This window comes from Devosia sp., assembly GCF_048261455.1.
Classification (GTDB): domain Bacteria; phylum Pseudomonadota; class Alphaproteobacteria; order Rhizobiales; family Devosiaceae; genus Devosia_A.
Window position 1 is genome coordinate 1 of the sequence record NZ_JBLXGA010000009.1, and the last position, 55,834, is coordinate 55,834.

The 55,834-nt window shown below is 63.4% G+C and carries 56 protein-coding genes and 2 tRNA genes (1 of these 58 cut by a window edge); 21 read left to right on the top strand and 37 right to left on the bottom strand.

From position 1 onward, the window contains the following. The 4 genes from ACN0TK_RS10915 to ACN0TK_RS10930 form a co-directional block, all read right to left on the bottom strand. On the bottom strand, positions 1 to 1,060 hold a 1,060-nt coding region (locus ACN0TK_RS10915), incomplete at its 3' end, for an NAD(P)H-hydrate epimerase (RefSeq protein WP_417309524.1). Between the two features lie 54 nt (positions 1,061 to 1,114). After that, entirely contained in the window at positions 1,115 to 1,522 is a 408-nt protein-coding gene (locus ACN0TK_RS10920) for a GFA family protein (protein ID WP_417309525.1), read from the bottom strand. A 161-nt stretch (positions 1,523 to 1,683) separates the two neighbouring features. Next, positions 1,684 to 3,063: a trigger factor gene (gene tig, locus ACN0TK_RS10925; protein ID WP_417309526.1), complete on the bottom strand. Its 1,380-nt coding sequence runs from the start codon at positions 3,061 to 3,063 to the stop codon at positions 1,684 to 1,686. A 53-nt stretch (positions 3,064 to 3,116) separates the two neighbouring features. Then, positions 3,117 to 3,201: transfer RNA gene (locus ACN0TK_RS10930), tRNA-Leu, on the bottom strand. A 383-nt stretch (positions 3,202 to 3,584) separates the two neighbouring features. Between ACN0TK_RS10930 and ACN0TK_RS10935 the strand changes: the two genes are divergently transcribed. After that, complete coding sequence (locus ACN0TK_RS10935; protein WP_417309527.1) at positions 3,585 to 3,923, top strand: P-II family nitrogen regulator; 339 nt, start codon at positions 3,585 to 3,587, stop codon at positions 3,921 to 3,923. Positions 3,924 to 3,980: 57 nt separating this feature from the next. Further along, a complete protein-coding gene (glnA, locus tag ACN0TK_RS10940) occupies positions 3,981 to 5,390 on the top strand; it encodes a type I glutamate--ammonia ligase (RefSeq protein WP_417309528.1) in 1,410 nt (469 codons plus the stop codon). A 103-nt stretch (positions 5,391 to 5,493) separates the two neighbouring features. Here the strand turns inward: glnA and ACN0TK_RS10945 are convergent, their stop codons facing one another. From ACN0TK_RS10945 to ACN0TK_RS10960, 4 genes are all read right to left on the bottom strand, one after another. Next, a complete protein-coding gene (locus ACN0TK_RS10945; protein WP_417309529.1) occupies positions 5,494 to 8,046 on the bottom strand; it encodes an HWE histidine kinase domain-containing protein in 2,553 nt (850 codons plus the stop codon). Between the two features lie 2 nt (positions 8,047 to 8,048). Then, complete coding sequence (locus ACN0TK_RS10950; protein ID WP_417309530.1) at positions 8,049 to 8,588, bottom strand: biliverdin-producing heme oxygenase; 540 nt, start codon at positions 8,586 to 8,588, stop codon at positions 8,049 to 8,051. A 247-nt stretch (positions 8,589 to 8,835) separates the two neighbouring features. Next, a complete protein-coding gene (locus ACN0TK_RS10955; RefSeq protein WP_417309531.1) occupies positions 8,836 to 10,362 on the bottom strand; it encodes an ABC-F family ATP-binding cassette domain-containing protein in 1,527 nt (508 codons plus the stop codon). A gap of 730 nt (positions 10,363 to 11,092) precedes the next feature. Then, the gene (locus tag ACN0TK_RS10960) at positions 11,093 to 11,590 is read right to left on the bottom strand and encodes a hypothetical protein (RefSeq protein WP_417309532.1); all 498 of its coding nucleotides are present in this window, start codon (positions 11,588 to 11,590) and stop codon (positions 11,093 to 11,095) included. Between the two features lie 252 nt (positions 11,591 to 11,842). Here ACN0TK_RS10960 and parE point away from each other — a divergent pair, with 252 nt between their 5' ends. The 3 genes from parE (at position 11,843) to ACN0TK_RS10975 (ending at position 16,845) form a co-directional block, all read left to right on the top strand. After that, a complete protein-coding gene (gene parE, locus ACN0TK_RS10965; RefSeq protein ID WP_417309533.1) occupies positions 11,843 to 13,876 on the top strand; it encodes a DNA topoisomerase IV subunit B in 2,034 nt (677 codons plus the stop codon). A 300-nt stretch (positions 13,877 to 14,176) separates the two neighbouring features. Further along, entirely contained in the window at positions 14,177 to 15,679 is a 1,503-nt protein-coding gene (locus ACN0TK_RS10970) for a DEAD/DEAH box helicase (protein ID WP_417309534.1), read from the top strand. A gap of 110 nt (positions 15,680 to 15,789) precedes the next feature. Then, positions 15,790 to 16,845: a GGDEF domain-containing protein gene (locus ACN0TK_RS10975; protein ID WP_417309535.1), complete on the top strand. Its 1,056-nt coding sequence runs from the start codon at positions 15,790 to 15,792 to the stop codon at positions 16,843 to 16,845. Between the two features lie 2 nt (positions 16,846 to 16,847). On the opposite strand, the gene aroA is transcribed toward ACN0TK_RS10975, so the two are convergent. The 4 genes from aroA to glmU all read right to left on the bottom strand — a co-directional run bounded on the left by aroA (position 16,848) and on the right by glmU (position 21,851). After that, the gene (aroA, locus tag ACN0TK_RS10980; RefSeq protein ID WP_417309536.1) at positions 16,848 to 18,122 is read right to left on the bottom strand and encodes a 3-phosphoshikimate 1-carboxyvinyltransferase; all 1,275 of its coding nucleotides are present in this window, start codon (positions 18,120 to 18,122) and stop codon (positions 16,848 to 16,850) included. 168 nt (positions 18,123 to 18,290) lie between these two features. After that, positions 18,291 to 18,665: a DUF2237 family protein gene (locus ACN0TK_RS10985; RefSeq protein WP_417309537.1), complete on the bottom strand. Its 375-nt coding sequence runs from the start codon at positions 18,663 to 18,665 to the stop codon at positions 18,291 to 18,293. Continuing rightward, positions 18,662 to 20,488: a glutamine--fructose-6-phosphate transaminase (isomerizing) gene (gene glmS, locus ACN0TK_RS10990; RefSeq protein WP_417309538.1), complete on the bottom strand. Its 1,827-nt coding sequence runs from the start codon at positions 20,486 to 20,488 to the stop codon at positions 18,662 to 18,664. Before glmS ends, ACN0TK_RS10985 begins: the two co-directional genes overlap by 4 nt. A gap of 10 nt (positions 20,489 to 20,498) precedes the next feature. Next, positions 20,499 to 21,851, bottom strand: coding sequence for a bifunctional UDP-N-acetylglucosamine diphosphorylase/glucosamine-1-phosphate N-acetyltransferase GlmU (glmU, locus tag ACN0TK_RS10995; RefSeq protein WP_417309539.1), 1,353 nt, complete (start codon positions 21,849 to 21,851; stop codon positions 20,499 to 20,501). A 129-nt stretch (positions 21,852 to 21,980) separates the two neighbouring features. On the opposite strand from glmU, the gene ACN0TK_RS11000 reads away from it, so the two are divergent. Both ACN0TK_RS11000 and ACN0TK_RS11005 read left to right on the top strand, forming a co-directional pair. Further along, entirely contained in the window at positions 21,981 to 22,820 is an 840-nt protein-coding gene (locus tag ACN0TK_RS11000; RefSeq protein ID WP_417309540.1) for a hypothetical protein, read from the top strand. Between the two features lie 505 nt (positions 22,821 to 23,325). Continuing rightward, the gene (locus tag ACN0TK_RS11005) at positions 23,326 to 23,565 is read left to right on the top strand and encodes a hypothetical protein (RefSeq protein ID WP_417309541.1); all 240 of its coding nucleotides are present in this window, start codon (positions 23,326 to 23,328) and stop codon (positions 23,563 to 23,565) included. On the opposite strand, the gene ACN0TK_RS11010 is transcribed toward ACN0TK_RS11005, so the two are convergent. The 3 genes from ACN0TK_RS11010 to ACN0TK_RS11020 all read right to left on the bottom strand — a co-directional run bounded on the left by ACN0TK_RS11010 (position 23,562) and on the right by ACN0TK_RS11020 (position 25,941). Further along, the gene (locus ACN0TK_RS11010; RefSeq protein ID WP_417309542.1) at positions 23,562 to 23,870 is read right to left on the bottom strand and encodes a hypothetical protein; all 309 of its coding nucleotides are present in this window, start codon (positions 23,868 to 23,870) and stop codon (positions 23,562 to 23,564) included. The genes ACN0TK_RS11005 and ACN0TK_RS11010 overlap by 4 nt on opposite strands. Before the next feature lie 146 nt (positions 23,871 to 24,016). Next, entirely contained in the window at positions 24,017 to 25,045 is a 1,029-nt protein-coding gene (locus ACN0TK_RS11015) for a hypothetical protein (RefSeq protein ID WP_417309543.1), read from the bottom strand. A gap of 407 nt (positions 25,046 to 25,452) precedes the next feature. Then, positions 25,453 to 25,941 carry a ferritin-like domain-containing protein gene (locus ACN0TK_RS11020; RefSeq protein ID WP_417309544.1) on the bottom strand — a complete coding sequence of 163 codons (489 nt, stop codon included), beginning with the start codon at positions 25,939 to 25,941 and terminating at the stop codon, positions 25,453 to 25,455. A gap of 228 nt (positions 25,942 to 26,169) precedes the next feature. Between ACN0TK_RS11020 and ACN0TK_RS11025 the strand changes: the two genes are divergently transcribed. Then, positions 26,170 to 26,619, top strand: coding sequence for a DUF305 domain-containing protein (locus ACN0TK_RS11025; protein WP_417309545.1), 450 nt, complete (start codon positions 26,170 to 26,172; stop codon positions 26,617 to 26,619). Between the two features lie 4 nt (positions 26,620 to 26,623). Here the strand turns inward: ACN0TK_RS11025 and ACN0TK_RS11030 are convergent. From ACN0TK_RS11030 to flgB, 15 genes are all read right to left on the bottom strand, one after another. Beyond that, positions 26,624 to 26,698: transfer RNA gene (locus tag ACN0TK_RS11030), tRNA-Lys, on the bottom strand. An 89-nt stretch (positions 26,699 to 26,787) separates the two neighbouring features. Beyond that, positions 26,788 to 27,540, bottom strand: a complete 753-nt coding sequence (gene map / locus ACN0TK_RS11035; RefSeq protein WP_417309546.1) for a type I methionyl aminopeptidase — start codon at positions 27,538 to 27,540, stop codon at positions 26,788 to 26,790. A gap of 7 nt (positions 27,541 to 27,547) precedes the next feature. Further along, the gene (gene pgi, locus ACN0TK_RS11040; RefSeq protein WP_417309547.1) at positions 27,548 to 29,182 is read right to left on the bottom strand and encodes a glucose-6-phosphate isomerase; all 1,635 of its coding nucleotides are present in this window, start codon (positions 29,180 to 29,182) and stop codon (positions 27,548 to 27,550) included. A gap of 10 nt (positions 29,183 to 29,192) precedes the next feature. Next, on the bottom strand, positions 29,193 to 30,350 hold the full coding sequence (gene tgt, locus ACN0TK_RS11045) for a tRNA guanosine(34) transglycosylase Tgt (protein WP_417309666.1): 1,158 nt from the start codon (positions 30,348 to 30,350) through the stop codon (positions 29,193 to 29,195). Between the two features lie 56 nt (positions 30,351 to 30,406). Next, positions 30,407 to 31,462 carry a tRNA preQ1(34) S-adenosylmethionine ribosyltransferase-isomerase QueA gene (queA, locus tag ACN0TK_RS11050; RefSeq protein ID WP_417309548.1) on the bottom strand — a complete coding sequence of 352 codons (1,056 nt, stop codon included), beginning with the start codon at positions 31,460 to 31,462 and terminating at the stop codon, positions 30,407 to 30,409. Further along, positions 31,462 to 31,860, bottom strand: a complete 399-nt coding sequence (locus ACN0TK_RS11055; RefSeq protein WP_417309549.1) for a hypothetical protein — start codon at positions 31,858 to 31,860, stop codon at positions 31,462 to 31,464. Before ACN0TK_RS11055 ends, queA begins: the two co-directional genes overlap by 1 nt. Then, positions 31,857 to 32,333 (bottom strand): peptidylprolyl isomerase, encoded by a 477-nt coding sequence (locus ACN0TK_RS11060; RefSeq protein WP_417309550.1) that lies wholly within the window; start codon positions 32,331 to 32,333, stop codon positions 31,857 to 31,859. Before ACN0TK_RS11060 ends, ACN0TK_RS11055 begins: the two co-directional genes overlap by 4 nt. Positions 32,334 to 32,360: 27 nt before the next feature. After that, positions 32,361 to 32,840: a peptidylprolyl isomerase gene (locus ACN0TK_RS11065; RefSeq protein ID WP_417309667.1), complete on the bottom strand. Its 480-nt coding sequence runs from the start codon at positions 32,838 to 32,840 to the stop codon at positions 32,361 to 32,363. A gap of 95 nt (positions 32,841 to 32,935) precedes the next feature. Then, complete coding sequence (gene coaD / locus ACN0TK_RS11070) at positions 32,936 to 33,427, bottom strand: pantetheine-phosphate adenylyltransferase (protein WP_417309551.1); 492 nt, start codon at positions 33,425 to 33,427, stop codon at positions 32,936 to 32,938. A 71-nt stretch (positions 33,428 to 33,498) separates the two neighbouring features. Continuing rightward, positions 33,499 to 34,584, bottom strand: a complete 1,086-nt coding sequence (gene flhB / locus ACN0TK_RS11075) for a flagellar biosynthesis protein FlhB (protein WP_417309552.1) — start codon at positions 34,582 to 34,584, stop codon at positions 33,499 to 33,501. 4 nt (positions 34,585 to 34,588) lie between these two features. Beyond that, positions 34,589 to 35,356 carry a flagellar biosynthetic protein FliR gene (fliR, locus tag ACN0TK_RS11080; RefSeq protein WP_417309553.1) on the bottom strand — a complete coding sequence of 256 codons (768 nt, stop codon included), beginning with the start codon at positions 35,354 to 35,356 and terminating at the stop codon, positions 34,589 to 34,591. Position 35,357: 1 nt separating this feature from the next. Continuing rightward, entirely contained in the window at positions 35,358 to 35,624 is a 267-nt protein-coding gene (gene fliQ, locus ACN0TK_RS11085; RefSeq protein ID WP_417309554.1) for a flagellar biosynthesis protein FliQ, read from the bottom strand. Positions 35,625 to 35,685: 61 nt separating this feature from the next. Beyond that, a complete protein-coding gene (fliE, locus tag ACN0TK_RS11090) occupies positions 35,686 to 36,015 on the bottom strand; it encodes a flagellar hook-basal body complex protein FliE (RefSeq protein WP_417309555.1) in 330 nt (109 codons plus the stop codon). An 11-nt stretch (positions 36,016 to 36,026) separates the two neighbouring features. Further along, on the bottom strand, positions 36,027 to 36,440 hold the full coding sequence (gene flgC / locus ACN0TK_RS11095; RefSeq protein ID WP_417309556.1) for a flagellar basal body rod protein FlgC: 414 nt from the start codon (positions 36,438 to 36,440) through the stop codon (positions 36,027 to 36,029). Between the two features lie 21 nt (positions 36,441 to 36,461). Further along, a complete protein-coding gene (flgB, locus tag ACN0TK_RS11100) occupies positions 36,462 to 36,860 on the bottom strand; it encodes a flagellar basal body rod protein FlgB (RefSeq protein ID WP_417309557.1) in 399 nt (132 codons plus the stop codon). A 172-nt stretch (positions 36,861 to 37,032) separates the two neighbouring features. Here flgB and ACN0TK_RS11105 point away from each other — a divergent pair, with 172 nt between their 5' ends. Both ACN0TK_RS11105 and fliP read left to right on the top strand, forming a co-directional pair. After that, complete coding sequence (locus tag ACN0TK_RS11105; RefSeq protein WP_417309558.1) at positions 37,033 to 37,659, top strand: hypothetical protein; 627 nt, start codon at positions 37,033 to 37,035, stop codon at positions 37,657 to 37,659. A 13-nt stretch (positions 37,660 to 37,672) separates the two neighbouring features. Then, positions 37,673 to 38,407, top strand: coding sequence for a flagellar type III secretion system pore protein FliP (gene fliP / locus ACN0TK_RS11110; RefSeq protein WP_417309668.1), 735 nt, complete (start codon positions 37,673 to 37,675; stop codon positions 38,405 to 38,407). Here fliP and ACN0TK_RS11115 read toward each other — a convergent pair whose 3' ends face one another. The 5 genes from ACN0TK_RS11115 to ACN0TK_RS11135 all read right to left on the bottom strand — a co-directional run bounded on the left by ACN0TK_RS11115 (position 38,408) and on the right by ACN0TK_RS11135 (position 44,830). Then, positions 38,408 to 41,608 carry a tetratricopeptide repeat protein gene (locus tag ACN0TK_RS11115; protein ID WP_417309559.1) on the bottom strand — a complete coding sequence of 1,067 codons (3,201 nt, stop codon included), beginning with the start codon at positions 41,606 to 41,608 and terminating at the stop codon, positions 38,408 to 38,410. A gap of 264 nt (positions 41,609 to 41,872) precedes the next feature. Further along, positions 41,873 to 42,724, bottom strand: coding sequence for a MotE family protein (locus ACN0TK_RS11120; protein WP_417309560.1), 852 nt, complete (start codon positions 42,722 to 42,724; stop codon positions 41,873 to 41,875). Further along, positions 42,721 to 43,152: a DUF6468 domain-containing protein gene (locus ACN0TK_RS11125; RefSeq protein ID WP_417309561.1), complete on the bottom strand. Its 432-nt coding sequence runs from the start codon at positions 43,150 to 43,152 to the stop codon at positions 42,721 to 42,723. Before ACN0TK_RS11125 ends, ACN0TK_RS11120 begins: the two co-directional genes overlap by 4 nt. Continuing rightward, complete coding sequence (fliM, locus tag ACN0TK_RS11130; RefSeq protein WP_417309562.1) at positions 43,152 to 44,342, bottom strand: flagellar motor switch protein FliM; 1,191 nt, start codon at positions 44,340 to 44,342, stop codon at positions 43,152 to 43,154. Before fliM ends, ACN0TK_RS11125 begins: the two co-directional genes overlap by 1 nt. Continuing rightward, positions 44,342 to 44,830 carry a flagellar basal body-associated FliL family protein gene (locus tag ACN0TK_RS11135; protein ID WP_417309563.1) on the bottom strand — a complete coding sequence of 163 codons (489 nt, stop codon included), beginning with the start codon at positions 44,828 to 44,830 and terminating at the stop codon, positions 44,342 to 44,344. The genes fliM and ACN0TK_RS11135 overlap by 1 nt, the downstream gene beginning before the upstream one ends. A 252-nt stretch (positions 44,831 to 45,082) precedes the next feature. On the opposite strand from ACN0TK_RS11135, the gene flgF reads away from it, so the two are divergent. The 6 genes from flgF to ACN0TK_RS11165 all read left to right on the top strand — a co-directional run bounded on the left by flgF (position 45,083) and on the right by ACN0TK_RS11165 (position 50,296). After that, on the top strand, positions 45,083 to 45,841 hold the full coding sequence (gene flgF, locus ACN0TK_RS11140) for a flagellar basal-body rod protein FlgF (RefSeq protein WP_417309564.1): 759 nt from the start codon (positions 45,083 to 45,085) through the stop codon (positions 45,839 to 45,841). 10 nt (positions 45,842 to 45,851) lie between these two features. Further along, on the top strand, positions 45,852 to 46,637 hold the full coding sequence (flgG, locus tag ACN0TK_RS11145) for a flagellar basal-body rod protein FlgG (protein ID WP_417309565.1): 786 nt from the start codon (positions 45,852 to 45,854) through the stop codon (positions 46,635 to 46,637). 14 nt (positions 46,638 to 46,651) lie between these two features. Beyond that, positions 46,652 to 47,596, top strand: coding sequence for a flagellar basal body P-ring formation chaperone FlgA (gene flgA / locus ACN0TK_RS11150; protein WP_417309566.1), 945 nt, complete (start codon positions 46,652 to 46,654; stop codon positions 47,594 to 47,596). A gap of 20 nt (positions 47,597 to 47,616) precedes the next feature. After that, on the top strand, positions 47,617 to 48,357 hold the full coding sequence (gene flgH / locus ACN0TK_RS11155) for a flagellar basal body L-ring protein FlgH (RefSeq protein WP_417309567.1): 741 nt from the start codon (positions 47,617 to 47,619) through the stop codon (positions 48,355 to 48,357). 186 nt (positions 48,358 to 48,543) lie between these two features. Beyond that, positions 48,544 to 48,699: a hypothetical protein gene (locus ACN0TK_RS11160; protein ID WP_417309568.1), complete on the top strand. Its 156-nt coding sequence runs from the start codon at positions 48,544 to 48,546 to the stop codon at positions 48,697 to 48,699. Between the two features lie 88 nt (positions 48,700 to 48,787). After that, positions 48,788 to 50,296, top strand: a complete 1,509-nt coding sequence (locus ACN0TK_RS11165) for a carboxypeptidase M32 (RefSeq protein ID WP_417309569.1) — start codon at positions 48,788 to 48,790, stop codon at positions 50,294 to 50,296. A gap of 81 nt (positions 50,297 to 50,377) precedes the next feature. Here the strand turns inward: ACN0TK_RS11165 and dksA are convergent, their stop codons facing one another. Then, positions 50,378 to 50,794, bottom strand: coding sequence for an RNA polymerase-binding protein DksA (gene dksA / locus ACN0TK_RS11170; RefSeq protein WP_417309570.1), 417 nt, complete (start codon positions 50,792 to 50,794; stop codon positions 50,378 to 50,380). Between the two features lie 116 nt (positions 50,795 to 50,910). Then, positions 50,911 to 51,330, bottom strand: a complete 420-nt coding sequence (locus ACN0TK_RS11175) for a flagellar assembly protein FliX (protein WP_417309571.1) — start codon at positions 51,328 to 51,330, stop codon at positions 50,911 to 50,913. A gap of 264 nt (positions 51,331 to 51,594) precedes the next feature. Between ACN0TK_RS11175 and ACN0TK_RS11180 the strand changes: the two genes are divergently transcribed. From ACN0TK_RS11180 to ACN0TK_RS11200, 5 genes are all read left to right on the top strand, one after another. Then, entirely contained in the window at positions 51,595 to 52,671 is a 1,077-nt protein-coding gene (locus ACN0TK_RS11180; protein ID WP_417309669.1) for a flagellar basal body P-ring protein FlgI, read from the top strand. Positions 52,672 to 52,673: 2 nt separating this feature from the next. Beyond that, a complete protein-coding gene (locus tag ACN0TK_RS11185) occupies positions 52,674 to 53,003 on the top strand; it encodes a rod-binding protein (RefSeq protein ID WP_417309572.1) in 330 nt (109 codons plus the stop codon). Next, positions 53,000 to 53,470: a hypothetical protein gene (locus ACN0TK_RS11190; RefSeq protein WP_417309573.1), complete on the top strand. Its 471-nt coding sequence runs from the start codon at positions 53,000 to 53,002 to the stop codon at positions 53,468 to 53,470. Before ACN0TK_RS11185 ends, ACN0TK_RS11190 begins: the two co-directional genes overlap by 4 nt. 98 nt (positions 53,471 to 53,568) lie before the next feature. Beyond that, positions 53,569 to 53,901: a hypothetical protein gene (locus tag ACN0TK_RS11195; RefSeq protein ID WP_417309574.1), complete on the top strand. Its 333-nt coding sequence runs from the start codon at positions 53,569 to 53,571 to the stop codon at positions 53,899 to 53,901. A gap of 285 nt (positions 53,902 to 54,186) precedes the next feature. After that, a protein-coding gene (locus ACN0TK_RS11200; RefSeq protein ID WP_417309575.1) for a flagellin crosses the window boundary here: on the top strand, positions 54,187 to 55,834 show its 5' portion. Its footprint extends 296 nt past the window's final position; the window shows 1,648 of its 1,944 coding nt (coding positions 1-1,648); the start codon lies at positions 54,187 to 54,189; its stop codon lies off the right edge, out of view.

The window sequence follows — 55,834 nt, forward strand, 5'->3', positions numbered from 1 at the left end:
CATCGTAGAGCACCTGGGGCGCATCGGCAAAACTGGTGATGGCATCGGCGTCCAGCACCAGCGCCGGGCCTGCCTCAAGTGCCGCCAGCACATTCATGCGCGTCGGCTCGCCAACCCCGGCGGCCGGGCCGATGGCGAAGGCATTGATGCGGTCGTCACGCAGCAGAAGCGACAGGCCAGCCGCGCCGTCGACGACCTTGAGCATCACGGCCGTCACATGCTGCGCGTGCACCATCAATGCGGCGTGCGGACCAATCAGCGTCACCAGCCCTGCCCCTGCCCGCAGCGCCGCCGTGGCGCTCATGCGGCTCGCCCCCGATTGAAGCGGCCCACCGGACATCACCACTGCATGGCCGCGCGTGAACTTGTGACCCTCAGGATCGGGTCGCGGCACGTGCCACAGCTGCGGCGCATTCTGAACGGTGCGTGGTGCGATCTGATCCAATACCGTTTCTGGAATGCCGATCTGGCGCAGCAGCACTTCGCCGCAATGCCCACGCCCCGGGTACAGCAGATGCCCGGGCTTGAGCCTGAAGAAGGTCACAGACGCCTCAGCTTTCACGGCAGTGCCGCGCACGGCGCCAGAGGCGCCATCGATGCCACTCGGTACATCCACGGCCAGCACGGGCGCCACCTGCGCATTCACAGCGTTGATCAGTTCGGCCAGGTCGCCTGTCACGTCGCGGTCGAGGCCTGCACCCAGCAGCGCGTCGACGATCACCGCAGCGCCCGACAGCACATCCGGCGTCGCATCCTCGACCGGCTGGGTCCACAGGTCGGAGTACATCGCCGCGTCGCCCTTGAGCTTGCTGCGGTCACCGAACAGCGCCAGCCGCACGTCGCGCCCCGCCTTGACCAGCAGGCGGCCAGCCGCAAAGCCGTCACCGCCATTGTTGCCCGGCCCGCATAGGATCAAGATCCGTCCCTCGGGATAGCGCTCCGCAACGGCGTCGGCGACGGCCTGCCCCGCTGCTTCCATCAGAACGTGAGACTTGATCCCGGTCTCGACCGCCAATCGGTCGGCGCGGGACATCTGCTGTGGTGTCAAAAGCTCTTGCATGACGGCCAGCCTACCCCGCAGCTGGCGGAACGGGAAGCACCCTCAAAGCTCTGGTTACGGCCCTTCGTCGAAGCATGGCACTTCGGCAAGGTCATGGTCCCAGTCGGCCCGCGACCCATCGAAGATATGCGCAATCGGCCTGGTCGCGACGGGCGTATCCAGACTTCCGGCCGGGATTTTCAGCCGGCCACTCGGCGCCGCCTGCGGCAGCATCGATCCGCAAGTGACGCAAAAGCTGCGCGCATGCCGGGCGCCCGGCACGGCGTAGCTGCGAATGTTCTCCTCGCCGGACAACCAGATCAGCTTGCCCTCCTCGATGAAGAGATTGGACGCATGGGCCGAGCCGCTGCCCTTGCGGCAGCGCTTGCAGTGGCACAGGAAGAACGCGTCGAAGGCACCCTCGATTTCGAAAGTCACCTGACCACACAGGCATGATCCGGCGTGGTGGGTTTCATCTGTCATGGTGTCTGTCCTCCCTGAAAGCGTGCTCCGACTGGCCCAAGGCCAGCCTGCCATTTCTCACGGGGAGACAATCCGGGCAAGCGCGGCGTCCGGTAACGCGTTCTGCGGCGCAAAACAAAAGGGCCGCCCCGAAGGACGGCCCTTTCGTCAAATCAGACCACTTAGTGGTGATGCTCTTCCGGCACTTCGGACTCGTCGTCCTGGATGATCTTGCTCAGCTCGGCGCGAGTCATCTTCTTGTCGGTCTTGTCGGCCAGCTCGACGACGTAGTCGACGACCTTGTTCTCGAACACCGGGGCGCGAAGGCCAGCCAGGGCCTGCGGGTTCTTGCGATAGTAATCGAAGACCTGCTGTTCCTGGCCCGGGAAACGGCGAACCTCGGCCATCAGCGCCTGCTGGTGCTCTTCCTCGGTCACTTCCACCTTGTTCACATTGCCGATCTCGGCAACGACGAGACCAAGGCGCACGCGGCGCTCGGCGATGGTGCGATACTGCTCGCGGGCGGCTTCCTCGGTGGTGCCTTCGTCCTCGAAGGACCGGCCGTGATGCTCCACTTCGTGCACGACGCGCTGCCAGATGGTGTTGAACTCGGCATCGACGAGATCGCCGGGCACATCGAACTTGTGGCCGTCGTCCAGCTGATCGAGCACCTGACGCTTGAGCGCCTGGCGGCTCATCGAGTCGAGCGCGTTGCGCATCTGGTCCTTGACCGCGGTGCGCAGGCCCTCGACGTTCTCGAGGCCGATCGACTTGGCGAACTCATCGTCCAGTTCGCCGTCCTTGGGTGCATCGACATGCAGGATCGAGACTTCGAAGTCGGCTTCCTTGCCGGCCAGATCGTCCTGCGCATAGTCTTCGGGGAAGGTGACCTTGATCGTCTTGGTCTCGCCCTTCTTCATGCCAACCAGCTGCTCTTCGAAGCCGGGGATGAACTCACCGGCGCCGACGGTCAGATGCGCATGGTCGGAGCTGCCACCGGCAAATGCCTCGCCATCGATCGTGCCCTTGAAGGTGAGGCCAAGCCGGTCGCCGTCCTCGACAACGGCGTCATCGCCCTTGTCCTCGAAGCCGCGCTGCTGGGCGAACACCCGGTTCACCTCGGCGTCGACCTCGCTCTCCTCGATATCGACAACGGGGCGGTCGACCTTGAGGGTCGAGAAATCCATCAGCGTGACCGGCGGCAGAACCTCGTAGCTGACCTCGAAGTTGAGGTCGGCGTCGCCATCCAGCACCTTGTTGATCGTGTCCTGATCATCCGGCAGATCGACCTTGGGCTGCACGGCGGCCTTTTCGGAGCGCTCGTCCAGGGTCGCGGTGACCGTGCTGTTGATCGCGTCCGACAGGACCTCGGACATGGCCGAACGGCCGTAAACCTTCTTCAGGTGCGACTTCGGCACCTTGCCGGGACGGAATCCCTTGATGTTGGCCGTGCCCTTCATCTCTTCGAGACGGGCATCGAGCCGAGCGCTCAGGTCCTGGGCCGGGATGACCACGGACAGTTTGCGCTTGAGGCCCTCGTTGAGGGTTTCTGTGACCTGCATTACGGTGTTTCCCGTTCTCAACAATCTCTAGCAATGGCCGGAACGGAGCATTGTGGTGCGGGTGAGAGGACTCGAACCTCCACGCCTTGCGGCGCTGGAACCTAAATCCAGTGCGTCTACCAGTTCCGCCACACCCGCGAGGGCCCCGCCGGCCGGGGTGGCCGTGCATATATGGCAAGTGCGCAGCCACGTCAAAGCCGATATGATCTGCTTTTGTAGCGGACTGGCACCCGTCGGCACTTCGCTCAGCACGCCAGTGTCGCGCGCTTGCATCCGCGGGCCGCAGTGCTTACGCCTTTGCAGGCAGTCCGCCGGCTCTCCTCAACGACCTTGTGGAACTGCCTACAGAATGTGCAGATTGGCGAGTTTGAGGGCATTCCCGCGAAAGACCTATCGATTTCCTCTACCAAGAGGTCAACGTAAGTCCATATTGTGGAAGCATTATTTGGTATCTGCCGGCGCGTGGCACAGCCCGTGCATATCGCTAGGCGATACCCGGCCAAGAGGTAAGTGAGGCATCTATGAAGAAGATCGAGGCCATCGTTAAGCCGTTCAAGCTCGACGAAGTCAAGGAAGCGCTGCAGGAGGTCGGGTTGCAGGGCATCACCGTGACCGAGGCCAAGGGGTTCGGACGCCAAAAAGGCCACACGGAACTCTATCGCGGCGCCGAATATGTCGTGGATTTCCTGCCCAAGGTTAAGGTCGAGGTCGTGTGCCCCGACGGACTTGCCGAAAAGGCAATCGAGGCGATCCGCACCGCCGCGCAAACCGGTCGCATCGGCGACGGCAAGATCTTCGTCTACACGGTGGAACAGGCCATCCGCATCCGGACCGGCGAATTCGGCGACGACGCGCTCTAGGCGCGTCGGCAGCTGACAACAACCAGAACATTTCCAGTCTAATACAGGGGATACCTAATGACGACTGCCAGCGACATCCTGAAGCGAATCAAGGATGAGGACATCAAATATCTGGACCTTCGGTTCTGCGACATCAGGGGCAAGATGCAGCACGTCACCTTGGACGTGTCCGTAGTCGACGAGGACCTTTTTGAAGAAGGTACGATGTTCGATGGCTCTTCGATCGCCGGCTGGAAAGCGATCAATGAGTCCGACATGGTGCTGATGCCCGATCCGGACTCGGCATTCATCGACCCGTTCTACGGTTCGGCAACCATGTCGATCAACTGCGACATTCTCGAGCCGCTCACCTACCAGCCCTATAACCGCGATCCGCGCACCACGGCCAAGAAGGCCGAGGCCTATGTGAAGGAGCTCGGTCTGGGTGACAGCGTGTTCTTCGGCCCTGAGCCGGAGTTCTTCCTGTTCGACGACGTGCGCTACTCCACCAGCACGTACAAGGTCGGATTCGAGGTCGACTCCTCCGAGCTGCCGTCCAACACCGACTCCGAATATGAGAGCGGCAATACCGGCCACCATATCGGGCTGAAGAAGGGCTATTTCCCCGTGCCGCCGCTCGACAGCGCTCAGGACATCCGGGGCGAGATGCTCGCCGCCATGGGTTCGATGGGTGTGCCGATCGAAAAGCATCACCACGAAGTGGCGTCGGCCCAGCACGAACTCGGCATCAAGTTCTCGCCGATCATCAAGGCTGCCGACAGCGTCCAGATCTACAAGTATGCCGTGCAGCAGGTCGCCCAGGCCTATGGCAAGACCGCGACCTTCATGCCGAAGCCGGTCTATGGCGACAACGGCTCGGGCATGCATTGCCATCAGTCGATCTGGAAGGACGGCAAGCCGCTGTTTGCCGGCGACCAGTATGCCGGTCTGTCGGAAGAGGCCCTGTTCTACATCGGCGGCATCATCAAGCACGCCAAGGCCATCAACGCCTTCTCGAACCCGTCGACCAACAGCTACAAGCGACTGGTGCCGGGCTTCGAAGCCCCCGTTCTGCTGGCCTACTCGGCGCGTAACCGCTCCGCCTCCTGCCGCATCCCCTTCGGCCAGTCGCCGAAGGCCAAGCGCGTCGAGGTCCGCTTCCCCGATCCGATGGCAAACCCCTATCTCGCCTTTGCCGCGATGCTGATGGCCGGTCTCGACGGCATCAAGAACAAGCTGCATCCGGGCGAAGCCATGGACAAGGACCTGTATGAGCTGCCCCCCGAGGAGCTCAAGGAAATCCCGACCGTCGCTGCCTCGCTGCGCGAAGCGCTCGAGCACCTCGACAAGGATCGCGAGTTCCTGACCTCCGGCGGCGTGTTCGACAACGACCAGATCGACGCCTACATCGCGCTGAAGATGGAAGACGTGATCAAGTTCGAGCACACCCCGCACCCGGTGGAGTACGAGATGTACTACTCGGCCTGATCGAAAGGTCATCCGCAAATACGAAGGGCCCCTCGCGGGGCCCTTTTTTGTTTCAGGTTCCGATCAGGCGAGAGGTTTCGCCGCCCTGGCCGTTTCTCTAGCGCTAGAGTTCGCGGTCGCCCCAGACCTGACGCAGTGCGCCGACCAATTCTCCGATAGCGTAGGGCTTTTTGACGACCGGGACGTCAGTCAGATGGCTCGGCAGCACATCGCCCTCACCATAGCCGGTGGCAAAGACGAAGGGCACCTTGCGCTCCCGCAAAGCCTCGGCGACGGGTATCGAGGTATCGACGCCCAGATTGATGTCGAGAATGGCGATCTGCAGCGCGTTGACGGACAGCGCCTCGAGCGCTTCTTCCACCGAACTGCAGGTCGTCACTGCAAGGAACCCCTGATCGTTCAGCATGGACTCTGCATCGAGCGCGATGAGCATCTGATCTTCAAGTAGCAGGATGCGAGTCTGCGGCGGCAATTCCGAGGTCGGAGTGCTCGCCTGGGGGGGCGTTGTCACGTGTTCTGCCTGTTCCTTTGATTTCGCCTGCAACCTCGCATGGCGTGCCGGAATCTGGAACCGCGCGACGAGGCCGCCCGGTTCATAACGCACTTCGCTCTTGCCGCCCAGATCGTAGGGCACGCTGCGATCGAGCAACGCGGTGCCGAAGCCGCTGCGGCTGGGTATGGTCACGGGCGGCCCCCCGCGCTCCGTCCAATCTATCACAACGTCGCCAGTTGCAAGGATATCCCAGCGGATCGTCAGGCTACCACCCGGGGTCGACATCGCACCGTACTTCGCCGCGTTGGTCGCCAGTTCATGCGACACCAGCGCCATGACGGAAAACGCCCGGGAATCGAGCCAGACCCTGGGGCCCTCCATGGTCAGCAGATTGTTTTCGTTGCGATAGGGCGACAGCTCGGCAGCCAACAAATCAAGCAGCGCCCCGCCGCCTTCGCCTCGGATCACCTGATCATGCGCGAGAGACAGCGACTGAATGCGACCACGCAGCGTGTCGACGAACTGCTCGATGGTATCCCCATCAGCCACCGGCTGGCCGACGAGAGACTTGATCACCGCAAGGATGTTCTTGACGCGGTGGTTCAGTTCCTCATTGAGCATGCGCTGGCGCACCTCCGCCTTGGCCTGCTCCTCGGCCATGGCTTCGTTATGTCGCAGCACGACCTCGATAAGTGAGGCCCGCGTCGCCTCGGCAATCTCGCGGTCACCTTCCGTCCAGGGCTGCGCCTGGCGGCGCACGGTTTCTTTCCAGATCGCAAAGCTCTTGCGCGGGGTCAGGCGGTCCCCGAGAGGTCCGGTCGTATAGGATTTGTCAGGATTACCTGCCCACTCGAGCGTCTGCACCATCTCCTTGCGAAAATAGAACAGATAATCGCGCGGCGTCTGCGACAAGGGGACAGCCATCAGACCGGAGACGCGCTCGTGATAGCGCTCGGCCTCTGGCATCTGACTGGTGAGCTTGTGTGTAGCCCAGATTCGTCCATCGGCAACGGTGCTGACAAAATTCGCCAGTTCGGCGATGTCGCCTGCGTCTGGGGTGCTGCCATGCCCCGTCCATTCGCCATCCACATAGATACCGAAACCGTCGTTGGGTAACAAAAGCCCGAGATCGGCCAGGTTGTCGTGAAGCAGTTCGCCGATCGTGAGCTGCGAGGCCATGGTCAGAACGCGGTCCAGATAGGCCCGAACGCGCTGTGAGGTATTCAGCTTCTGAGTCTGGCGCAGGGCGCTCAGATGCAGCGACAGGAACTGGCCGAACATCTCCGCGGCAACCCGCAGCCCCATGGGGAGTGTCTTGGGTGAATAGTGGTGGCAGGCGACAAGCCCCCACAGTTCGCCATCGACGATGATCGAAATCGACATCGACGCGCCGACACCCATATTGCGCAGATACTCAAGGTGGATCGGTGAGACGCTGCGCAGATGCGCGTGAGACAGATCGAGCGGCTCCCCACTGAGATCGAGCTGCGGCACCAAAGGTATGGCGCGATAGTCAGATGACGAAATGATACGGATGGTGTTCCGCAGATAGAGCGCCCGCGCCTGCTGCGGTATATCGGTCGCCGGAAAATACTGGCCGTAGAAGCTCTCGAGATCGTGTCGCTTGACCTCGGAGACGACCTTGCCGGCCCCATCCGCCTCAAACTGGTAGACCATGACCCGGTCATAGCCCAGCGCGCCGCGGATCAATCGGGCGGTGTGTTTGAGCAGCGGCTCCAACGAGTGAATTCTGCTGATCCGTCCGATCAGCGAACGCGCCAGTTGCAAGGGTCGATCGTTGCTGTCGGCCGGCTCGAACTCGACGATCACCGAGCCCTTGTGCAAATGCACTGCAATATCGAACAGGCGACCGCTCGGCAGCTTCTGCGAAAAGAGCAGCGCCGGGCGAGACGCCTCGCCGCCGCTGCCGGCAAGCGCATTGCGCAGATCGTGGACAAGGTCACGCCCCAACAGGGTCTGCGCCGATGCGCCGTTGATCTCTCCCTCGATGCCCAACAGTTCGTTGGCGTTTTCGGAGTGTCGCAAGGCCTGCTCGAAGCTCGCATCGAAGGCCAGTAGCGCTCCGTGCGGCTGGATGCTGCCGGGAATGTGGATGGGCTCGCGATCGCAATTGGTCAGATCGACCGTCTGCACGTCAGACATGGTCAGTCCCTTTGAAAGGCTTGGGCGGCGACGGCGAAGGTGTCGAGAGACGCAGACGTGGCCAGATCGATGTCAAAAGGCTGTACGGCCTCGAGTTGCGTAAGAAATCCGCGCCAGCTGTCGCCAGCACTCAGAACCGCCAGATGCCTGGCGCCGAAGTCGCCGCTCAGTCCCAGGGTCTCAGCGCGGCGCAACAGCACCCTGGCGCCAAGTGAAGAGCCTTCGAGCACGTAGAGGGCACCATAGATCCGGCTCTGCTCCAGCGGCGGATCAAACTGCTCCAGATCGGGGAACGGAAGACCGAAGTCGTCCAGGTCCGCCTGCAATTGCGCGCCGATGCGGCGCGGCCGCCACTCGCCAAGTCCGACCGGCCAGTCGACATTCTCTAGGCGGCGCTCCAGCGGGATCCTGAAGCGGTAGGTTGCGAGCAGATAGCGCTTGTAGCTGTCAAGGTCGTCAAACGCGCCGACTGCGGCATCGACGATTGCATGGGCTTCGGCTGTCCTGTTGCGCAGGATCCATCGCCGCTGCGTTTCATTCATACGTGTTCGATCCCGCTCCGCCATTGTTTCGCGACAAGGGTTCCTAGTACCCGTGTGACGGAGAGACAGCTATATAATTTGCAAAGTCAGCCATCAAAACGTGGCATCGTTCTTACGGTTAATCCGCTATCTGGACGCTGTTGTTCTCGATCGATGAACTCATCAACGGCTGAAAAGTTTCAGCACGATTTCATGTTTAAAGACCGATCCTCACAGGTGCGTGGTTGCCGACGAAAGAGCCACGCGTTCAAGCCTCGTCGCCCAGGACTGCCAACTCCTCAAAAAACGCTTCAGGGCCGTCAGTTTCAATGAGTTTTCGCCCATCGATTTGCAGATAACGATTGCCGACGTTTCTGACAAAGCTGCGATCGTGCGACACCAATACCCCCGTTGCGCCATGTCCTAGGATTTCCGCTTCCAGTGCCTCGCGTCCGGGGATGTCGACGTGGTTCGTGGGCTCATCCATCAGATAGAAGTTGGGTTCGGTAAGACGGAGGGCGAGCAACCCCAGCCGGGCGCGCTGCCCGAAGCTCAGCCTGCCGATCGGTTTGCCCTGCATCTCGATGGCAAAGCCGGCGCCTGCCAAGAGGGCCCGGACACGTGCATCCGGCAGGTGGAACGCTGCCGAGATGAAGTTGTCCGGCGTGTCGTTCACCGGCAATTGCGACATGTCCTGATCGGTATAGCCGAGCACCACTGACGGCGTGACCTTCACGCCGGCAAGCTGTGAGCCGGTGATCGCCCGATGCAGCAGCCGTATCAGCCGTGTCTTGCCAGTACCATTGCGTCCCAGAAGCACAATCCGATCGCCCTGGAAGATGTGAAGCTTCGAGATTCTGAACAGCTTCTCACCGGTTGGCGTTGCCACATCCACGTCGTCCAGCCCCATCAGCAGCTTGGCATGGGTGCCACGGTTGGCGAGGCGAATGTCTCCAGAGCGTTCCTTGTGGGTCTCCAGCACCGCCTGCTCGATCCGGTCTGCGCGCGCCTTGAGCTGCTTGGTCTTGACGACGAGCAGATCACTGCCTGAGTTGATGCCGAAATTGTTGAGCTTGGCCGCCTGTTTGCGCAGCTTGCCGACCTCTTTCAGATCGCGCTCGTTCTGGGCCAGTTGAGCCGCATCTTCTTCCTCGTTTGCCTGCCGCGCCTTCGAAAACGACAAGGCGAAGTCGCGCGAGGTTCCCGGACGGAGGAACAGGGTGCGGTTGGTCACTGCGTCGAGAAAGTCACGGTCGTGGCTGGCAATCAGCGACGGCACACCTCGCGCCTCGGTCGTCAGCCAGCGCTCGAGAGCAAAGATTTTTGCCAGGTCGAGGTGGTTGGTGGGCTCGTCCATCAGCAGCGCGTCCGGATCTTCCACCCAAACGCGTGCGATAAGCATCAAGCGCTGCCAGCCGCCGCTCAGCTCGGAGACGAGCCGGTCGCGTATGTCCCAGGGCGTATCGAAGCCATCGAGGGCCACATCAGCCCGCCAGGCGTCCGTTTCACGCAATTCGGACGCCATCCCGTCGAGAACGGCGTCTCGCATGGTGAGTGTCATCAGGCGCGCGGGGACGTCCTGTTCGACATAGCCGACCCGTAGCCCGCGCGACAGTGTCACAGTGCCAGTGCTCGGCTCGTTCAGGCCGGCGATGACGCGCAACAAAGAGGTCTTGCCATTGCCGTTGCCGGCAATCAGACCGACGCGGTCCCCATCGGCAATGGTGAGATCGAGGTCGCTGAACAGCGGCGTCGTGGTGGTGATGGAAAGCGATTTGAGGCTGATCGTGCCCATGGGTCATCTCTTTGGATTGAACGACCGCCCGCACATTTGCACTAAATGGGGCTGGCCGCTGCCGTCAGGATCCCTGCGCGTCACGCAGGGTCGATAGGGCAGACCAGAGAGGAAGGGACAGTGGTGTCGTCCGGACCCGTTCGGTCAGCCCTGCAACGAAAGCTGCAGGGCAAAGACAGGGCCACGGGTGCGGTGATGATCATGTCGCATGTCTATGCACCCTCCTGTTGGCGCCAACGAGATGAAACCCTCATAGCGTCACAGGCGATGACGGGCAAGCCCAGGCAAAGATGTCAGATGAGATAAAATGCCAGTGCGAGAAGGACGCCGAGCGCCTCTCGCGGAGCGGACAGATGGGCAAGCCGGTACGCAGAACTCTTCAATCCGGCCTGCCAACATCCGCTAATTGGATCCGTCATCATGAGGTACCCAGAATACGCGGGCATCCCTTTCAGGCGGCGGGCATACGGCAACTCGATACACAGGCCGTATGACGAGAGTTCTAAGGGAACGGGCTTAAAAAAGTGCTTCGAGAACCCTTACGAAAGCTGAACGCAGTGCCCCAGAACAGGTCGACCCGAGCGCGGCAGTGCATTGCAGCATTGATTTCGCTTCAGTTTCACCGATCGCGCGATTGCGGGCGTGCCGGCGCCCACGTAAAAAATATTACGGGCCCGGTCGAAAAATCGACCGGGCCCGCATGGAATAAACTGGAGGTCAGAGATCCGGATCAGTTCCCGAAACGGAACTCGAAGCGCGGACCGCTGTTGCGGTCGTCCCACCGATCGCGATGACCGCGGTGATCGTCGAAGCGATCCCAGCCGCCCCGGCCACCACGGCGCAGGCGCTCGACATCATAGACTTCGCCGGTGCACTTGTTGACCTTCATGGTGTAGGCCTTGCGACGATACTCACCATAGACCTTCACGCGGCTGCCGCGCAGTTTGCGGATCACCTCGACGTCGCGGAAACCATAGTGACGAAGACCGCGCTCGACCTGACGGTTGTTCATGCACCGACGCATCCGGTCCGAATGGTGGCGACGGTTGTTGTTGATGCCAAAGGACAAGCCGTTACCATCATTGCCGATACCGAGCTGAAAGCTGAACGACGGCGAGGACTGAGCCATGGCAGGGGCCGGCGCCACGGCGATGGCAGCGCCACCGAGAGCAGCGGCGACAACCAGGGCACGGCCGCTGGATTTGATGGTGTTGAGCAAGCTGGTCATTTGAAACTCCTTGGGTCGCGCCGTCAGACTGGGCAGCGTTGCGCCGTGTCTAGCGCGGCGCACCTGAACCGATCGGCAACCCGCCGTTCATCTGGCGTTCATGTTGGCAGGCCGCCGGGGATATCCGGGCGGAAACCGCGGCGAGATGCCCCGTTCGCTTGACAGCTGGGCCCCTGCCCCACCATTTGATCCTTGGCGACCCCCAGTATGATAGAGCATGTCCAGCGCGATTCGGTGCGCGGCGGAGGTATTATGGCGGCCATTGACGACCTATTCGGCGGCGCATCGGACGAGCCCGAAGCACCCGCTCCTGTCACGAAAGCGAAGCCGCCCCAGCAGGGCATGGCCGCTGCCAGTGCCGCCAGTTCGGGCAACTACTCCGCCGCCGACATCGAGGTACTGGAGGGGCTGGAGCCTGTCCGGCGCCGCCCGGGCATGTATATCGGTGGCACCGACACCAATGCGCTTCACCACCTGTTCGCCGAAGTCATCGACAACTCGATGGACGAGGCGATCGCCGGTCACGCCAGCCGCATCGAGGTGCATTTCGGCAGTGATGGCTTCATCACCGTTACCGATAATGGCCGCGGCATTCCTGTCGAAAACCATCCTAAGTTTCCCGGACGGTCGACGCTGGAGATCATCCTCACCACACTGCACGCTGGCGGCAAGTTCGATGGCAAGGCCTATGAGACATCGGGTGGCCTGCATGGCGTCGGCGTCTCGGTGGTCAATGCGCTGTCGGACGAGTTGGTCGTCGAGGTCGCGCGAGACCAAAAGCTCTATCGGCAGAGCTTTTCGCGGGGCAAGCCATTGGGCAGCATCGAGGAAATCGGCCGGGTGCAGAACCGGCGCGGCACCACGACGCGGTTTCATCCCGACCCCGAGATTTTTGGCGGCAAGGCCGAGTTCTCTGCGGCCCGGCTGTTCCGCATGTCGCGCTCCAAGGCCTATCTGTTCGGCGGTGTCGAAATCCGCTGGAGTTGCGATGAAGAGCTGGCGACCAATGATGTGCCGGCCAAGGCGACTTTTCACTTCCCCGGTGGCCTGCGCGATTTCATGGCGGGACGCATCGAAGGCCAGCCACGGATCGTCGACGAGATCTTTTCGGGTACCTCCGGTAAGCCGGGCACGCATGGCGCGACCGAATGGGCGATCGCCTGGTGCCTCGGTGACGGCTTCGTCAATTCCTACTGCAACACCGTGCCGACCGGCGACGGCGGCACGCACGAGCAGGGTCTGCGCACCGCCCTGCTCCGCGGCCTGAAGAGTCATGCCGAGCTGACCGGTAACAAGCGCGCGGCGATCCTCACTGCAGAAGACGTGATGGTGCAGTGTTCAGCCATGCTCTCGGTGTTCGTGCGCGAACCGGAATTCGTCGGTCAGACCAAGGACAAGCTGAGTTCGCCGGAAGCGACACGCATTGTCGATACGGCGCTGCGCGACGCCTTCGACCACTGGCTCGCTGCTTCGCCCAACCAGGCCGGGCGCCTGCTGGATTTTGCCGTGGAGCGCGCCGAAGACCGGCTGCGCCGCCGCAAGCAGAAGGACATCGACCGGCAATCGGCAACACGCAAGCTGCGCCTGCCCGGCAAACTCGCCGACTGCACCCAGACGGCGGCGCAGGGAGCGGAACTGTTCATCGTCGAGGGCGACTCGGCGGGCGGAAGCGCCAAGCAGGCGCGCAATCGCGCCAGCCAGGCCATCCTGCCGTTGCGCGGCAAGGTGCTTAACGTTGCTGGCGCCTCACGCGAAAAGATCACCGCCAATCAGCAGATCGCCGACCTTATCCAGGCTCTTGGCTGTGGGACGCGCGATCGATTCCGCGAAGACGACCTACGGTATGACAAGATCATTCTGATGACTGACGCGGATGTCGACGGCGCGCATATCGCATCGCTGCTGATGACGTTCTTTTTTCAGGAAATGCCAAAGCTGATCGACGGCGGACACCTGTTCCTGGCCCTGCCGCCGCTGTTCCGCCTGTCGAAGGGCCCTAAGGTCGCCTATGCCATGGACGAGGCGCATCGCGACCGTCTGATCGAGACCGAGTTTGGCGGCAAGAAGCCTGACGTGACGCGCTTCAAGGGTCTTGGCGAGATGCCTTATACGCATCTGCGCGAGACAACGATGGACCCGAAGTCGCGCATGCTGCTGCAGGTAAAGGTTCGCGACGAGCCTGAGGAAACACGCTCGGCGGTCGACCGACTGATGGGCAATCGGCCGGAGTCGCGGTTCGACTTCATTCAGGCGAACGCCGAATTCGTGACCGACCTCGACATCTGATCCGGTGACTAAGGCGCCGAAGACCGCCGCCCCGACGCAAGACCGGGCCGCCAACGGAGGGGCCGAACACAATCATTGCAGTCGCGCATTAAGCACTGCGCCGTGAAATCCGTTGACTCGCAAGGGGTTTCCACTATGTTCCGGCGCGTCGCAGTGGCCGTGGATTGGGCGGAATCCTGTGCCTTGAAGCGCGACGGCGGTCTGAGTACTCGGCCGTGATCTGCGACCTGCGCGTCGACCCGCACTTTCTCAAGTAGCTGCACGTCGACATGCTCTTTCAAAACCGAGCGGACTACTGATTTGGAAAATGACTTCACCGGGCTAGGTCTTAGCAGCAAGGTAATCGACGCGGTCACGGCCGCAGGTTACACCAAGCCGACCGACATCCAGGCCAAGGCGATCCCGCATGTCCTTGAAAAAAAGGACATTATCGGAATCGCGCAGACGGGCACAGGCAAGACGGCATCCTTCGTGCTGCCCATGCTTACGATGCTCGAAAGTGGCCGGGCCCGGGCGCGCATGCCGCGCACCCTGATCCTCGAACCGACGCGCGAACTCGCAGCGCAGGTGCACGAGAACTTCGTCAAATACGGCAAGAACCATCGGCTCAATGTGGCGCTGCTGATCGGCGGCGTGAGCTTCGATGAACAGAATCGCGTGCTCGATCGCGGCGCCGACGTGCTGATCGCTACGCCTGGCCGGATGCTCGACCAGTTCGAGCGCGGCCGCATCCTGCTGACCGGTGTCGACATTCTCGTCATCGACGAGGCCGACCGAATGCTCGACATGGGGTTCATCCCCGATATCGAGCGAATCTGCGGCCTGTTGCCTACCCGTCGGCAGACGCTGTTCTTTTCGGCGACCATGCCGCCCGAGATCAAGAAGTTGACCAGCCGCTTCCTGCGCGACCCGATCCAGATCGAGGTGGCGCGCCAGAATTCGACGGCAGAGACGATCGAGCAGCGGCAGGTCCATGTCTCGTCGAAGCCCGACGAGAAGCGTGCGGCGCTCCGCCAGCTGATCCGCGCCGAAGCCGACTTGAAGAACGCGATCATCTTCTGCAATCGCAAGCGCGACGTCGCAACGCTCGCGCGGTCGCTGAAACGGCATGGCTTTTCTGCTGGCGAGCTCCATGGTGACATGGACCAGAAGAGCCGTTCCGAAACTCTCGACTCGTTCAAGACCGACCAGCTGAAGCTGCTGATTGCGAGTGATGTCGCTGCACGCGGGCTCGACATTCCGGCCGTGAGCCATGTGTTCAATTTCGACGTACCGACGCATGCCGAAGATTATGTGCACCGCATCGGTCGCACTGGGCGTGCAGGACGACTCGGCATTGCCGTTACGCTGACGACCTCGGGCGACGGCAAATATATGGATGCGATTGCCAAACTGATCGGCAAGCCGATCCCCGAGCATCAGCTGGACGTGGATGCGCCGCAGCGCCCCGCACCTGCCGAAGGCAACACAGGCAATGATGCCCCTGCCAGCGCCGAACCGAAGTCGCGCAGCCGCGGGCGGCGCGGTGGCAAGGCCCGCAGTGCGGCTGGTGGCGGTGCAGAGTCGCCTGCCGCAACAGCCCCGGTCGAGGACCTGTCAAAGCAGCCGCAGCCCGAGATTATTTCGGCACCGAAGTCTGACCCGGCACCGCGGCAGAAGAACAAGCCGCAGAGTGAAAAGCGTCAGCCGAGAAGCAAGACGTCTCGCTCTGATCATCCAATTGATGGCATCGTGCCGGACTCGCCGTTCGGTACTGATGGGCCCGTGCCCGCATTCCTGATGCGTGGCCCGCGGTCGAATTGATGCGGCTTTCACCAGAATTCTGGGCACAGATATACGGATTTACGTACGTTTAAGTCAAAGCGCTGTATTTGTTCGGAAACAGAACTGTTGCGCGAGGGGGCGAAGTCGGCGTGTCGGAGCAAGAATTCAAGAGAGCTCTCGGCTATGCTGCGGCAGCGATCGAACTGCTCAAGCGTTCCGAAATCCCACCCTATCCCCAGTTCTATGAACTGATGTTCGCCTACGCCACCGGCGTCGACCCCGGTCTCAACACGCGTATCAACGCCTTGTTGAGAAACGACATCAAGATCGATCTCGCCGAGCGACTCTACGACGAATTCTTAAAATCGAACGACACGCAGGACCATATCTCCAGCGTCTCGGAACGCATGTCCGACCGCATCAGCACCATGCATGATGCGATCGACACGGCGATGAGCACTGCGACGGCCTATTCATCCGCTCTACAGATTGCCAGCGGCGATCTCGAGGACGAGATCGATCGCGAGGGCCTGCGGGCCATGACCGCGTCGCTGCTCAACGAGACGCGTCGCATGCAGACCGCCAACCACGAGCTCGAGAGCAATCTCGAAGAGGCGCGCAAGGACATATCCGAACTGCGGCGCGATCTCGACAACATGCGCAACGAGGCGATGCTCGATCCGCTAACGCAGCTGTTCAACCGCAAGGCCTTCGACGACGGCATGATGCGCATGCTGATGGAGGCGCGAGAAAGCAACAAGCCGCTGTGCCTGCTTCTGATCGATATCGACCACTTCAAGCGCTTCAACGACACCTGGGGCCATCAGACGGGCGACCAGGTACTGCGGCTGGTGGCGAGCACGATCAAATCGAACATCACCGAAGGCCAGGATATCGGCGCACGCTATGGCGGTGAGGAGTTTGCCGTCATCCTGCCCGGGACCAATCTCCACAGTGCCATCCGCCTCGCCGAAACCATCCGCAAGGCGGTTCGCGCCAAGGAACTGCTCAAGCGCTCGACCAATGAAAAGCTCGGCCGGATCACCGCGTCGATCGGCATTGCCGTATTCGACGCGGAAGCGGATTCGTCGAACAGCCTGATCGAGCGGGCAGACCTATGCCTGTATGCGGCCAAGAAGAGCGGCAGGAACCGGATTGTCGACGAACAGCAGATCGGCCCGGACGGCAACCTGGTCGCCGCCTGAACTCAGGCCGGTGTCAGACTGACGCCCAGTTCACGCAGCGCGTCCCAATAGCCTGGATAGGTCTTGCCGACACAATCGGGGTCGAGAATCACGATGTCGCGGATCCTCAAACCGGCGAGGGCGAAGCTCATGGCGATGCGGTGGTCGGCATAGGTTTCGATCCGTGCCGATAGCGACTGGCCGGCAAGATCGGGATCGGACGCTACCAACAGATCGTCGCCCTGCTCTTCCGCCAGACCGGATCTGATGCGGTTCAGTTCGGTTGAGAGCGCCGAGATGCGATCGCATTCCTTCACCCGCAGGTTGGAAATGCCGACAAAGCGCACCGGCGTTGTATTGAACGCGGCCAGCACCGCAAGGGTCGGCACCGCATCCTGCATCTGCGAACCGTCGATGACGGCGGGCATGTCGGGGAATTGCGCGATGATGGCTGCCGCCTGCGCGTCTGGCTGGGTGAAAGCGCCGGCCGGCACGCCGAGATCGATATCGCCGCCAGTCAGCGCCGCCGCTGCCCATAGATAGGTCGCGGCGGAGGCATCGGGTTCGACGGTGAAATCGGTGGCCGTGTAGCCCGTGGGCTGCACGATCCAGAGCATTTCATCGCGCTGGTCGACGCTGGCGCCGAAAGCGCGCATGGCGGCGATGGTCAAATCGACATAGCCGCGGGCGTCGAGGTTCTTGCCGGTGAGAGCGACTTCGACTGGCGCCGTGCCGAAGGGCGCCGCCATCAGCAGGGCCGAGACATACTGGCTCGACAGTCCGCCATCGATTTCGACACGTCCCTGCCCGAAGCTGCCGGTCCCGTTGATGACCACTGGCGGACAGCCGGTCTGACTGCTCGCGTCGATGCCGAGGGCGCGCAGCGCGACGAGCAGCGGCTCGATCGGGCGCTTGCGCATATGCTCGTCGCCATCGACGACGACGCGGCCATCGACCAGGGTCACCGCAGCCGTGAGGAAGCGGGTCGCCGTGCCGGCATTGCCCAGCATCAGTGGCGCATCGGGCGCCTGCAGCCGTCCTGTGGAAGTCACGACAAAACTGGTCGCGTCGGGCTCGTCGACGGTCACACCCATCTGGCGCAGGGCGGCGGCCATCAGCGCCGTGTCCTTGCTCTTCAGCGCACCCGTGATGCGGCTGGTGCCGCGGGCCAGCGCTGCGAGCAGCAGGGCGCGATTGGTGATCGACTTCGAGCCGGGCGGCGTGACCCGCCCGACCAACGGCCGCTCAGGCGGAATGATCTTCAAAGCCTCGGGCTTTGCGGACAGGGCAGCACTCACGGAAAAGACCTCGTCAAACGGGCGGCACCAAAGCCGCGCTCACACCGGCCGTGCCGGTTCCATCAATGGTGTTCGGATGGCCCGGTCCTGTGGCCGGGGTGAGGTTGAAGCAAGCGAATGACACTTAGCCAATTGTGGCGGCGGACACCAGCCCCAGGTGCGCTGCGGTCAGCTCAGATCGAGGGCAAAGCGCTTGAGCTCGGCGAAGGGCACAAGATCGAGCATGTATTCATGCGTCGATTTGAGATAGACGCGCGGCGCCTTGCCGGCCTCGAAGGCCTCGCGCCAGCGCTCGGCGACAATGCACCAGCGATCGCCCGGGTTTAGTCCGGGAAAGGCGAACTCGGGTCGCGGCGTACTGAGATCGTTGCCGCGGGATTTCGAGAAGGCTAGGAACTCCGCCGTCGCCTCGATGCAGACCAGATGCCGGGCCGCGCCCTGATCGCCGGCCCAGCAATGGCCGTTGCGGAAAAAGCCGGTCAGCGGATCGTACGAGCACCGCTCGATCGGCTCGCCGAACACGTTGCGCTCTTCGGCGCTCACTCGACGGTCACGGATTTGGCGAGGTTACGCGGCTGATCGACATCGGTGCCCATGAAAGTGGCCGTGTGGTAGGCGAGCAATTGCACCGGGATGGTGGCGAGGATCGGCGCGACGAAGCTCGCCACCTTCGGCAAAACGATGACTTCCGCCACGCCCTCGCCGACAGCCGAAGCGCCCTCCTCGTCGGTGATGAGGATGATCGAGCCGCCGCGGGCGGCGACCTCCTGCATGTTGGAAAGGGTTTTCTCCATCAGCTCGTCGGAGGGCGCGACGACGATGACCGGTATCTGCTCGTCCACCAGCGCGATCGGCCCGTGTTTCAGCTCACCCGCCGCATAGCCTTCGGCGTGGATATAGCTGATTTCCTTGAGTTTAAGTGCGCCTTCCATGGCGATCGGGAACATCTGGCCGCGGCCGAGGTAGAGCACGTCCTTGGCCTTGCTGAGGCCCTTGGCGATGCGCTCGATATCGGCCTCGGTGGCAAGGGCAGCGGAGATGGCGCTGGGCAGTTCGACAAGGGCCCGGACGAGGCGGTGTTCCTCATCGGCATCGATGACACCACGTGCGGCGCCAGCTGCGATGGCGAGGCTGGCTAGGGCGGTCAGCTGGGCGGTGAAGGCCTTGGTGGAGGCGACGCCGATCTCGGGGCCGCAAAGGGTCGGAAAGACCACGTCACTTTCGCGGCCGATGGTCGATTCCAGCGAATTGAGGAGCGAAGCGACATGCTGGCCCTCCCCGGCACAATAGCGCAGGGCGGCAAGCGTGTCGGCGGTCTCGCCGGACTGCGAGATGAAAAGGCTCAGACCACCCTGCTGCATCGGCGGCTCGCGGTAGCGGAATTCGGACGCCACATCGACATCGACCGGCAGACGGGCGTAGCGCTCGAACCAGTATTTGGCGACGAGCCCCGCATAATAGGCGGTGCCGCAGGCCGAAATGGTGAGCCGGCTGAGGCTGGCGAAATCGAAGGGCAGCGTTTCGCGCAGCGTGGCCGTCTCGCTGCCCATATCCACATAATGGCTGAGCGTGTGCGAGATGGTTTCGGGCTGCTCGTAGATCTCCTTGGCCATGAAGTGGCGGTGATTGCCCTTGTCCACCAGCAGCGCGGAAGCGGCCGAGACCTGGGCCTCACGCTGGACGATGGCATCCTGGCCGTCGCGGATGGTCACGCCGTTGCGGCTGAGCACGGCCCAGTCGCCATCGAGCAGATAGCTGAGCCTGGACGTGAAGGGCGCCAGCGCCATGGCGTCGGACCCGAGGTACATTTCGGTTGCGCCATAGCCGATGGCCAGCGGCGCACCGGAGCGCGCGGCGATCAGCAGGGCCTCGTCGCCCTTGAACATCAGGGCCAGCGCGAACGCTCCGCGCAACTGCTTCAGCGTGCGGGCAACGGCGAGCTCCGGGTCAGCGCCGCGATCAAGCTCGCGGGTGACCCATAGCGCCACCGCTTCCGTGTCGGTCTGGGTGACCGGGGTATAGCCGTCGTTTTTGAGGTCGGCGAGCAGTTCGCGGAAATTCTCGATGATGCCGTTATGGACCACGGCGACCTTGTCGGTGGCGTGGGGATGGGCATTGGTTTCGGTCGGCGCGCCATGAGTGGCCCATCGAGTGTGGCCAATGCCGATATTGCCCGGCAGCGGCTGGAAGTCGAGTTTCTGTGCGAGGTTCGCCAGCTTGCCCTCGGCGCGGCGGCGGCCGATTTCACCGCCGTCGAGAGTCGCCACGCCGGCGCTGTCATAGCCGCGATATTCCAGCCGCTTCAGCGCATCGACGAGGCGCGGCGCGACAGGTTCAGTCCCGATAATCCCGACGATGCCACACATGCGCCCGCTCCTATTTGCCGGATTTCGACTGCTTGATGGCTAGCGCCCGCGCCTTGAGTTTTGGCGCATAGCCCGGCTTGTTATCCTGCCGGGCGCGGCCGATGGCGAGATCGTCGGCGTTGACGGTAGAGGTTACGACGGTGCCGGAGGCGACATAGGCGCGATCGCCGATGGTCACAGGGGCGACGAGCGAGGAATTGGAGCCGATGAAGGCATCCGCGCCAATGGTAGTCTTGTCCTTGTTCACCCCGTCGTAGTTACAGGTGATGGTGCCGGCCCCGATGTTAGTGCGGGCGCCGACCTCGGCATCGCCGAGATAGCTGAGATGGCCGGCCTTCACCCCTTCGTGGAGGACAGACTTTTTCACCTCGACGAAATTGCCGAGATGGACGTCGTCGCCGATCTCGGCGCCGCCGCGAATGCGGGCGAAGGGACCAATGGTGGCGCCCTGCCCGATGGTTGCACCCTCGATGTCGCAAAAGGCGCGGATCTCAGCGCCCGCGGCGATCTTGACCCCCGGTCCGAAGACCACATTGGGATGAATGGTGACATCCTCGGCGATCTCGGTATCCCAGCTGAAATAGACGCTGTCGGGATCGCGCAGGGTGACGCCGGCGCGCATGAAATCGTCGCGGCGCAGCTGCTGGAACTGCTTTTCGGCTTGGGCCAGCTTGCGGCGGTCATCGACCCCGATGACCTCGTCGGCATCGGCCTCGACGACTTCCACCTTGCGGCCATCGCCATTTGCAAGCTCGACCGCGTCGGTGAGATAGTATTCGCCCTTGGCATTGTGATTGCCGATACGGTCGATGACGCCCCGCAGCGTATCGGCGCGAAACCCCATGATGCCGGAGTTGCACAGCGGCACGCGGCGCTCGTCTTCCGTCGCGTCGCGGTGTTCGCGGATGGCGGTCAGGCGGCCGTTTTCTACCAGCAGGCGGCCATAGCCGGTGGTATCGGCAGGCCGGAAGCCGACGACGACGATATCGGCGCCGGCGTCGAGCTTGTCGGCAATGGCCTTGACGGTCGCGGGCGATACAAGCGGCGTATCTGCATATAGAACAAGCACATGGCCACGGGCTTCGCGGTAGCTGGGCTCGGCCTGGCGGACGGCGTGGGCGGTGCCGAGCCGCTCGCTTTGCGTCGCAAAGACGGTGCCGGGTGAGAGGGCCTCGACACGCTGGCGCACGGCATCATGGTTGGGACCGATGACGACAGAAAGCGACGCGCCGCCGGTCGCCATGGTGCGCACGACGTGGCCAACGAGCGGCAGCCCACCCACTTCGTGCAGCACCTTGGGAAGTGCCGAGCGCATCCGGGTGCCCTCCCCGGCAGCAAGGACGATGGTCAGCAGATCAGTCATGAATTTCCCTCTTGCGGGGCATGGTTTCGACTTCGTTTATGGCAGCAAGTTGTTGGGAATCCGATAACAGCTTCAAGCAGTGGTAAACTGCCATATGCGCTTGATTCGTGGGCGCGTCCGGGGGTGCCTTTGGCCAAATCGCGCGACCAGTTCCGCTCGTCGGATGTAACCATCTGGGGGATGGTGGCCCTCGCCTGCTGGGCGGTGGCTGTGCTCGGCGCCAATCTTTCGGCAATGCTGCCGGAGAGCATCAAAGGCGCGCTGCATGCCAGCCGGATGGATGGCGGCAGCATCAACCAGCTGCGCGGCCGTATTGCCACTCTGGAAGAGCGCGCGGCGCAGCTGCGGCGCGAAAACGAGCAGCTGACCCAACGCTTTAGCCGTAGCGAAAACCTGATGGCGGACGCCACGAAGCGGATCGGGGCGCTGGAGATTGCCGTGCCGGATCTGGTCGAGGCGCAGAACCGTCTGGCTGCCACACCGCCCGCGCCAGTGCCGGAGCCGGAGGTGGTTGCCGAGCAGACAGAGGTCGCTGCGCTGGATCCGGAGGTCGAGATCGACGAGACCGCTACAGGCTCGGTCGACAGCGAGGGTCGCGAGGTGTTCGAGGTGGAAGGCGGCTCGGTGGCCGTGGTGACCCGGCCGCTGCCGCTCGGGGACGGCGAACTGGCTGTACCGCCACCGCTTGGCGACGGGTTTTCCACCCAGCTTTTCGGCGTCGCCATCGGGCTTCCGCTGGCGCGCGGCGAAGCGGAGGCGCGCTGGCACGATTATCAGGCGGTGGCGGGACCGATGCTCGAGGGCTTGGTGGCGGTCGCCATGCCGTCGGACTTCGGCGGGATCAACCTGGTGGCCGGCCCGTTGCCCGACGTCGTGGCCAGCGCCGAACTGTGCAGCCGGCTGGACCGAATCGGGATCGTCTGTTCGGTGTCGCCGTTCGAGGGCACGCCCGTCGCGACAGTAAACTAACTAGGCGCACAGCCCAGAAACCGACACCTTGAAGCCACACGGATGAACGGCGGCTGACGCCCTGTTCACAATTGGCGACACGCCCCACATTGGGGCTTCCCGGTGGCGCCTACCGTGCTAGCGTGTAGCCCTGACGATTCAGTTCCACGAGGCCTGCTGGTCACCTAGTTTATTGTAAATCCTGCGGTTTTTTAGTCTGCGACAGCGTCTTTCGGGCCATCACCAGCCCGCGATCGCAGCGGCGAACCGCACCCGGGCCGGGTTTCGCGTGACCACGTCTGACGCTCAATGACGTCAGACTGAACGCTCTCTGCACACATCGTAAAGGCTTTCCGCGTTGCGAAATCTTCGCAGCGGTTCGGGCAAGTATGGCGACACGCGCAGCGCGTCGTGGCCGCTTTTTGCTCGTCCCTCTCCTCCGGACCGCCCACGGCCGACCTCAGTTTTCGGTCGTCATCATAACAGTCATTGCCAGGGCGGGGAGAACCGGGCGGGAGGACGTTTCATGCGTACATGCTGGTTCATAGTGCTTGAGAGCCTCGGCCAATGGTGGGTCGACTGCGAGGGCAAGGCCTATGGCCCGTTTGCCGATCGCGAACAGGCCAGTGACGAGGCACGGGCCATTGCCAAGGCGTTTGGCGATCCGACTCGCACCTCGCGTGTCTATGTGCCGACGGATGGTGGCGCGCACCGATTGATCTGGAGTGGCCAGGCGGCCGGCGCTTCCACAGCTGCCGCCGCCTAGAGCTGGTCGTTGTAGGGTTGCTTGGTCTGACCAACGCGGCGGGCGAGTTCAGCAAAACCCGGCAGGCCGTCATCGCCATGCGCGGCACTGGCCAGAAGCAGCAAGCGCGCCGGGAATGCCAGCGTATCGCGCTCTGAAGGTCCAAGGTCTTCGCTGGCGCGATCATCGTTGATCATTGCCTGCTCGGCGCTCTTGAGCGCGGTCTCGAGTTCGGTGCGGCTCAGGACGCCCTTGGAGACGAGAGCCTCGTTGACGGCGGCGATGGCGAGGTAAAGCCCCTCGAGTTGCAGGTTGGCGCTGTTCATGCGGAGCCTCCTTGGTAACGAAAGAAAAGGCGGGCCAGCGGCCCGCCTTCCAGCTGCTAGAGAAGCAGCGCGAGGATAATGATAAGCCCGATGGGCATACCGAGTAGCCAAAGGCCGAGTGCGGCAAACATGGCGTATTCTCCCTGTTAGAAGCGACGGAACACGGTGCCGAACACAGTGCGCTGATCACGATGGCTGCCACCCTTCTGGGCGGCCCAATAGGCACCAACAGCACTGACCAGGAACGCGGCGGCAGTGATGAATGCGCCGATCAGCGCGGTGCGGCGAGCGTCTTCAGCAGCCTTGGCAGCCTGTTCCTTGGCAGTCTCGATCGAAGTAAGGACGTCATCGACACGGGCCGCGGCCTCTTCATCGGTCAGGCCGGTGTTGTTGGCAACAAGCTGAGCAAGATAGGTGCGATCGGCTTCGCTGACACCGTCGGTGGCAGCACCCTGGGCCAGGATACGACCCACTTCTGCACGAACTTCCGGGTCAACCGGCTCTGTCGTGTCGACCTCAGCCGCCACTGGTGTGGTGGATGGCGTCGAAACGGGAGTCGGGCTGAAAGTGGTCGTGCCGTCGGTCGCGTCGTCGGCGGGTGCCGCCGGAGTGGCGGGTGCCGGCTCTTCGACGACCGCTGCGTCCGTTTCGGCAGCCGGTGCCGGGCGGAACATCGTGTCGATGAAGTAAGCGTTCGGATCGATGCTGACATCGTCGGCCGCCGTGGCCGCAGCATTGGTGACCGTTGCAGCAGCGGAACCGACGGTATTGGCAGCCGAGCCAATGCCGCTCACCGCGATGAGGGCACCGATGACGAGAGCACCGGCCCAGACAAGCACACCATGTGCACCGTCGCGGACGTCGCTTTCTTCTTCGATGGCGTCATTGTGGCGCCGGCGCATGCGGCCGGTCAGATAGCCACCGGCCATGAAGCTGGACACCTGAACCCAGATGAGCCACAGCGCGGCGGCGATGGCGATCCAGAACGGGCTGGCGCCTTCACCGGCACGGAAGCTGGTAAAGCTCAGACCGAGAGCCGAGCCGAATGTCAGGAGAACCAGCGAGATCGCCGAGGCGACGACGATGCCTCCGATAATCGCAGGCCAGTCCACATAGGATCCGGTGTCCGCCGTCTCAGGCGCGACGACCACGTCGACTTCTGAAGGAACCGTCATGATCAGCCCCTCAGCTCAGGCCGAAGAAGGACAGGACGGCGAGGACGACCACCACCAGACCCACAAGATAGATAATGCCGTTCATTGCTTGTCTCCATTGACGCATTGCAGTGGCAGAACAAGCGTACCAATCGCCAATTGGTTGCCCCCGGCTGCACAAAATTAGATCATTTTGTGGCAAGTCGCCGCAGTGTGAACGGTTGTGTCGGTGGGGAAAGTCGCCGTGATTGCAGGTGGTTGGTGACGTAACAAGGCGCAGTTGCCCCCGGGCGAAAAATTCTTGCACATATGGCGACGCCTGACGGGTGACCTGGGCGGCTGGTCAAGGCGATCAACTGCCGGGCCGGACGGCGGGCAACAAAAAAGGGCGGCCGCAAGGGCCGCCCTCGTGACGTGCTTGGAGCAGCTTATGCCGCCTTCTTGTTCACGTCGGTAATGGCGAGGGTCGAGAGCTTCTCGTCGGTCGCTTCTTCTTCCTTGAGGGTCTGCTCCAGCAGCTTCATGGCTTCGGGCATGTTGAGCTGCTGGGCCCAGGTGCGCAGGGTGCCATAGCGGGCCATCTCATAGTGCTCGACGGCGTGAGCTGCGGAAATCAGGCCGGCATCAAGGGCGGTCGTGCCCTTGTATTCCTCGATGATTTCCTTGCCCTCTTCGATGATCCCGAGGATGGCGTCGCAGGTCTTGCCACGGGGCGTCTTGCCGATCAGCTCGAAGACCTGCTCGAGCCGCTCGATATGGGCCTGAGTCTCTTCGTGATGGGTCTCGAAGCCCGCCTTGAGTTCCGACGACTGAGCCGCCTTTGCCATTTTCGGCAAGGTCTTCAGGATCTGCTTTTCCGCGTAATAGATATCCTTGAGCGTGTCGTGGAACAGGTCGTCCAAAGTCTTGTCAGCCATTGTTCGTCTCCATTACGGCGCGCGACAGCCTGCGCCGAACAGTCGGCGCCGTGTCACGGCAAGGTTGAGAATGGTGCAGCGCACCAGTCGGTCGTACGGCGGGACCAGTCCGGTCTCAGCCGCCTCGAAGTGCAGAACCTAGGCAATGGCACTTGGTTCCTGTCGCCGATGCGGAACCGGACAGTGGTTTTGACGGTTCGCTCCCCATCGGCCCACACGGAGAGTGTCATGAACCCCTACGCCCGCTTCGCCCTGATGATCGCCACTTCAACGGTGGTGATGTACGGGCTGACCTATCTCAACACCTATGAGATTGACCACGTGTTCTTCAGCTGGACGCGGGTGTTCATGGCACTGATCATGGGCTCGGTGATGGCGGTGATCATGCTGGGCTTCATGCTGCACATGTATACCAGCCGGGCCGCCAATATTGGCGTCGTGGCGGTGGCGATCGTGGTGTTCGCCAGCGCGCTGTGGCTGGTCCGCAGCCAGACAACGATTGATGACGTCGACTATATGAGCGCGATGATCCCGCACCATTCGATCGCCATCCTGACGAGCCGCAATGCGCAGATCACCGACCCGCGCGTCCGGGAGCTGGCCGACGGCATCATCGAGGCGCAGGTGAAGGAGATCGGCGAGATGAAAGCGCTGATCGCGGATCTGGAGAAGAATTAGGGAGTGGTACGCCCGGTCGGGGTCGAACCGACGACCATTCGATTAAAAGTCGAATGCTCTACCACTGAGCTACGGGCGCAACGGCGCGGAACATAGCCGCTGAAGCTTGCGAGTCAATGAATATCGGCCCGCGCGAAGGGATGAATCGACGCGCCGGCCCGGTTGTCCTCAGGCGGCGGTAACGACAACGGCGCCGCGACGCGTCGCGACCACCGTATGCTCGTATTGGACGGTGTAGGCGTCGCCATCGGCAGCCAGTGTCCATTGGTCGTCGGCGTATTTCTGCTCGGCCAGTGTGCCGCCGAGCGAGAGGAAGGGCTCGACGGTGAAGACCAGTCCGTCGGCGATTCGACGCCGCTCGGACCGATCTGGCCAGGTGGGGATTTCACCGGGCTCGTCATGCAGGCTGTCGCCGACGCCGTGGCTGGCGAGATTGGTGATCAGCGTATAGCGGTTCTTCTTGGCGAAGCGGCCGATGGCTGTGCCGATGTCGGCCAGCTGACCGCCGGACTTCACCGCGCGAATCCCCTCCCACATGGCGCGCTTGCCGTCGCGGCACAGCGTGGCGAGCCGCGGATTGCCCTCGGGCACGAGATAGGACGCGCCGGTGTCGGCGAAGACGCCGTCGAGTTCGGCCGAGACATCGATGTTGACGAGATCACCGGCGGCGATGACGCGCGGCCCCGGAATGCCGTGCGCAACCTCGTCGTTGACCGAGATGCAGGTGGCGCCCGGAAAATCATAGGTGAGTTCGGGGGCCGAGCGGGCGCCGTGCTGATCCAGGATCCGCCGACCGATATCGTCGAGTTCCTGGGTGGTGATGCCCGGCGTCAGCGCCGCCGCCATGGCGTCGCGGGCGACAGCACAGACGTGACCGATGCGTTTCAGGCTTTCGAGCTGCTCTTCGGAAGTGATGGTCATATGCGGCTCAGCCCTGCAGCTTGCGATAGGCGGCGACGAGGCCCTTTGTGGAACTGTCGTGTCCCTCGGCAGAGGCCTTGCCCTCGACCTTGGGGAGCAGCGCCTTGGCGAGTTGCTTGCCGAGCTCGACGCCCCACTGATCGAAGCTGTTGATGTTCCAAATGGTGCCCTGGACGAAGACCTTGTGCTCGTAGAGCGCGATCAGGCTGCCGAGCCGCTCTGGCGTCAACCTGGGGTAGAGCAGCGTGTTGGACGGGCGGTTGCCGGGGAAGACCTTGTGCGGGGTCAGTTCGGCGATGCGCTCGGCCGACATGCCCTGCCCTTCGAGTTCGGCGCGCACTTCCTCGGCAGTTTTGCCGAGCATCAGCGCCTCGGCCTGGGCAAAGACATTGGCGACCAGCTTGTCGTGATGCGGCGGCAGGTGTTCCTGCGGCTGGGCGGCGACGAGGAAATCGACGGGGATGACGTCGGTGCCCTGATGGATCAGCTGGTAGAAGGCGTGCTGGCCATTGGTGCCGGGCTCGCCCCAGACGATCGGGCCGGTGGCGTAATCGACCGGCTCGCCATCGAGGGTGACGGACTTGCCGTTCGATTCCATATCCTGCTGCTGCAGATAGGCGGCAAAGCGGGAAAGCCGCTGGTCGTAGGGCAAGACCGCCTGGGTCGAAAAGCCCCAACCATTGCGGTACCAGACGCCGAGGAGGCCCATGATGACGGGCAGGTTCTGCTCCAGCGGGGTGGTGAGGAAATGGGTGTCCATTTCCCAGGCGCCGCGCAGGAAGGCTTCGAAATTGTCGTAGCCGACGGTGATGGCGACCGGCAGGCCGATGGCCGACCAGACCGAGTAGCGCCCGCCGACCCAGTCCCAGAACCCGAAGATGCGATCGGATTTGATGCCGAAATCGGCGCAGGCCTCGAGATTGGTCGAGAGCGCAGCGAAGTGATCTGCAACGGCGGCGTCGCCCAGCGCCTCGGCGATCCAGGCGCGGGCCGTGGCCGCGTTGGTCATGGTCTCGTCGGTAGTGAAGGTTTTCGACGCGACGATGACCAGCGTGGAGTTGGGATCGAGGCGCTTCAGCGTGTCGTGAATATGGGCGCCATCGACATTGGAGACATAGTGGGCGCGCAGGTCCGCCCGCGTATAGGGCTCGAGCGCCAGGGTGACCATGGCCGGGCCGAGATCGGAGCCGCCGATGCCGATGTTGACGATATCGGTGAAGGCGGCGCCGCTGGCGCCCTTGATCGCGCCGTCGCGCACCGCGTCGGCAAACTGCTTCATGTTGGCGAGGACGTTGCGCACGTCGGGCATGACATCGGCGCCATCGACGGTGACCGGCTGGTCACCCATGTAACGCAGCGCCATGTGCTCGACCGCCCGGTCCTCGGTGATGTTGATGTGCTCGCCGGCCCACATGCGGTCGCGGCGGTTTTCGACACCGGCGGCGCGGGCGATATCGAAGAGCGCGGCCATGGCCTCGGCATCGATGCGGTTCTTCGAATAGTCGAGCAGCAGATCGCCGGCAGTGACCGAGAAGCTGTCGAAGCGATCCGGATCCGCCGCGAAGAGCTGGCGCATCGGCGTTTTTTCGAGACGCTTCACATGCTCTGCGAGGGGGGTGAGCAGGGTTTTGTTTCCGGCCATTGTCGGTCTCCTAAAGCGTCGGCAGATCGCCCGCGGCCCAATCGGCGCGGGTTTGTGCCGCATAATCGGCGAAGGTGCCCGCCGCGATGGCCGCGCGGGCCCCGATGCACAGCTGCTGATAGTAGTGCAGATTGATCTGGCTGAGCACCATGGCGCCGAGCATTTCCTCGGTGCGGATCAGATGGTGCAGATAGGCGCGGGAAAAGCGGCGGCAGTTGGGATTGGGCGAGGTTTCGTCGAGCGGACGCGGATCGTCCTTGTGGCGGGCGTTCTTGAGATTGATGACGCCCATGCGGGTATAGGCATGGCCGTGGCGGCCGGCGCGCGTCGGATGCACGCAGTCGAACATGTCGACGCCGCGCTCGATGCCGCCGAGGATGTCGTCGGGCTTGCCGACGCCCATGAGATAGCGCGGCTTGTCCTCGGGCAGCGCCGGGGTGAGATCGGCGAGGACGCGGAACATCACCTCCTGCGGTTCGCCGACCGCGAGGCCGCCGATGGAATAGCCGGAAAAGCCGATCGAGGTGAGGCCGGCGGCGGACTGGGCCCGCAGTTCGGAGTCGTCACCGCCCTGGACGATGCCGAAGAGCGCCCGCGCCGGCTGGTTGCCGAAGGCGGCCTTGGAGCGCTCGGCCCAGCGCAACGACAGCTGCATGGCGCGGGTCATCTCGTCACGGGTCGAGGGCAAGGGGATGCACTCGTCGAGCTGCATGATGATGTCGCTGTCGAGCAGCGTCTGGATCTCGATCGAGCGCTCCGGCGTCAACTCGTGCTTCGAGCCATCGATATGGGAGCGGAAGGTGACCCCGCGCTCGGTGAGCTTGCGCAGCTGCGCCAGCGACATGACCTGGAAGCCGCCGGAATCGGTGAGGATCGGGCGCTGCCAGTCCATGAAATCATGTAGCCCACCGAGCTTGGCGACGCGCTCGGCGCCGGGGCGCAGCATCAGGTGATAGGTGTTGCCGAGCAGGATATCGGCGCCGGTGTCGCGCACCTGTTCGGGGTACATGCCCTTGACCGTGCCAACGGTGCCGACCGGCATAAAGGCAGGCGTATTGATTTCACCGCGCCAGGTGTCGATGCGGCCGTTACGGGCCATGCCGTCGGTGGCGTTGAGGGTGAAGGCGAAATCGGTTTTGGCGGTATCAGCGGTCATGGGCGGCGTCATATCCCCCGGCGGCGCGAATGTCATCAGTCGCGCCGCGTTCGACCCGTTGCGAGCTGTTATTCGGCGCGGAAGAGCAGGCTCGAGTCGCCGTAGGAGTAGAAGCGGTAGCCGTTTTGGATGGCGTGGGCGTAAGCCGCTTTCATGGTGTCGTAGCCGGCGAAGGCCGAGACGAGCATCATCAGGGTCGAGCGGGGCAGATGGAAATTGGTCATCAGCACGTCCACGGCGTTGAAGCGATAGCCGGGGGTGATGAAGATGTCGGTGTCGCCCATGAAGGGTTTGAGCGTGCCAGTGGCGCGGGCGGCGGATTCGAGCAGCCGCAGGCTGGTGGTGCCGACCGCGACGACCCGGCCACCCCTGGCGCGGGCGGCGAGAATGCGTTCGGCGACGGCCGCGGGGATCTCGCCCCATTCGGCATGCATGACGTGGTCGTCGGTGTCCTCGACCTTGACCGGCAGGAAGGTCCCTGCCCCGACATGCAAGGTGACGCGCTCGACGGTGACGTCCATATCGGCGAGTTTTTGCAGCAGGCGCTCGGTGAAGTGCAGCCCGGCCGTGGGCGCGGCGACGGCGCCATCGCGCGCGGCATAGACCGTCTGGTAGTCGACCAGATCGCGGTCATTGGCCTTGCGGCGCGCGCCGATATAGGGCGGCAGCGGCATGGCGCCATTGGCCTTGATGGCCTCGTCGAGCTCGGCACCCGACAGTTCGAATTCCAGCGTCACCTCGCCGGTGTCGCCCTTGCCGGTGACGCGGGCGTGCATGACGCCGTGATCGCCGAGTTCGAGCGCGTCGAGCAGGTGCAGGCGCTTGGCCGGGCGGGCGAAGGCGCGCCAGGTGTTGGCATCGATGCGCTTGTGCAGGTTGAAGCTGACCGAGGCCCGGTTTTCGCCCCGGATGCGGACGCCACGCAGTTCGGCGGGCAGCACGCGGGTGTCGTTGACGACCAGCACGTCCCCTGCCCGCAAAAGCCGCGTCAGATCGGTGACAGCGGCGTCTTCCAGCGCTTCGCCCGGGCGCACGACGAGCATCTTCGCGCTGTCGCGCGGCTCCACCGGACGCAGGGCGATGAGGTCTTGCGGGAGCTCGAAGTCAAAATCGTCGACGCGCATCAGGGTCCGGTGCAGCTGACGGCCCAAGCGCCGTATTCGGGGATGTGGAGCGTACCTGCATAGACGGGATCGCCATCGCCTTCCACCGCCTTGAACAGGCGCAAGGATGCGATGCGGGTGATGATCGCTTCGTCCATGGCGTCGATGAGGATGGTATCGGCGGTCTCGAAGGCCTGGCCGACGACGACCGGCGTGCCGGGGCCATAAGCCGGGTCGGTAGCCCAGACCTGTTCGCCGGCGGTGATGGTCATGCCGGCGACGGAGAGCACGTCGAGCGTGCCCACCAGAAAGTCGAAGCTGGCGCCGCCATCAGGCGACGCGCAGCTGATCCACTCCGACGCGAGCGCCGGAGTAGCGAGGCCGCAAAGCGCGATGGCGATTGCGGCCCGCTTGATCATTCGGCGATGTCTGCCGCGACCTTGACCGAGATCATCTTATCCGGATCCTGCACGGGCTCGCCGCGCTTGATCTGGTCGACGTTTTCCATGCCTTCAATGACATTGCCCCAAGCGGTGTACTGCTTGTCGAGGAAGCGTGCATCGCCGAAGCAGATGAAGAACTGCGAGTTGGCGCTGTCGGGGTTCTGGGCGCGGGCCATGGAAGCCGTGCCACGCACGTGCGGCTCGGCGTTGAACTCGGCCTTGAGGTTCGGATACTGCGACGAGCCGGTGCCGGTGCCGGTCGGATCGCCAGTCTGGGCCATGAAGCCGTCGATGACGCGGTGGAAGACGATGCCGTCGTAGAACCCTTCGCGGGCCAGCTTCTTGATGTGGGCCACGTGATTGGGGGCCAGATCAGGGCGCATGGCGATGACCACCTTGCCCTTGGTGGTTTCGATGACGAGGGTGTTCTCGGGATCGGCATAGGCCATGTGATGGCTCCTTATTTGTCTTCGGTCTTATTTGTATTCGATCTTGGCAGAGATGATCTTGTCCGGATTCGCCGGCGGCTCACCGCGGGTGATCTGGTCAACGACATCCATGCCCGACACCACCTTGCCCCACACGGTGTACTGGCCTTCCAGCCAGCCGGCGTCAGCGAAGGTGATGAAGAACTGCGAATTGGCGCTATCGGGATCGGACGAGCGCGCCGCAGCCACAACGCCCCTGACGAAGGGTTCGTTGCTGAATTCGGCCTTGAGGTCGGGCAGTTCGGAACCGCCCATGCCAGTGCCGGTGGGATCGCCACCCTGGGCCATGAAGCCGTCGATCACGCGGTGAAAGACGATGCCGTCGTAAAAGCCCTCATTGGTGAGTTCGATAACCCGCGCAACGTGGTTGGGCGCGATTTCGGGCAGCAGTTCGATGTCGACGGTGCCGTCCTTGAGCTCAAGGATCCAGTGGGGCGTCCCCTCCTGGCTTGTGGTCTCCTGGGCCATGGCCGGCTGATGCATGGCAATCGATGCGCCGAACACGGCGACGGCTGCGGCGAAGAAAATGCCGACAAGAATGACGGCGCGTCTGATGGGACTGGTCATTTGGATCTGAGAGCCTCGAGGACAACGGGTGGGACGAAGGCGCTGATGTCGCCTTTAAGATCGGCGATCTGACGCACCAGCGTGGCCGAGATATGGCGGACGTGCGGGCTGGACGGCAGAAAGACGGTCTGCAGGTCAGGCGCCATTTGAGAGTTCATGCCCACCATCTGCATTTCAAAATTGTAATCGGTGGTGTCGCGCAGCCCGCGAATGATCAGGCTGGCGCCATGATCACGGGCCGCCTGGACCATCAGCCCATCGAAATCGATGTAGTCGAGTTCGGTGTCGCTGCTGCGGCCGATGGGGTCGAGCACGGCGCGCATGAGCGCGACGCGATCCTCGTGGCTGAACAGCGGTTTTTTGGAATGATGGGTGCCGACGGCGATGATCAGCCGGTCGACGAGCTTGCAGGCTCGCTCGATCACGTCGAGGTGCCCATTGGTCAGCGGATCGAACGATCCCGGGTAAAACCCCACGAGTCTGGCCATGTCGGAATGCCCCGTTGCGCGCTGGCGGGTTTTGTCACGGCTTGAACGACGGCGCAAGCCGGTGCGGATTGCTAGCCGGCCGAGCGCCAGCCGCGATTGTTGCGCAGGCGCATGACGAAGCCGATGACCTCGGCGACCGCCTTGAAGTGCTCGGTCGGGATCGGCTTTTCGAGTTCGGCGGCAGCAAACAGGGCGCGGGCGAGCGGCGGGTTCTCGACGATCGGAATATCGTTTTCGGTCGCCAGCGTACGGATGCGGAAGGCCACGGCATCGGCGCCCTTGGCGAGACAGACGGGCGCCGCCATGGAGCGATCATATTTCAACGCGACGGCAAAGTGGGTCGGGTTGGTGATGACCACGGTCGCATCGGGCACGGCGGCCATCATGCGCTGGCGGCTGCGCTCCTGGCGCAGCTGGCGGATGCGGCCCTTGACCTTGGGGTCGCCTTCCATCTGCTTATATTCGTCGCGGGTTTCCTGCACCGTCATCTTCAGCCGGTTCCACCAGCGGTTGCGCTGGTAGATGTAGTCGGCGATGGCGATCAACGTGACGATGATCAGCACGGCGCCAAAGATCTTCAGCGACAGGTCGCGGAAATCGAGCAGGATCATCACCGGCTCCTGCGACAGCATGGTGTCGAGCCGGTCGGCCTCGGGCCAGAGGACGAACCACAGGACCGCCGAGATCACCGCCAGCTTGAGCAGGCCCTTGGTGAAGTTGACCAGCGCGTCGGCCGAGAACAGCCGCTTGAAGCCCTGAATGGGCGAGATTTTCGAGAGTTTCGGCTTGATCGGGTCGAGCGACAGCAGAGGCCGATGCTGCACCAGATTGGCGACGACACCAAAGCCTGTCAGCACCACCAACGGCAGCATGGAGGCGAGCAGGATGGTGCCCATCATCCCCGAAAAGAATGATGTGAGCGCGTCACCCCCGACTTCGAACTGATCGGCATTGGCGAGCAGCAGTTTCAGATTGCCAGCGAGCCCGGCGCTGGACGGAATAGCGAGCAGTGCGAACAGCAGCGCCGACCCGGACAGCATGAACCAGGTGGTGACCTCCTGGCTTTTGACCACATCGCCCTTCTGATGGGCGTCGCGGAGCTTTTTTTCCGAGGGGTCTTCGGTTTTGCTGGATTGTTCGGGGGCCTCGCTGCTCATCTGATCAGAGCCCCCTGAGCTGGGCGAGAACGCCCTCGTAGTGCATCAGGTAAAGCCCCATCATCGAACTGAGCAGCAGCGCCATGAGGATCAGCCCGACGCTGACGGTGGCCGGCATGGCGATGAAGAAAACCTGCAGTTGCGGCATCAGCCGGCTGAGAATGCCCATCCCCAGACTGAACACCAGGCCGAAGACGATGAAGGGCGCCGACATCTGGACGCCGACCACGAAGGCGCCGGCGATGGTGTTGAGCACCAGTTCAGCGAGATCGCCGAACATCGGGGCCTCGCCCGGCCTGAGCATCATGTAGCTGTCGTGAATGGCCGAGATCGCCACGTGATGCAGATCCAGCGCGAAGATCAGCGCAACCCCAAGAAACGAAATGAAGGCGCCAATCAGGGCGCCCTGCGCGCCGCCATTGGTGGGATCGGCGGCCTGAGCCACGGCCAGGCCGGACTGCGAAGCGATCACCGCGCCAGCGACCTGGGCGCCGCTGACCGCAAGCCGCGCAATGGCGCCGATGCTGAGTCCGATGGCAATTTCGACCAGCAGGAGGGCGAGCACCCCCATGACCTCGGTGGGCGGCGCGGGCAGCAGCGGCTGAACGATGGGATACATAACGAGGCAGAGCGCCAGCGCGAAGGTCAGCCGCATGCGGGCAGGAATGCTGCCCTCGCCGAGCGCCGGAATGATCATCAGCGCGCTCCCTACCCGCGCGAAGATCAGCAGGTAGAAATAGGCTGTTTCGGGAAGCCAGTTGAGAGAAACCACGTCAGCCGCCGGTGATGATGACGTCGACGAGCCGTTCCATATAGGCGCCCATCATGGCGCCCATGAACGGCAGGGCCAGCAGCATGGTCACGAAGATGGCGATGATCTTTGGCACGAAGACCAGCGTCATTTCCTGAATCTGGGTCAGCGCCTGGAAGAGCGCGATGACGACGCCGACGATGAGCCCGACGATCATCATCGGGGCCGCGACCAGAATCATCAGCCAGATGCCCTCACGGGCCAGATCGAGTACGAGCGCGCCACTCAAGGCTCAGTCCTCATTGCCGCCTGCCTCATCTGACCCCGAGTCGCGGGCCGGCACCACAGCCCTAGATGGGCATGCGCATGATTTCCTCGTAGGCGGAGATCACCCGGTCGCGCACGGTGACCATGGTTTCCATGGCGACTTCGGTCTGGGTGATGGCGGTGACGACATCGACGAGATCGCCCTTGCCGTTGACCATGTCCATGGCCTTGGTGTCGGCGACCTTGCCGCTGTCGACGACGCCCTGCACGGCTTCGCCGAGCAGCTTGGCAAAGTCCTGGCCGCCGGCCGCGGGCGCCTTGGCCTCGAGGTCGAGCGACTGGGTGCGGTTGGGCGAAACCAGCTTGGCGGCGTTGCCATAGGCGGTGGTCGCGGCATTGATCGGCATGGCCATGGGTCAGATCCTCACGCGCGCAGGATATCTAGGGTGGAACCCAGCATCTGCCGGGTGACGGTTACGACGTTCAGATTGGCCTCGTAGGTGCGCTGGGCCTCGCGCATGTCCATCGTCTCGATCAGCGAGTTGACGTTGGGGTAGCGCACATAGCCGTCGGCATCGGCGGCGGGATGGCCAGGCTCGAAACGGGTCTGGAAGTCGGACTGGTCATAGGCGATGCGGCCGAGCTGCACCGTGGTGCCGCCGACCTCGCGATCCAGCACCGCGTCGAAGGTCGGGATCTTGCGCCGATAGGGATCCTCGCCCGGCGCCTTGCCGGCGGAATCCGCATTGGCGAGGTTTTCCGCGATGATCCGCATGCGGGCGTTCTGGGCATGCAGGCCGGTTGCGGCGATCTTGAGGGAAGCGAGAAAGTCGGGCATCGGGTGCTGTTCCTATGGCGCTCAGGCCTGGCGGCCGAGGGCGGTGCGGATCAACCGTACGGAGCGGCTGTAGAGCGTGGTGACGGCCTGGTAGTCGAGCTGGTTGGTGGAGACTTTCATCATCTCGTCCTCGAGCGTGACGCCGTTGCCTTCAGGCGTGACTTCGAAATCATAAGAGCGGTCCGCACCGAAGCCGGCGCTGGGCGAAGGGATTTCGATATGCGCGGGATCCGTGGTCGCGGCGGTGACGGTCCGGGCCGTTGAAACGGTGCGCAGATGATCCTCGAAGCCGTAAGCCTTGAGGTCCTTGCCGCGGTAGCCCGGGGTCTCGGCGTTGGCTATGTTTTCCGCCAGCAGGCCCTGGCGCGCCTGATGCCATTTCATCTTCTGCGCAAGGGCGTCGAGGAGAGACAGTTTCATGGACACGGCCGGGATTGGTGAGCAACTGGGCAAATGTTGCCCACCAGAAGTTAACCAGCCGTTAACCATGGCGCCTCGGGCGCGCGAAACCCTCGCTATTTGCACAATATTGGCACACAGTGGGCATAAGTTACCGACCTGCGTTTAAGCCTGACCCGCAAGGAGCCACTCCATGCAGTTTCTCACCGCCCTGCTCGGCGATTCCGGAGCCACCGTCGTGTCGGCGATTCTGGCGCTGGCCGTGGTGCTCGTGCTGGTCGTGATCGGACTGTGGCTGCTGAAGGCGACAATGAAGACGACCGGCAATATGGGCCGGCCGCGCAACCGGCGGCTGAGCATCGTCGATCAGTTGCAGATCGATCCGAAGCGGCAGGTGATGATCATCCGGCGCGATGATGTCGAACATGTGATCCTGACGGGCGGCACGCAGGACCTGTTGATCGAAACCAGCATTGCGAGCGAGCAGAGAACGCGCCGCGCACCTGCTGCCGAACCCGAGGGCGGCCAGAGCAAACCCGAGATGCCGCCGCCGACACAGCGCAGCGAAGAGGTCAGCCGGCTCAAGGATCTGGTGAAGACCGGTGGCTCGCAGGCGACGCCGCGGCGCTGGCCAAAGCTGCGCAATACCGGGCTTCTGCGTCCCGTCAGCACGATGGAACCGGCGGTTATCCCCATGCCAGCGGCAAGCAAGGACAAGCCGGGCCGCGACTCAGATATGACCACGTCAGAGAACAAGTCCGGACAGGGCAATCTTGGCGCGTCACGTTACTTCGGCACCGACAGAAACACAGACGGCTAAACCCCGGCTCGCGCTGCGGCGCGCGCTGACGCTGGCGGCGCTGCTCGGCGCCATCCTCATCCCCACCCTCGCTTTCGGGCAGGACATCTCGATCGACTTCGGCGACGACGCGACGCTGACCGAGCGCGCGGTGCAGCTCGTTGGGCTGGTGACGCTGCTGTCGCTGGCGCCGTCGATCCTCGTCATGGTGACGAGTTTCACCCGTATCGTCGTCGTGCTGTCGCTGCTGCGCACGGCGATCGGGCTGCAAACGGCACCGCCGAACTCGGTGATGGTGTCGCTGGCGCTGTTTCTGACGCTGTTTGTCATGGGGCCGACGTTGCAGGAAACTTATGACAACGGCATCGCGCCGCTGCTAGCGGGGACGATCGAGATCGAGGAGGCGTTCGAACTCAGCGCCGAACCGATCCACCGGTTCATGCTGGCCAATGTGCGCGAGCAGGACGTGCAGCTGTTCATGGACATGTCGACGACGCCGATCCCCGAAGACCCCGAGGCGCTGCCGCTGCAGGTGCTGATCCCGGCCTTCATGATCTCGGAACTCAGGCGCGCCTTCGAGATCGGCTTCCTGCTGTTCCTGCCCTTCGTCATCATCGACATGGTGGTGGCGTCGGTGCTGATGTCGATGGGCATGATGATGCTGCCGCCGGTGGTGATCTCACTGCCGTTCAAGCTGATCTTTTTCGTGCTTGTCGACGGCTGGCACCTGGTCGCCGGCTCGCTGATCCGCAGTTTCGTCAGCGGTTGATCAGGCGGCGCCGGAATCCGCCACACGGGTCGGCGTCACCTCGTCGGTGGCATAGATCGATCGGTAGCTCTCAAGGAACGCGGTGAGGGAATCTAGGCCGGCCACTTCGCTCGCGACCCGGCGGAATTCGAGGCTCTGCGGGCTGATATCGCGGGTCACGAACTCGAACAGCGGCCATTCGGCCGAGTTGGCCATCTGGTCCCCGAACTTGCTGCGCAGGCGCGACAGCGAGATCGAGTCGGAAGCAAGAACGTAGCCGACCGCGGCGCGGACGATGTTCATGCGCTCGCGGCGATTCATCTGCGGGTCGCCCTCGCGCTGGGTGAACATGACCTCGAGCAGGTTGGCCGCCTTTTCGTAGTTGCGCGATTTCCAATAGCCCTCGACGCGCAGGATATCGGCGTCGCGTCCCTCGAGCCGGGAAATCAGATCAAGCGCCAGTTCCTGACGGCCGTCATCGATCAGGGCGCGGGCCTCCAGCACACGGCGCTGGCGTTCGAGACTGGGCGGCAGATCCGCGAGCCGTGTCTCGTTGAGGGTGCGCAAAGCCCGCTCCGGCTGGCGGTTGGCGAGCCGGATGATGGCCAGATCGGCGGCGACCTGTGCCTTGCCGATACCATCGAGCCGGCTGGCGATCTGATATTCGAGCAGATCGCCGGCCTGTTCCAGCAGATCAACCTTGACCAGACGCCGGGCGAGATTGCGGATCATTTCGTCGCCGCGCGCACCGGGCGGGGTGAAATTGCGGAAATCATAGTAGAGCGCCAAAGCGTCGAGATCGCCAACCTGATCGGCCGCACCATTCAGGAACAGATCCTCGAAGGCCGTCTGGGCATCAACCAGCAACTGGTCGATCTCGTCGCTGTCGGGGAAATGGGCGATGACCCCACGCACGGTTTCAAAGCCGTCGCGATAGTCGCCGTTGCGGAAATAGAGCTGCGCCAGCAGCTTGCGCATGTCGGCCTCGAGCCAATCACCGCGCCACATCAGGGCTTCGGACGACAGGGTGTCGGTGGCCTTGTCCAGGTCGATCCGCCCGGTCCGATTGAGAAGCTCGAGCGTGCGCAGCACCGCTTCGGCGCGCGTCGGACGAATATCGGCTGCCATGACCTGACCGTAGTGATCGAGCGCCTCGTCGACCTCCCCCTCCATCTCGGCGATGCGGCCAAGCAGCAGCTGGTACTGCGTCACCTGCTCGGGATCGAGGGTGAAGAAATCGACCTTGTTCATGAAGCGCAGGGCTAGCGGCTGATCATCGGTCTCGATCGCTGCGCGGATGGCGTCGAGATAAAAGGCATCCGCGACCCAGCGCGGATAGGACGGCACGATGGCTTCGGCGGCGATGGCATCGGCCCGGGCGCCGGCATAGTCCCGCAAATCCGTGCGTGCGATGGCGCGCCACATCAGGGCATCGGATTCTCCGGGGAAGCTGCCGGTGGTCAGCGTGGCAACCGCATCATTGGAGCGGCCGGCGAGCGTATCGGCAACCGCGCGGGTCAGCTTCATCTTCTTGCGCAGATCCTCGGTGCGCAGGTCCTGATCCAGGACGTCGAGCACGCCGATGGATTCGAGTGTCAGGCGGTTCGCCAGGAGGAATTGCGCCAGATCGAGCCGCGCCACGTCGCGCAGCCGCCCCTCGGATTCGGCAGCGCGGGTGGTGATTTCTTCGGCGCGCTGGGTGATTTCAATCGGGCTCGCGACCGTCCAGCGGTCGATGTCGAAATAGGCCTCGCGGAACTGCGGGGCATTGCCGCCATCGAGCGTGCGGACGGCTTCGACGGCTGACAGTGTGAGCCCCGACTCCTGACGGATCACGGCATCGCGGTTCTCGATTTCGACGGAGAGATCCGCGGTGCGCGGGCGGATCACCAGACCATGGGCGGAACTGAGCGCGTCGAAATCGACAAACCGCTGATTGCGGCCCAGGCCGCGCGCCGGGGGCATGACGGTGACAACCTTCAGGCTGTCGCCGACGTCGGGATCGTTGATCGTATGCACCTGGCCGGGGCGCCTGAGATCGGCCAGCATTTCATACTCGCCGAACTTGTTGCGCTCGCGGCGCAGGCCCAGCGGCTCGGTCGCATTGAGCAGCACATCGCCAAGCGAGACGACCCAGGACCGGCCCTCGGAGGCGAGACTGGCGAGCCGGTCGGCCGAAAGATCGAGGCGCAAGACCTGCGCCCCATCGCCGGAAACAACCTCCATGCCATCGGCGATCTGCGACAGTGCGTCAGATTCCTCTGGCGCGCCGACCGGCCGCTTGGTGTCGAACACCATCCACACGGTGTCGCCCCGACGATAGACGGCGGCAGCGGTGTCGGCCTCGAATGGGAAAGCGATGCGTACCGTGTTGCCGACCTCGGACACCTGAGGCACGAGCGGCGCGTCCTCGCGCATGGCGGTATCGCCCGTGGCGGGATCGAAAGCGACGGCGCCATCCGGCGCGTCGGCGCTGATCTGCTGTTCGGCCGCAAGCAGGGCCTCGGCTTCGACAGCTTCGCGCTCCAAAGCCGCCGCAAGACCGTCTTCAGGCGGAATGTCGATGTCGATTATGAACTGCTTGGCGGTGTTCTGGTAGAACCGCGGCGTTACGCCTTCAGCCAGTTTCAGCTCCACACTGGAACCATCCGGGGTGACGGCATTGGTCGCGTCCAGGATCGGCGCCGGCAAATCGGCGAGCAATTCGTACAGGTCGATCTCGACGGGCCAATCGAAGCTGAGCTCGCCGGTCTCCCCCTCTTGGGAGAAGGTGCCGCGGGTATCGACGTTCCAGTCGAATTCGACGCGAACAAAGGTCGGGTTACGCCCAACGCGCACCGTGGCTTCCGGCTGAAGCTGCCGTGCCAGTTCGGCCTTGCGCTGCTGTTCGGCCAGTTCGGCGGACAGTTTGGCGCGCTGCGCCAGTTCGCGCACCACTTCAGGCGGCAGTGAGGGCGGCAGTCCGGTCCAGCCTTCGGGCAGCAGATCGATGAAGAGTTTTTCACCAGCGACGATCTCGTTCAGCCGAATGGGCCGCTTCAGCCCGAAGCGGATTCCACGGCGGTCGGGATCGAGGCGGGCGATGCCGGCATATTGCGGCATAGCCAGCGCGACATCGGGCAGCGTGATGCGAAGCGGTGTGTCGAACTCGATCGCCAGAACGTTGTTTTCGTACCGCACCTGGTATGACGGCAGTTCGGTGCGGTCCGGAAAGGTCAGCACCAGCCGGCCGAATCCGGCCTCCTCGGAGGCCGCAAGACTTGCCCGATCAGCGCTCTGGGCGCTTGCCGGCAGAGCCGATAGCAAGAAGACAAGCACAATGGCCAGCAACTGCCCGAGGGGCCCAAAGGTCCCTTGTTTCGTCTGATTGGACGATCTCATTGCCGGCTTCTGCCTGCCCCAACACTTCTGAAGACAGAACGTTAGACGGACCGACTTAACGCGGGGCTAATCGAGGCCAGCAAAACTCGCCATGAATGTCGCGGATTATTGCCCGACAATGGCGGGAAGGCCCGCGAGATCCTCACTGCCGACGGCCAGCGAGGGTTCGCCCGGATCCTCGGCCAGCGCGGCGGTCAGATCCTTGGCGCGGTCGGGATTCATGCGTGCGAGGACCGGCGCCATCTTGCGCGGGTTCATGGCCGCGGCCACCCGCAGCATGACGTCCATCTCCAGCTTGTCGAAAATCGCGGCGGCTTCCTTGGGCTTCATGGTCTCGTACATCGAGACCACGGCGAGGAACTGCTCCTGCTCTTCAGCCTTTTTCTGATCGACCAGCGCATTGATGCGTGCTTCGAGGGATTCGAGCGCTTGGGTGCGCTGTTCGATCCGCTTTTCGGCAGCGTCGAGCAGCGACATGCGGATATCGATCTCGGCCTCTCGGGCATCGAGCTCTTCGCGGCGTTCGCCGAGGCGCTTCAGCAGGGTGGCTTCGGTGCTGTCCGCTTCGGGGGCATCAGCAGCGTCAGCAAGATTGACGGGCGTATCGGGATCGACGGCGGCCAGAGTTGCGGGATCGCAGGTCGGATCGCCCTGCCCTTCCCCGGCCTCGGCAATGCCCGGCACGCATTCACCGTCACTCTGGCCAGCGTCGGTATCGACGGCATCTCCCGGTTCGGGCATCGGCAGCGTCGGCGCCGCATCCTCGATCAGCGGACTTTCGTCTTCCATCGTCGGTTCCGGCGTCAGCTCCATCGTGGGCGCGCCGGCATCGTCCTGCGCCACAGCAGCGCTGGGCCCAAGGACATAGCCACCATGGGTGACAATGCCGACGGTCTTGAGCAGCAGCAGCGCGGTGGCGGCTGCGACTACGACCGGAAGGAGCCGGACCGCCGTCAAGCGGCGTTCCCCCGAATGCGCTGGTAATTCGACAGCTGATCGAGCGCCGACTGCACGCTGGAGCTTTCGGCTGCCGTCTTCTCCTCGACCTCACCACGGCGGGCCGCCGTGGTGATCCGGGCAATCTTGTCAATGAGATGCTGGCCGGCATTGATGTGCGTGGCGAGCTTCACGGCGAAGGACTCGGCTTCGTCGAGGCGGGTCTGCAGGCCGTTCTCGGCTTCGACGGCAGTGGCCTTCAATTCCTGAATGGCCGCATTGGCCAGGCCGGTGGCCTGCACCAGATCGGTGACCATCTTGCGCAGCTGGTCGCGATCGGAATGCAGCCGCTTCAGCCGGTTGTTGAGGATCACGCAATAGCCGATCGTGGTGGCCAGCAGCACGGCAACCAGAACTTCCACGAGCAGCCCAAGTGACATGCCGAACATCAACGCGTTTCCTTCTTTTCGTCCAGGGCCTCGAAAGCCGCCATCGTGACGCGCGGCGGATTGAGCGGCTGCGACACGCGTACTGAAACATGCTCGCCGATATGACCGATGATGGCCTCGGTGAGCTCGACATCGCCGCATCTGAGCTTGATGGGATCGGACGGCGCGCGATCGAACATCAGGGTTTCGCCCGGCTGCAACGCCAGCGCCCGACTCAGCGGCAGCTTGGCTTCGTGCAGGATGGCGCTCAATTCGACATCGGCGGCAAAGATCTCGGTGGCGAGATGACCTTCCCAGATCGGGTCGCGCCCGAACTTTTCGCCCATGTACATCTGCAACAGCTGGTCGCGGATGGGCTCGATGGTGGCGTATGGCAGCAGGATCTCAACCTTGCCGCCGCGGTCGTCCATCTCGATGCGCAGCTCGATCAGGATGGCGGCGTTGGCAGGCCGGGAGATGGCGGCGAAGCGCGGATTGGTTTCCAGCCGCTCGATCTTGAAGGTTACGTCGGTGACCGGCTCGAAGGCCTTCTTGGTGTCCTCGAGAATGACCTCGATCATGCGACGGGCGAGCGCCATCTCGATCGTCGTATAGGGGCGCCCCTCGACGCGGATCGTGCCCCCGACACGCCGGCCGCCGAGCAACACATCGATCATCGAGTAGATCAATGCGGAGTCGACGGTCATCAGGCCGAAATTGTCCCATTCCTCGGCCTTGATGACGGTGAGGATGGCGGGCAGCGGGATGGAATTGAGGTAGTCGCCGAAGCGCACCGAGGAGATCGAGTCGAGCGCAACCTCGACATTGTCCGAGGTGAAATTGCGCAGCGATGTCGTCGACAGCCTGACGAGGCGATCGAAGACGATCTCCAGCATGGGCAGGCGTTCGTAGGAGACGAGCGCCGAGTTGATCAGCGCCTGCACGCCGCTGAGCTCGTCAATGCCGCCGGCCGTGGGATCGAAGCCGAGCAGGCTGTCGATCTCGTCCTGGTTGAGCACGCGATCGACATTGTCGTCGCCATCGGTTCCGGCAGCGAGCGCGGCGGCCCACTCGTCCGACATGGCCTCTTCGTCGCCCTCGCCGTCGCCCTCGTCCGATTCAGCGCTGTCGCTGCCACCGGCCGCGTTCATGAGTTCCTCGTCGAGGCCCCATTCGTCCGAGAGTTTGTCCTGATCGCCGGGTTCAGCCATCACTGCACCAGGATTTCATTGAACAGGATGTTTTCCACCTTGGCGGGGAAGACGGCGATGTTGACCCGACGGCGCAGTTCTTCCTTGAGCCGGTAAATGCCGGCCGAGCCCTCGAGATCGGACGGGCGCAGCTCGCGCAGGTAGACCTGGAAGGCATCGACGACCTTGGCCAGCCGCGGCTGGATGTCCTGCATGACCTGTTCATTGGCGACTTCGAGCGCCACGGTGAGCTTCATGAAAGCCTCGCCGTCACCGTCGGTATTGAGGTTCACCGTCATGGTCGGCAGTTTGAAGGTAAAGGTTTCGGGAACCACAACTTCGCCGGCTTCCTGGCTGGGCGGCGCACTGAACAGGAAGAAATAGGCCGCACCGCCGCCGAGCACCAAAACTGCCACCGCAGCGATGATGATGAACATGAGCTTCGGTTTTTTCTTGGCGGGGGCAGCGGCCTCTTCGGCGTCAACCCCAGCTTCTGCTTCCGCGGCCATGAAATCCTCGTGCCGCCGGGCGATTCCGGCTCAGGTGAGCTAAGCGCTGCCAGGGTTAACGAAAGGTTACGAAGCGTGGGCAAATGGGCAAAAATTGCCGGGCAACATCTGCCGGTAAACCCATAGCTGTTAACGAACTGCCCAGTCACCATTCCGCCAAGTCATTGAAATTGCTCACGTCGGCAGTTTGGCATGGTTTCTGCAGTGTTATTGGCATGGCCGCCGGCTTGGGGAAGTCAGCGACCATGGGGAATGACACGGGGACTTCGCGCCATGGAAAATGCGCAGCTTATCGGCCTATCGCGCCAGATCGCCTTGCGGCGACAGATGGATGTGGTGGCCAATAACATCGCCAACATGAATACGACCGGCTTCAAGTCCGAGCAGATCCTGTTCGAGGAATATATCATGCCGGTTGCCCGGGACCGGGATTTCGAGGTCGGCGACCAGCGCCTGAGCTACACGCTCGACTGGACGACGATCCACGACATGTCGGCCGGCGCGCTGGTGCAGACCGGCAATCCGCTTGATGTGGCGCTGGATGGCGAAGGGTTCCTGGTGGTGCAGACGCCGCAGGGCGAGCGCTGGACCCGCTCCGGCGCCTTGCAGATCGACCCCACTGGCACGCTGGTCAATTTCGATGGCTATCCCGTCCTGAGCGAACAGGGGCCCCTCTTCTTCCAGGCCGACGAAACCGACATCGCGATCGACGGCACCGGCGCCATCAGCAGCAGCGCCGGGAACAAGGGCCGGCTGCGGCTGGTCGAATTTGCCGACCCGCAGGAAACCGAACGCCTCGGTGACAACCTTTATTCCGGCGGCACCCCGCTGGCGGCACTCGACACCCGCGTCGTGCAGGGCGCCATCGAACGCTCGAACGTCTCGGGCGTCAGCGAAATGACCGAAATGATCCGAGTGCAGCGCTCCTACGAGAGCATTGCCTCGATACTGCAGCGGCAGGACGAGCTGCGCCGCACCGCAATCCAGCGGCTTGGCTCACTGAACGCGTAAGGAGACGACGATGAAGGCCCTTTATATCGCATCGACCGGCATGGCCGCGCAGGAGCGCAATGTCGAAGTCATCTCCAACAACGTCGCGAACATGCGGACCACCGGGTACAAGCGCGCCCGGGCCGAGTTTCAGGACCTGCTCTACCAGCAGCTGCGCCGCGCCGGATCGAGCACCTCGGAAGCCGGTACGGTGGCGCCGGTGGGGATCGAGATCGGCTCCGGCGTCAAGACCGCGGCAACCCCGCGGATCATGAGCCAGGGGCCGGTGGCCCCAACCGAAAAGGAACTCGACGTCGCGATCCGCGGCGAAGGCTATTTCGTCGTCAACCTGCCCGACGGGCGCACCGGGTTTACCCGCGACGGCTCGTTCGAGCGCGACGGCAACGGCCAGCTCGTCAATGTCGACGGCTATGAGATCGGACCCGGGATCGTCATCCCGGAGAACGCCAACTCGGTGTCGATCAGCTCCGACGGTATCGTCGAAGCCTTCATCGGCAACGACACGGCGCCGACGCAGCTGGGGCAGCTGCAGCTGGCCCGCTTCGTCAACAAGACCGGCCTCGCCTCGATCGGCGACAATCTGTTCATCGAAACGGCGTCCAGCGGCCCGCCGCAGATCGGCACGCCGAACCAGGATGGTCTGGGTGATGTGCTGCAGGGCTATCTCGAAAACTCCAACGTCAATGCGGTGACCGAGATCGCCGACCTGATCGCAGCGCAGCGTGCCTATGAGATGAACGCCCGGGTGATCTCCGGCGCCGATGAAATGATGCAGGCCACGAGCCAGCTGCGGTGATGAGGATCATGACAATGACACTGAAACTGACCGCCGCCGCCCTTCTCGCCGCTCTCGTGGGCACCGCCCCGGCGCTGGCCGAGCTGAGCCTCAAGACCGACGTCAGCGTCGTATCGGAGATCGTCACCGTGGGCGACATGTTCGACGATGCCGGGATGCTGGCCGAGACTGCGCTGTTCCGGGCGCCGCTGCCCGGCACCACGGGGCTCGTCAGCATCGCCGCCGTGCGGGCCGCCGCCGAGCGCGCCGGGTTTTCAGAGTTTGCCGCCGACGGCATCGAGCGGGTCCGGGTGACGCGGCAGGCCAAGGTGGTCGACGAAACCGTGCTCGACGGACTGATCGTCAGCGATCTGACCCAGCGGGGATTGCTGCCGCCGAACACCGAAGTCGAACTGCGCTTCGATGGCGGCGCCCCGAGCTATAATGCCGAAGCCGTGGCGACGCCGGCGGAACTGCTGACGCTGCATTATGCGCCGGGCAGCACCCGCTTCACCGCCCGGTTCGCGATCGCGGGCACGCCACAGCCGGTCGACGTCTCCGGTTCGATCACGCTGATGGTGGCGGTGCCGCATCTGCTGCGCAGCGTTGCTGCCGGTGAGGTGATCAGCGCGCAGGACCTCGAAATGAAGCGCGTGCCGCTGCAGTTCGCCCAGCAGAACGGCATCGACGACGTGGACCAGGTGGTCGGCAAGGCGCTGATGCGCAATGGCCGCGCCGGACTGATGCTGCGGCTGGCAGATGTGACCGACCCCGTGGTCGTGACGCGCAACAGCGCGGTGACCGTGCTTTACAGGGTGGGACCGCTGCAGCTGACCATGAAGGGCCTCGCCCTGACCGCCGCAAGTGCCGGCCAGCCGGTGCAGGTGATGAATACCGCCAGCAAGAAGATCCTGCATGGGATCGCAACTGCCGCAGGGCTCGTCGAAGTCGATGACGCGCTCACCGTGGCCGGCCTGTGACCGGCGAAGGGAAATCTGAGATGACCATGATCAAGACACTCGCCACCCTCGCCGCACTGACCCTGCTGGCCGGCTGTTCCACCCTCGACAAGCTCGCCTCGGTGAACGAAGAACCGCGGCTGACGGCAATTGCCGATCCGACGGCCCAGGCCGGCTACAGCCCGGTGCGGATGCCGATGCCCGAAGTGGTTGCGGCCTCGTACCAGCCGAACTCGCTGTTCTCGAACGATGCGCGCGGCTTCTTCAAGGATCAGCGGGCGCACAAGATCGGCGATATCCTCACCGTGCTGGTGACCATCGACGACAGCGCCAAGATTTCCAATACGACCGGCCGGTCGCGGAACTCGGCGTCGGAGTCGAGCATCGGCGGCGTCCTCGGCTCGATCTTCGGCGGCAAGGTGCCGCTGGCCGATGTCGAAGCGTCCGGGGCGATTAATACCGGCGGCACCATGTCGGATGGCGGCTCCGGTTCGGTCGATCGCTCGGAGAGCCTCGCCACCCAGGTTGCAGCCGTCGTGGTGCAGGTGCTGCCGAACGGCAATCTGGTGATCGAGGGCCGGCAGGAGGTGCGCGTCAACTATGAAGTGCGCGACCTGATCGTCGCCGGCATCGTGCGGCCGGAAGACATTCACTCGGACAATACGATCCCCTCGTCCAAGATCGCCGAGGCCCGGATCTCGTATGGCGGCCGCGGCCAGATCACTGCGGTGCAGCAGCCGCGCTACGGCCAGCAGATCACCGACGCGATCCTGCCCTTCTAAAAGTTCCCCACCCTGCGGCGCCCCGTCCCCATTGGGCGCCGCCGGTTCCCCGACCGGCTCCAGAACAGAGCCGGCCACACAAAGGGCGCAGCCTCCCCGGGCTGCGCCCTTCCCCATTTCGGAGTCGGCGCCGGTGGATAGGGCCGCTGTTTCAACCTATGAATCAGGTGGAAGAAGGATAACGGCATGAACAACAGGATCGGCCTCGGCATAGCGATCGGCACCGCCATCGGCGCCGCGGTCGGTGTTGCGACAAACGATGTTGCGCTGTGGCTCGGGGTCGGCATTGCGGTTGGCGCCGGGCTGGGTGCAGCTCTGTCCGGCAGCCGTGGGGATCGCTAGCAGGCACTGGTCCTGCCCGTCGGGTCGGCTTGTGCCGGCGCGCCAGATTGGCGATAGCTAGCCGGGTCAGTTTTCCCGGGAGTCCCTGATGTCCGCCAATTCCGCCATCACCAAGCTTGATGATCTCGCCAAGCGCCTCGAAGCGATCGAGCATGCGCAATCGATGCTGGGCGTCGACGAAGCCGTGATGATGCCGACAGGCGGCGGTGAAAAGCGCGCCGAGGCGATGTCGACGCTGGCCGGCATGTATCACGAGATGGCCGGAGCGCCCGAGATCGCCGATCTGCTGGCGGCGGCGGAGGCCGAGCCGAACGATGCATTGATGCAGGCCGGACTGCGGGAGTGGCGGCGCGAATATACCAATCTCACCTGCCTGAGCTCTGACTTCGTGCGCCGCAAGGTCAACGCGCAGATGCGGGCGGAACAGCTTTGGCGCGAGTTGCGCCCCAAGGGGGACTGGCAGGGTTTCCTGCCGGCGTTCGAGGGCCTGGTCGAGATGACGCGGGAGGAAGCGGGGCTGCGGGCCGAAGCGCTGGGGCTCGACCCCTATGACGCGCTGATGGAGCAGTTCGACCCGGGCAATCGCGCCGCCGAGATCACACCGGTGTTCGATGAACTCAAGGTCTTCTTGAAGGATTTCGTGCCCGAGGCTCTGGCCCATCAGGAAGAAAAACTGGCCAAGCGCCCGCTCAAGCCGCTCAATGCCCCCTTCCCGATCGAAAAGCAGAAGGCGCTGGGGCTGGCGATGATGGAGGCGGTCGGGTTTGATTTCGACCATGGCCGTCTCGACACCTCGCACCATCCGTTCTGCGGCGGCGTGCCGACCGATATCCGCATGACGACCCGCTATACCGAAGGCGAGTTCCTGACCTCGCTGATGGGGATCCTGCACGAGACCGGGCATGGGCTGTACGAGCAGAACCGCCCGGCCGACATAGCGCACTGGCCGCATGGCCGGTCGCGCGGCATGTCGGTGCATGAAAGCCAGAGCCTGTTCGTCGAAAAGCAGATCGCGCGCAGTGCCGAATTCTGGGAATGGGCCATGCCGCTGGTGCGCGAGCATCTGGGTGAAGAGGCCATCGAAGGGTGGGAGCTCAAGGACGTTCTGGCCCATGTGCATCTGATCCAGCGCGGGCTGATCCGCGTCGATGCCGACGAAGCCACTTATCCGCTGCATGTGATCCTGCGCTACGAGATCGAGAAGGATCTGGTCAGTGGCGCGCTCGAAGCGCGCGACGTGCCCGAGGCCTGGGACGCCAAGATGCGGGAGTATCTGGGCCTATCGACGATCGACAACATGAAGGACGGACCGATGCAGGACGTGCATTGGCCGTCGGGCGCAATCGGCTATTTCCCGAGCTATACTCTGGGCGCAGTGATTGCGGCGCAGCTTTGGGCCGCGATCGAACGCGACACGCCCGATGTCCGCGAGGACATGCGGCAGGGCCGGTTCGTGGGCCTCAACGACTGGCGGCGCGAGCATATCTGGTCGCAGGGTTCGCGCTATCCGACACCGGAACTGCTGGAGCGCGCGACCGGCGAGCGCTTCAACGCGGAACACTTCATCACGCATCTCAAGCAGCGCTATCTGGGCTGAAGCCCGGGCGCTGAGGCGCGGTGCGCAACAGCGGCGCGCTGATCCTGAAATGAAAAAGCCGGCCCGAGGGCCGGCTCTTTATCATTCGTCGCGATAGACCTTTTCGCGGCGCTCGTGCGATTCCTGGGCTTCGAGGCTCAGGGTCGCAATCGGCCTTGCGTCGAGCCGGGCGAGACCAATGGGGTCTCCCGTTTCCTCGCAATAGCCATAGGTGCCTTCCTCGATCCGCTTCAACGCCGAGTCGATCTTGGAGATCAACTTGCGCTGCCGGTCCCGGGTGCGCAGTTCGAGCGCCCGGTCGCTTTCGGAAGATGCCCGATCCGCCACATCCGGATGGTTCGAACTTTCTTCCTGAAGATTGTCGAGGGTCTCACGGCTCTCGCGCAGGATATCTGACCTCCAGCGCTCGAGCTTGGCCCGAAAATACTCCCGTTGCCGGGGGTTCATGAACGGCTCATCATCCGAGGGCCGGTAGTCTAGAACTTCAGAAGACGTCATCCCTAGCTGCACTCCAAACGCCCCATGCGGGGCCTTATAATTGCGCGATGGCACTTAGGGCAAGCAGGTAAACGCCCGTTGGATAACATCTAAGGTTACTGTGATCGAAAAGCAGATCAGGCGGGGAAGCGTTCGTGCTTGGCCAATTCCACGCGGGCCCGCAGCTCTATGTCGTCCAGCAATTCATCGAGACCCGGTTCGCTGCGCTCGCGCGCCTGGGTGATGATGGTCATCAATTGATTGAGACGGGCCTCGCTGACGCGGCCCAGCAGCAGATCTGCGCGAATCGACTCGAGGGTATCGAGCAGGCTGCGCCCCCGCCGCAGAAGTTTGCGGCGCCGCTCGGTGACCTCGTCGACGGACTGAAGCGCCAGCAGGGCATCGATGGCCGTTGCAGGCGCCGGTCCGGAGGTGGCGGCGGCGCGAGCGGTCCCTGCCCCGCTGTCGACGGTGAAAGCGGGACCGGACGCCGATGCGCGGTTGGCACTGCCCCGCCCTGTCGTGCTGGAAACCCGGGTCTTGCTGTCGACGCGCATGTAACTGGCCTGAGTGTGCGTGAGCCGGCAAAATCTGCCGCCAAGGGTTAACGAGTGGTAAAGGCCCGGCAATTTGTGCCGGACGCATTGTTCCATCCTTACACCCGACAGTCTGGAATCTCCCGGTTTCCCGGCAGTTTCGCGACTTGGCACGGAAATCGCTTAGTTACCGGCAAGTGCGGTCCGTGGGGACGGATCGCCCGAACCGGGGACGACGAAATGCCACGACGACTCTTCAAGCAATGGATCACAGCGCTGCTGACGATGACCCTGATCGCACAGCCATTCACCGCTCAGGGTGCCGCAGCGCGGATCAAGGACATCGTCGATGTCGAGGGCGTGCGCGAGAACCAGCTGGTGGGCTATGGCCTGGTCGTCGGCCTCAATGGCACGGGCGACAGCCTGAACAACGCGCCGTTCACCCGGCAGAGCCTGCAGGCAATGCTGGAGCGGCTGGGTGTCAACACCCGCGGCGAGAACATGCGGACGGCCAATGTCGCCGCGGTGATGGTGACGGCCAACCTGCCGGCCTTTTCGACCCAGGGTTCGCGGCTCGACGTCAACGTCGCCGCGCTGGGCGATGCCTCATCGCTGCAGGGCGGCACGCTGCTGGTGACGCCGCTGCTGGGCGCCGATGGCGAAGTCTATGCCATTGCCCAGGGGTCGGTGACGATTAACGGGTTCAAGGCCGAGGGCGACTCGGCAACGGTGATTTCCGGCGTGCCGACCACCGGGCGCATTTCATCGGGCGGGCTGATCGAGCGTGAAGTGGGCTTCGCGCTGGGCGCGCAGCGCTCGCTGCGGCTGGCGCTGCGCAATCCCGATTTCACGACGTCGCGACGCATTGCGCTGGCGATCAATGATTTCATTGGCGTGCCCTGCGCCACCCCAGAGGACCCGGCGACCATCCGGCTGATGCTGCCCCGGCATTTCAACGGCAATATCGTCGACCTGATCACCGATATCGAGCAGCTGGTGGTGGACACCGACGTGCCGGCCAAGATCGTGATCGACGAGAACTCCGGCCTGATCGTCATGGGCAAGGACGTGCGGGTGTCGACGGTGGCGATCGCGCAGTCGAACCTGACGGTGACGATTTCCGAAAGCCCCGAAGTCGACCAGCCGGCGCCGCTGTCGCGGGGCGATACAGTTGTGGTGCCGCGCACCGACCTGACGGTGACCCAGACCGACAGCGACCTGGGCGTGGTCAACGAGTCGGTAACGCTGCAGCAGCTGGTCGATGGGCTGAATGCCCTGGGCATCGCACCGCGCGACCTGATCGCGATCCTGCAGGCCATCAAGGCCTCCGGGGCGCTGCAGGCCGAAATCGAGGTGCTGTGATGATGGACGCGATTACCGCCAACTCCAGCCTGCCGCCGCAAACGCTGAGCCGGTTGCAGGGCCAGGCCCGGGAACTCGAGGGCGTTTTCCTGAACACCCTGATGAAGGAAATGTTCGCGACCGCCAAGCCGCAGGGCGAGATCAATGGCGGCTTCGGGGAAGAGACCTGGCGCGGCATGCAGGCCGAGCAACTGGCGAACACCATCGCCGACTCGGGCGGGATCGGGCTCGCGGAATCTATCTTGCCTGAACTGATCCGGGCGCAGGAGGCGGCGATGTCCCCTGCAGCCAACAGTGCTTCATTTACGCCATACTCCGGAGACAACCGATGACCACCGCCGCTGAGCGCCTCGCCGCGCTGGATTCCCTGCCGGCCCTCGAGCTTTGCGTCCGCGCCGCTGAAACCCTCGATCAGCTGGTCAGTGTGATGAACGAAGAAACCACGCTGCTGCGCTCGGGCAAGGCGCGGGAGTCCACGGCCCTGTCGGCACAAAAGACCGCGCTGGCGCAGGACTACATGAGCCTCGCCCGCTCGGTGCAGCGCCAGAGCGCCCGGTTGCAGGCCGAAGCCCCATTGGCCGTCGACCAGTTGCGCAAGCGGCACGAGCGGCTGGCGACGCAGATGGCGGAAAACCTCAAGGTGATCGCCACGGCACGCGACGTGACCGAGGACCTACTGAATGACGTTGCGACGGCGGTGACGGCGCGCAACCAGCCCAACACCTATGGCGCAGGCGGCAAGGTGACGGCGCCGCGGCCCAATGCCGTGGGATCGGTGGCGATCAACCGGTCGCTGTAGAACAAAATTCGAGCTAAATGCGGCTGGCGTCCGCAACGAACACGCAGGAGATAAAGGCGCAGTTTTGGCTATTAGGTAGACCTACAAGGATGTTGGTCGTGAGCGCCAGAATTGCGCCAGATCCGGTCGGTCCCGCATTCGGGACGACAGCCGATTTCAGTTCCCGGACATTGCGTGGCGACGCGCAGCTGACCGAGCGCACTGCTGTATCTGCCGCCAAGTCCACCGACGAAGCCTCTGCCAGCCCCGCCGTCGAGTCGCTGCCCGAAGTGCCGCCACCGGCGTCGCCGCCCGGAGAAGCGTTTGCAGTTGCCCTCATCTCAGGACAGTTGCCACCAAGGCCGGCAAGCGAGAGAGAGGTTCAGCTGCGTCTCGGTTCCGCCGAACCGCCGGCCCAGAGCGCCCTGCCGCTCATGGACAAGCTGATCTAGCCTCCAGCACGAGGGCCGGCCCGGACGTCAGCCCGCCGCGAAATCATACACACTCCGTACCCAGTGCCAAAGCTATAGCCGCCTGCGCATCTGCGGTGACCGAGTAAGGCTTTACAGTTGGCTGTGGAGTACGCATTTCCTAGCGCCAAATCGTTCAAAGTACGCGCGTTTTTGGATTGTCATCCGTCAGCCGAGTTAACCGTTTTTTGAGGACTCAGACTCGATATTCGGCGGGCTTCAGAATGAGGCGTCGAAGAAAACTAGTACCCAGGAAGGGAACTCCTAATGGCTGATATTTCTCTCTCGAAAGCAGTTCGCTCGAACCTGCTGAACCTGCAGTCGACTGCCACGCAGCTTGGTAAGACGCAGGAGCGTCTGGCCACTGGCCTCCGCGTCAACTCGGCGCTCGACAATCCGACCAACTTCTTCACTGCATCGTCGCTGAACAGCCGCGCGTCCGATCTGGGCCAGCTGCTGGACTCGGTCGGCAATGCCGTGCAGACCATTGCCGCTGCCGACAAGGGCATCACCGCAATCACCCGACTGGTGGAAAGCGCTCAGGCGACTGCCCGCCAGGCCCTGCAGACCTCTGCCACCATCGACCAGGCTGGCGGCGCTGTTGCAGAAGTGCTTGCCACCAAGGATTCGGCCGACACGTCTGCCGTGACCATCGCCGCAGCGACCGCTGCGACTTCGGCGTCCATCAGCAGCTCGAGCTTCTCGGCTGTCGATCTGTCTACCGCGGCCGTGACGGGCGTCCAGTCGACCATCACCGCCGACAGCACCTTCACCGATATCGATCTGTCGAACAACGCCGACAATACCTTCACGTTCGATATCACCCTGGGCGGCACGACCAGCAACATCTCGCTGTCCCAGGCTGACGATACTGTTGGCTCCGATAACACTCTTACTATCGATGAAGCGATCGCAGCGATCCAGAGCCAGCTCGATTCTGACGGCCTCGGCGTTACCGTCGGCAAAGATGGCGCCGGCACCAGCCTGACCTTCACCGCTGCTGCCGCTGGCGCAACTGCTCTGACCGTCGACAACGCAGCGACTGCCGGTACCGGCAATTTGTCCGCCGTCACCGATCTTGGTATTACCAATGCGGGCACCACCGGCCAGACCGATACCGGCGTTGACGAAGTCATCGGTGACGCGATCACCTTCGACCTGACGGTCGGCGGCACCACGCAGTCGATCACCCTCGACAGCTCGATCACGGCAGTGGATTCGACTGCAGTGACGGCCGACGAGATTGCGACGGCGATCAACACCCAGTTCGGCTCCGCCGTCGCTGATGGCAGCTCGGGCGAACTGGTGATCACCGATGCCACCACCGGTACCAGCTCGGTTGCCACCATTGCCAACTTCGCCGCCACCGGCAGTGCCACTACTTCGGGCCTGGCGGACGGTACGGACAGCGGTGATGATGCCACGTCCTCGACCGTTGGCGACATCACCATCAACGGGCAGACTGTCTCGCTCGCGGATGGTGACGATGCGGCGGCCATTCTGTCGAAGTTCCAGACTGCTGCTGCGGCGTCCTCGGGCACCAACGCATTCACCGTCTCGGATGCCGGCGGTACGCTGACCTTCACGGGTACGGCAGGTAACGACCTGACCATCGGTGGCGACGCTGCCACTCTGGCCGCGGTCGGTCTTTCGGATGAAACCATCGACGGTACCCCCGCCGCGGCAACATCCACCGTCCAGGTGACCAACCCGAAGCGTGACGAACTGCGCAACCAGTACAACGACCTGCTCTCGCAGATCGATCAGCTGGCCAAGGATTCGGGCTTCAACGGTGTGAACCTGCTCAACGGCGACGGCCTGTCGGTGCTGTTCAACGAAGACGGTTCTTCCAAGCTCGACATCAATGGCGTGACCAATGATGCAGCGGGCCTTGGCCTGACCGAACTGAGCGCCG

Excerpts from the sequence above, each read along its gene's own strand:
- ACN0TK_RS10920 (WP_417309525.1), bottom strand. The coding sequence starts at position 1,522 with ATGACAGATGAAACCCACCACGCCGGATCATGCCTGTGTGGTCAGGTG.
- tig (WP_417309526.1), bottom strand. The coding sequence starts at position 3,063 with ATGCAGGTCACAGAAACCCTCAACGAGGGCCTCAAGCGCAAACTGTCC.
- ACN0TK_RS10935 (WP_417309527.1), top strand. The coding sequence starts at position 3,585 with ATGAAGAAGATCGAGGCCATCGTTAAGCCGTTCAAGCTCGACGAAGTC.
- glnA (WP_417309528.1), top strand. The coding sequence starts at position 3,981 with ATGACGACTGCCAGCGACATCCTGAAGCGAATCAAGGATGAGGACATC.
- ACN0TK_RS10945 (WP_417309529.1), bottom strand. The coding sequence starts at position 8,046 with ATGTCTGACGTGCAGACGGTCGATCTGACCAATTGCGATCGCGAGCCC.
- ACN0TK_RS10950 (WP_417309530.1), bottom strand. The coding sequence starts at position 8,588 with ATGAATGAAACGCAGCGGCGATGGATCCTGCGCAACAGGACAGCCGAA.
- ACN0TK_RS10955 (WP_417309531.1), bottom strand. The coding sequence starts at position 10,362 with ATGGGCACGATCAGCCTCAAATCGCTTTCCATCACCACCACGACGCCG.
- ACN0TK_RS10960 (WP_417309532.1), bottom strand. The coding sequence starts at position 11,590 with ATGACCAGCTTGCTCAACACCATCAAATCCAGCGGCCGTGCCCTGGTT.
- parE (WP_417309533.1), top strand. The coding sequence starts at position 11,843 with ATGGCGGCCATTGACGACCTATTCGGCGGCGCATCGGACGAGCCCGAA.
- glmS (WP_417309538.1), bottom strand. The coding sequence starts at position 20,488 with ATGTGTGGCATCGTCGGGATTATCGGGACTGAACCTGTCGCGCCGCGC.
- glmU (WP_417309539.1), bottom strand. The coding sequence starts at position 21,851 with ATGACTGATCTGCTGACCATCGTCCTTGCTGCCGGGGAGGGCACCCGG.
- ACN0TK_RS11005 (WP_417309541.1), top strand. The coding sequence starts at position 23,326 with ATGCGTACATGCTGGTTCATAGTGCTTGAGAGCCTCGGCCAATGGTGG.
- ACN0TK_RS11010 (WP_417309542.1), bottom strand. The coding sequence starts at position 23,870 with ATGAACAGCGCCAACCTGCAACTCGAGGGGCTTTACCTCGCCATCGCC.
- ACN0TK_RS11015 (WP_417309543.1), bottom strand. The coding sequence starts at position 25,045 with ATGACGGTTCCTTCAGAAGTCGACGTGGTCGTCGCGCCTGAGACGGCG.
- ACN0TK_RS11020 (WP_417309544.1), bottom strand. The coding sequence starts at position 25,941 with ATGGCTGACAAGACTTTGGACGACCTGTTCCACGACACGCTCAAGGAT.
- ACN0TK_RS11025 (WP_417309545.1), top strand. The coding sequence starts at position 26,170 with ATGAACCCCTACGCCCGCTTCGCCCTGATGATCGCCACTTCAACGGTG.
- map (WP_417309546.1), bottom strand. The coding sequence starts at position 27,540 with ATGACCATCACTTCCGAAGAGCAGCTCGAAAGCCTGAAACGCATCGGT.
- pgi (WP_417309547.1), bottom strand. The coding sequence starts at position 29,182 with ATGGCCGGAAACAAAACCCTGCTCACCCCCCTCGCAGAGCATGTGAAG.
- tgt (WP_417309666.1), bottom strand. The coding sequence starts at position 30,350 with ATGACGCCGCCCATGACCGCTGATACCGCCAAAACCGATTTCGCCTTC.
- queA (WP_417309548.1), bottom strand. The coding sequence starts at position 31,462 with ATGCGCGTCGACGATTTTGACTTCGAGCTCCCGCAAGACCTCATCGCC.
- ACN0TK_RS11055 (WP_417309549.1), bottom strand. The coding sequence starts at position 31,860 with ATGATCAAGCGGGCCGCAATCGCCATCGCGCTTTGCGGCCTCGCTACT.
- ACN0TK_RS11060 (WP_417309550.1), bottom strand. The coding sequence starts at position 32,333 with ATGGCCTATGCCGATCCCGAGAACACCCTCGTCATCGAAACCACCAAG.
- ACN0TK_RS11065 (WP_417309667.1), bottom strand. The coding sequence starts at position 32,840 with ATGGCCCAGGAGACCACAAGCCAGGAGGGGACGCCCCACTGGATCCTT.
- coaD (WP_417309551.1), bottom strand. The coding sequence starts at position 33,427 with ATGGCCAGACTCGTGGGGTTTTACCCGGGATCGTTCGATCCGCTGACC.
- flhB (WP_417309552.1), bottom strand. The coding sequence starts at position 34,584 with ATGAGCAGCGAGGCCCCCGAACAATCCAGCAAAACCGAAGACCCCTCG.
- fliE (WP_417309555.1), bottom strand. The coding sequence starts at position 36,015 with ATGGCCATGCCGATCAATGCCGCGACCACCGCCTATGGCAACGCCGCC.
- flgC (WP_417309556.1), bottom strand. The coding sequence starts at position 36,440 with ATGCCCGACTTTCTCGCTTCCCTCAAGATCGCCGCAACCGGCCTGCAT.
- flgB (WP_417309557.1), bottom strand. The coding sequence starts at position 36,860 with ATGAAACTGTCTCTCCTCGACGCCCTTGCGCAGAAGATGAAATGGCAT.
- ACN0TK_RS11105 (WP_417309558.1), top strand. The coding sequence starts at position 37,033 with ATGCAGTTTCTCACCGCCCTGCTCGGCGATTCCGGAGCCACCGTCGTG.
- ACN0TK_RS11125 (WP_417309561.1), bottom strand. The coding sequence starts at position 43,152 with ATGTTCGGCATGTCACTTGGGCTGCTCGTGGAAGTTCTGGTTGCCGTG.
- fliM (WP_417309562.1), bottom strand. The coding sequence starts at position 44,342 with ATGGCTGAACCCGGCGATCAGGACAAACTCTCGGACGAATGGGGCCTC.
- ACN0TK_RS11135 (WP_417309563.1), bottom strand. The coding sequence starts at position 44,830 with ATGGCCGCGGAAGCAGAAGCTGGGGTTGACGCCGAAGAGGCCGCTGCC.
- flgF (WP_417309564.1), top strand. The coding sequence starts at position 45,083 with ATGACACGGGGACTTCGCGCCATGGAAAATGCGCAGCTTATCGGCCTA.
- flgG (WP_417309565.1), top strand. The coding sequence starts at position 45,852 with ATGAAGGCCCTTTATATCGCATCGACCGGCATGGCCGCGCAGGAGCGC.
- flgA (WP_417309566.1), top strand. The coding sequence starts at position 46,652 with ATGACACTGAAACTGACCGCCGCCGCCCTTCTCGCCGCTCTCGTGGGC.
- flgH (WP_417309567.1), top strand. The coding sequence starts at position 47,617 with ATGACCATGATCAAGACACTCGCCACCCTCGCCGCACTGACCCTGCTG.
- ACN0TK_RS11160 (WP_417309568.1), top strand. The coding sequence starts at position 48,544 with ATGAACAACAGGATCGGCCTCGGCATAGCGATCGGCACCGCCATCGGC.
- ACN0TK_RS11165 (WP_417309569.1), top strand. The coding sequence starts at position 48,788 with ATGTCCGCCAATTCCGCCATCACCAAGCTTGATGATCTCGCCAAGCGC.
- dksA (WP_417309570.1), bottom strand. The coding sequence starts at position 50,794 with ATGACGTCTTCTGAAGTTCTAGACTACCGGCCCTCGGATGATGAGCCG.
- ACN0TK_RS11175 (WP_417309571.1), bottom strand. The coding sequence starts at position 51,330 with ATGCGCGTCGACAGCAAGACCCGGGTTTCCAGCACGACAGGGCGGGGC.
- ACN0TK_RS11180 (WP_417309669.1), top strand. The coding sequence starts at position 51,595 with ATGACCCTGATCGCACAGCCATTCACCGCTCAGGGTGCCGCAGCGCGG.
- ACN0TK_RS11185 (WP_417309572.1), top strand. The coding sequence starts at position 52,674 with ATGGACGCGATTACCGCCAACTCCAGCCTGCCGCCGCAAACGCTGAGC.
- ACN0TK_RS11190 (WP_417309573.1), top strand. The coding sequence starts at position 53,000 with ATGACCACCGCCGCTGAGCGCCTCGCCGCGCTGGATTCCCTGCCGGCC.